47 protein-coding genes, 3 tRNA genes and 1 pseudogene (1 of these 51 only partly in view) are annotated in these 56,847 nt (G+C 64.8%); 20 read left to right on the top strand and 31 right to left on the bottom strand.

All coding sequences use genetic code 11. The features are described 5' to 3' along the window. A protein-coding gene (locus AC1Q7Q_RS02740; RefSeq protein ID WP_492375936.1) for an FAD-binding oxidoreductase crosses the window boundary here: on the top strand, window positions 1-677 show its 3' end. The gene continues 736 nt to the left of window position 1, outside the view; the window shows 677 of its 1,413 coding nt (coding positions 737-1,413); its start codon lies beyond the left edge, outside the window; the stop codon is at window positions 675-677. 93 nt (window positions 678-770) lie between these two features. Here AC1Q7Q_RS02740 and pbpG read toward each other — a convergent pair whose 3' ends face one another. The 5 genes from pbpG to AC1Q7Q_RS02715 form a co-directional block, all read right to left on the bottom strand. Further along, window positions 771-1,916: a D-alanyl-D-alanine endopeptidase gene (gene pbpG, locus AC1Q7Q_RS02735; RefSeq protein ID WP_492375935.1), complete on the bottom strand. Its 1,146-nt coding sequence runs from the start codon at window positions 1,914-1,916 to the stop codon at window positions 771-773. 367 nt (window positions 1,917-2,283) lie between these two features. Next, a complete protein-coding gene (locus AC1Q7Q_RS02730; protein WP_492375934.1) occupies window positions 2,284-2,985 on the bottom strand; it encodes a nitroreductase in 702 nt (233 codons plus the stop codon). Between the two features lie 28 nt (window positions 2,986-3,013). After that, window positions 3,014-3,466: an acyl-CoA thioesterase gene (locus AC1Q7Q_RS02725; protein ID WP_150987792.1), complete on the bottom strand. Its 453-nt coding sequence runs from the start codon at window positions 3,464-3,466 to the stop codon at window positions 3,014-3,016. 22 nt (window positions 3,467-3,488) lie between these two features. Further along, window positions 3,489-4,394 (bottom strand): DMT family transporter, encoded by a 906-nt coding sequence (locus tag AC1Q7Q_RS02720; RefSeq protein ID WP_492375933.1) that lies wholly within the window; start codon window positions 4,392-4,394, stop codon window positions 3,489-3,491. Next, the gene (locus AC1Q7Q_RS02715; protein WP_492375932.1) at window positions 4,391-5,377 is read right to left on the bottom strand and encodes a histone deacetylase family protein; all 987 of its coding nucleotides are present in this window, start codon (window positions 5,375-5,377) and stop codon (window positions 4,391-4,393) included. The genes AC1Q7Q_RS02720 and AC1Q7Q_RS02715 overlap by 4 nt, the downstream gene beginning before the upstream one ends. A gap of 454 nt (window positions 5,378-5,831) precedes the next feature. On the opposite strand from AC1Q7Q_RS02715, the gene phaP1 reads away from it, so the two are divergent. Continuing rightward, window positions 5,832-6,410 (top strand): TIGR01841 family phasin PhaP1, encoded by a 579-nt coding sequence (phaP1, locus tag AC1Q7Q_RS02710; protein ID WP_150987801.1) that lies wholly within the window; start codon window positions 5,832-5,834, stop codon window positions 6,408-6,410. 369 nt (window positions 6,411-6,779) lie between these two features. Here phaP1 and lpdA read toward each other — a convergent pair whose 3' ends face one another. From lpdA to aceE, 4 genes are all read right to left on the bottom strand, one after another. Continuing rightward, window positions 6,780-8,570 carry a dihydrolipoyl dehydrogenase gene (gene lpdA, locus AC1Q7Q_RS02705; RefSeq protein ID WP_492375931.1) on the bottom strand — a complete coding sequence of 597 codons (1,791 nt, stop codon included), beginning with the start codon at window positions 8,568-8,570 and terminating at the stop codon, window positions 6,780-6,782. 28 nt (window positions 8,571-8,598) lie between these two features. Beyond that, on the bottom strand, window positions 8,599-9,216 hold the full coding sequence (locus AC1Q7Q_RS02700; RefSeq protein ID WP_150987807.1) for an Ntn hydrolase family protein: 618 nt from the start codon (window positions 9,214-9,216) through the stop codon (window positions 8,599-8,601). A gap of 81 nt (window positions 9,217-9,297) precedes the next feature. Continuing rightward, complete coding sequence (gene aceF, locus AC1Q7Q_RS02695) at window positions 9,298-10,974, bottom strand: dihydrolipoyllysine-residue acetyltransferase (RefSeq protein WP_492375930.1); 1,677 nt, start codon at window positions 10,972-10,974, stop codon at window positions 9,298-9,300. A 165-nt stretch (window positions 10,975-11,139) separates the two neighbouring features. Continuing rightward, window positions 11,140-13,827, bottom strand: a complete 2,688-nt coding sequence (gene aceE, locus AC1Q7Q_RS02690) for a pyruvate dehydrogenase (acetyl-transferring), homodimeric type (protein WP_492375929.1) — start codon at window positions 13,825-13,827, stop codon at window positions 11,140-11,142. Between the two features lie 430 nt (window positions 13,828-14,257). On the opposite strand from aceE, the gene AC1Q7Q_RS02685 reads away from it, so the two are divergent. Both AC1Q7Q_RS02685 and AC1Q7Q_RS02680 read left to right on the top strand, forming a co-directional pair. Next, a complete protein-coding gene (locus AC1Q7Q_RS02685) occupies window positions 14,258-16,846 on the top strand; it encodes a PAS domain S-box protein (RefSeq protein ID WP_492387126.1) in 2,589 nt (862 codons plus the stop codon). A 134-nt stretch (window positions 16,847-16,980) separates the two neighbouring features. Next, on the top strand, window positions 16,981-17,613 hold the full coding sequence (locus AC1Q7Q_RS02680; RefSeq protein WP_006155997.1) for a response regulator transcription factor: 633 nt from the start codon (window positions 16,981-16,983) through the stop codon (window positions 17,611-17,613). A 65-nt stretch (window positions 17,614-17,678) separates the two neighbouring features. Here the strand turns inward: AC1Q7Q_RS02680 and AC1Q7Q_RS02675 are convergent, their stop codons facing one another. Then, on the bottom strand, window positions 17,679-18,371 hold the full coding sequence (locus tag AC1Q7Q_RS02675; RefSeq protein ID WP_492376229.1) for a hypothetical protein: 693 nt from the start codon (window positions 18,369-18,371) through the stop codon (window positions 17,679-17,681). A gap of 98 nt (window positions 18,372-18,469) precedes the next feature. Here AC1Q7Q_RS02675 and folD point away from each other — a divergent pair, with 98 nt between their 5' ends. After that, on the top strand, window positions 18,470-19,321 hold the full coding sequence (folD, locus tag AC1Q7Q_RS02670) for a bifunctional methylenetetrahydrofolate dehydrogenase/methenyltetrahydrofolate cyclohydrolase FolD (protein WP_043345220.1): 852 nt from the start codon (window positions 18,470-18,472) through the stop codon (window positions 19,319-19,321). A 129-nt stretch (window positions 19,322-19,450) separates the two neighbouring features. Continuing rightward, window positions 19,451-21,565: a M3 family metallopeptidase gene (locus AC1Q7Q_RS02665; RefSeq protein WP_492376228.1), complete on the top strand. Its 2,115-nt coding sequence runs from the start codon at window positions 19,451-19,453 to the stop codon at window positions 21,563-21,565. Between the two features lie 33 nt (window positions 21,566-21,598). Here the strand turns inward: AC1Q7Q_RS02665 and AC1Q7Q_RS02660 are convergent, their stop codons facing one another. Beyond that, window positions 21,599-22,828, bottom strand: coding sequence for an MFS transporter (locus AC1Q7Q_RS02660; RefSeq protein WP_492376227.1), 1,230 nt, complete (start codon window positions 22,826-22,828; stop codon window positions 21,599-21,601). A 277-nt stretch (window positions 22,829-23,105) separates the two neighbouring features. On the opposite strand from AC1Q7Q_RS02660, the gene hutC reads away from it, so the two are divergent. After that, the gene (hutC, locus tag AC1Q7Q_RS02655; RefSeq protein ID WP_174422728.1) at window positions 23,106-23,819 is read left to right on the top strand and encodes a histidine utilization transcriptional repressor HutC; all 714 of its coding nucleotides are present in this window, start codon (window positions 23,106-23,108) and stop codon (window positions 23,817-23,819) included. Here the strand turns inward: hutC and AC1Q7Q_RS02650 are convergent. Then, entirely contained in the window at window positions 23,816-24,706 is an 891-nt protein-coding gene (locus AC1Q7Q_RS02650) for a LysR family transcriptional regulator (protein ID WP_492376226.1), read from the bottom strand. The two genes, hutC and AC1Q7Q_RS02650, sit on opposite strands and share 4 nt — an antisense overlap. Before the next feature lie 137 nt (window positions 24,707-24,843). On the opposite strand from AC1Q7Q_RS02650, the gene AC1Q7Q_RS02645 reads away from it, so the two are divergent. The 5 genes from AC1Q7Q_RS02645 (at window position 24,844) to AC1Q7Q_RS02625 (ending at window position 29,978) form a co-directional block, all read left to right on the top strand. Then, window positions 24,844-26,256, top strand: coding sequence for an MFS transporter (locus AC1Q7Q_RS02645; RefSeq protein WP_492376225.1), 1,413 nt, complete (start codon window positions 24,844-24,846; stop codon window positions 26,254-26,256). A 45-nt stretch (window positions 26,257-26,301) separates the two neighbouring features. Next, on the top strand, window positions 26,302-26,697 hold the full coding sequence (locus AC1Q7Q_RS02640) for a hypothetical protein (RefSeq protein WP_492376224.1): 396 nt from the start codon (window positions 26,302-26,304) through the stop codon (window positions 26,695-26,697). 125 nt (window positions 26,698-26,822) lie between these two features. Further along, a complete protein-coding gene (gene xth / locus AC1Q7Q_RS02635) occupies window positions 26,823-27,620 on the top strand; it encodes an exodeoxyribonuclease III (RefSeq protein WP_492376223.1) in 798 nt (265 codons plus the stop codon). 97 nt (window positions 27,621-27,717) lie between these two features. Continuing rightward, window positions 27,718-28,167: a homoprotocatechuate degradation operon regulator HpaR gene (gene hpaR / locus AC1Q7Q_RS02630; protein ID WP_492376222.1), complete on the top strand. Its 450-nt coding sequence runs from the start codon at window positions 27,718-27,720 to the stop codon at window positions 28,165-28,167. After that, a complete protein-coding gene (locus tag AC1Q7Q_RS02625) occupies window positions 28,164-29,978 on the top strand; it encodes a SulP family inorganic anion transporter (RefSeq protein WP_492376221.1) in 1,815 nt (604 codons plus the stop codon). The genes hpaR and AC1Q7Q_RS02625 overlap by 4 nt, the downstream gene beginning before the upstream one ends. Window positions 29,979-30,150: 172 nt before the next feature. On the opposite strand, the gene AC1Q7Q_RS02620 is transcribed toward AC1Q7Q_RS02625, so the two are convergent. After that, window positions 30,151-30,414 (bottom strand): DUF1488 family protein, encoded by a 264-nt coding sequence (locus AC1Q7Q_RS02620; protein ID WP_006159541.1) that lies wholly within the window; start codon window positions 30,412-30,414, stop codon window positions 30,151-30,153. A 287-nt stretch (window positions 30,415-30,701) separates the two neighbouring features. Here AC1Q7Q_RS02620 and AC1Q7Q_RS02615 point away from each other — a divergent pair. Next, window positions 30,702-30,777 (top strand) — tRNA-Lys (locus AC1Q7Q_RS02615). A gap of 255 nt (window positions 30,778-31,032) precedes the next feature. On the opposite strand, the gene AC1Q7Q_RS02610 is transcribed toward AC1Q7Q_RS02615, so the two are convergent. Beyond that, the gene (locus AC1Q7Q_RS02610) at window positions 31,033-32,418 is read right to left on the bottom strand and encodes an 8-oxoguanine deaminase (RefSeq protein ID WP_492376220.1); all 1,386 of its coding nucleotides are present in this window, start codon (window positions 32,416-32,418) and stop codon (window positions 31,033-31,035) included. Window positions 32,419-32,561: 143 nt separating this feature from the next. After that, window positions 32,562-33,470: a LysR substrate-binding domain-containing protein gene (locus AC1Q7Q_RS02605; protein ID WP_492376219.1), complete on the bottom strand. Its 909-nt coding sequence runs from the start codon at window positions 33,468-33,470 to the stop codon at window positions 32,562-32,564. A gap of 313 nt (window positions 33,471-33,783) precedes the next feature. On the opposite strand from AC1Q7Q_RS02605, the pseudogene AC1Q7Q_RS02600 reads away from it, so the two are divergent. The 4 genes and pseudogenes from AC1Q7Q_RS02600 to AC1Q7Q_RS02585 all read left to right on the top strand — a co-directional run bounded on the left by AC1Q7Q_RS02600 (window position 33,784) and on the right by AC1Q7Q_RS02585 (window position 37,066). Next, window positions 33,784-34,955 (top strand): annotated as a pseudogene (locus AC1Q7Q_RS02600) (DUF2252 family protein). A gap of 63 nt (window positions 34,956-35,018) precedes the next feature. Continuing rightward, window positions 35,019-35,094: transfer RNA gene (locus tag AC1Q7Q_RS02595), tRNA-Lys, on the top strand. A gap of 335 nt (window positions 35,095-35,429) precedes the next feature. Then, entirely contained in the window at window positions 35,430-36,404 is a 975-nt protein-coding gene (locus AC1Q7Q_RS02590) for a Bug family tripartite tricarboxylate transporter substrate binding protein (protein ID WP_174422736.1), read from the top strand. Between the two features lie 314 nt (window positions 36,405-36,718). Further along, window positions 36,719-37,066 carry a hypothetical protein gene (locus AC1Q7Q_RS02585; protein ID WP_492374717.1) on the top strand — a complete coding sequence of 116 codons (348 nt, stop codon included), beginning with the start codon at window positions 36,719-36,721 and terminating at the stop codon, window positions 37,064-37,066. A 391-nt stretch (window positions 37,067-37,457) separates the two neighbouring features. Here the strand turns inward: AC1Q7Q_RS02585 and scpC are convergent, their stop codons facing one another. After that, window positions 37,458-38,972: a succinyl-CoA:acetate CoA-transferase ScpC gene (gene scpC, locus AC1Q7Q_RS02580; RefSeq protein WP_492374718.1), complete on the bottom strand. Its 1,515-nt coding sequence runs from the start codon at window positions 38,970-38,972 to the stop codon at window positions 37,458-37,460. Between the two features lie 369 nt (window positions 38,973-39,341). On the opposite strand from scpC, the gene AC1Q7Q_RS02575 reads away from it, so the two are divergent. Both AC1Q7Q_RS02575 and AC1Q7Q_RS02570 read left to right on the top strand, forming a co-directional pair. Next, window positions 39,342-44,222 (top strand): NAD-glutamate dehydrogenase, encoded by a 4,881-nt coding sequence (locus AC1Q7Q_RS02575; RefSeq protein ID WP_492374719.1) that lies wholly within the window; start codon window positions 39,342-39,344, stop codon window positions 44,220-44,222. Between the two features lie 63 nt (window positions 44,223-44,285). Beyond that, a complete protein-coding gene (locus AC1Q7Q_RS02570; protein WP_492374720.1) occupies window positions 44,286-44,876 on the top strand; it encodes a DUF2939 domain-containing protein in 591 nt (196 codons plus the stop codon). 51 nt (window positions 44,877-44,927) lie between these two features. Here the strand turns inward: AC1Q7Q_RS02570 and AC1Q7Q_RS02565 are convergent, their stop codons facing one another. From AC1Q7Q_RS02565 to AC1Q7Q_RS02540, 6 genes are all read right to left on the bottom strand, one after another. Then, a complete protein-coding gene (locus AC1Q7Q_RS02565; RefSeq protein ID WP_441630569.1) occupies window positions 44,928-45,182 on the bottom strand; it encodes a hypothetical protein in 255 nt (84 codons plus the stop codon). 207 nt (window positions 45,183-45,389) lie between these two features. Continuing rightward, window positions 45,390-45,758: a hypothetical protein gene (locus tag AC1Q7Q_RS02560; RefSeq protein ID WP_492374721.1), complete on the bottom strand. Its 369-nt coding sequence runs from the start codon at window positions 45,756-45,758 to the stop codon at window positions 45,390-45,392. A 107-nt stretch (window positions 45,759-45,865) separates the two neighbouring features. Next, window positions 45,866-46,117 carry a hypothetical protein gene (locus AC1Q7Q_RS02555; protein WP_150983934.1) on the bottom strand — a complete coding sequence of 84 codons (252 nt, stop codon included), beginning with the start codon at window positions 46,115-46,117 and terminating at the stop codon, window positions 45,866-45,868. A 75-nt stretch (window positions 46,118-46,192) separates the two neighbouring features. Further along, window positions 46,193-46,435 (bottom strand): hypothetical protein, encoded by a 243-nt coding sequence (locus AC1Q7Q_RS02550; protein ID WP_492374722.1) that lies wholly within the window; start codon window positions 46,433-46,435, stop codon window positions 46,193-46,195. Window positions 46,436-46,455: 20 nt separating this feature from the next. Next, window positions 46,456-46,746: a hypothetical protein gene (locus AC1Q7Q_RS02545; protein WP_492374723.1), complete on the bottom strand. Its 291-nt coding sequence runs from the start codon at window positions 46,744-46,746 to the stop codon at window positions 46,456-46,458. A gap of 189 nt (window positions 46,747-46,935) precedes the next feature. Continuing rightward, window positions 46,936-47,190, bottom strand: a complete 255-nt coding sequence (locus AC1Q7Q_RS02540; protein WP_492374724.1) for a hypothetical protein — start codon at window positions 47,188-47,190, stop codon at window positions 46,936-46,938. A gap of 411 nt (window positions 47,191-47,601) precedes the next feature. On the opposite strand from AC1Q7Q_RS02540, the gene AC1Q7Q_RS02535 reads away from it, so the two are divergent. Continuing rightward, window positions 47,602-48,021, top strand: a complete 420-nt coding sequence (locus AC1Q7Q_RS02535; protein WP_492374725.1) for a hypothetical protein — start codon at window positions 47,602-47,604, stop codon at window positions 48,019-48,021. 163 nt (window positions 48,022-48,184) lie between these two features. Here AC1Q7Q_RS02535 and AC1Q7Q_RS02530 read toward each other — a convergent pair. From AC1Q7Q_RS02530 to thrS, 9 genes are all read right to left on the bottom strand, one after another. After that, window positions 48,185-48,261 (bottom strand) — tRNA-Pro (locus AC1Q7Q_RS02530). Between the two features lie 56 nt (window positions 48,262-48,317). Further along, complete coding sequence (locus AC1Q7Q_RS02525) at window positions 48,318-48,749, bottom strand: MerR family transcriptional regulator (RefSeq protein ID WP_492374726.1); 432 nt, start codon at window positions 48,747-48,749, stop codon at window positions 48,318-48,320. Window positions 48,750-48,873: 124 nt separating this feature from the next. Beyond that, window positions 48,874-49,254 (bottom strand): integration host factor subunit alpha, encoded by a 381-nt coding sequence (locus tag AC1Q7Q_RS02520; RefSeq protein WP_492374749.1) that lies wholly within the window; start codon window positions 49,252-49,254, stop codon window positions 48,874-48,876. Window positions 49,255-49,359: 105 nt separating this feature from the next. After that, window positions 49,360-51,807, bottom strand: a complete 2,448-nt coding sequence (pheT, locus tag AC1Q7Q_RS02515; protein WP_492374727.1) for a phenylalanine--tRNA ligase subunit beta — start codon at window positions 51,805-51,807, stop codon at window positions 49,360-49,362. Window positions 51,808-51,878: 71 nt separating this feature from the next. Then, window positions 51,879-52,910: a phenylalanine--tRNA ligase subunit alpha gene (pheS, locus tag AC1Q7Q_RS02510; protein WP_492374728.1), complete on the bottom strand. Its 1,032-nt coding sequence runs from the start codon at window positions 52,908-52,910 to the stop codon at window positions 51,879-51,881. Window positions 52,911-53,247: 337 nt separating this feature from the next. Further along, the gene (gene rplT, locus AC1Q7Q_RS02505; protein ID WP_006163216.1) at window positions 53,248-53,604 is read right to left on the bottom strand and encodes a 50S ribosomal protein L20; all 357 of its coding nucleotides are present in this window, start codon (window positions 53,602-53,604) and stop codon (window positions 53,248-53,250) included. A 27-nt stretch (window positions 53,605-53,631) separates the two neighbouring features. Then, complete coding sequence (gene rpmI, locus AC1Q7Q_RS02500; protein ID WP_006163215.1) at window positions 53,632-53,829, bottom strand: 50S ribosomal protein L35; 198 nt, start codon at window positions 53,827-53,829, stop codon at window positions 53,632-53,634. Window positions 53,830-53,999: 170 nt separating this feature from the next. Continuing rightward, window positions 54,000-54,521, bottom strand: a complete 522-nt coding sequence (gene infC / locus AC1Q7Q_RS02495) for a translation initiation factor IF-3 (RefSeq protein ID WP_081488948.1) — start codon at window positions 54,519-54,521, stop codon at window positions 54,000-54,002. A gap of 45 nt (window positions 54,522-54,566) precedes the next feature. Beyond that, window positions 54,567-56,474: a threonine--tRNA ligase gene (thrS, locus tag AC1Q7Q_RS02490; RefSeq protein WP_043345032.1), complete on the bottom strand. Its 1,908-nt coding sequence runs from the start codon at window positions 56,472-56,474 to the stop codon at window positions 54,567-54,569. Window positions 56,475-56,847: the final 373 nt, after the last annotated feature.

Raw genomic sequence — 56,847 nt, 5'->3', positions numbered from 1 at the left:
GCGGCGCTCGCCTGCAAGCCTTCGAATTCTTCACCGGCGATTGTGTCGACCTCGTGCTCAAGCATGCGGAAGGCGTGCAGGAACCCTTCAGCCAACGCTATCCCGCCTATGTGCTGGTGGAGCTGGCCGACACCACCGACGAAGCCGCCCTCAACGTGCTGCTGGAGCGCGTGATTGGCGAGGCACTGGAGCGCGAGCTGTGCCTGGACGCCGCCGTCTCTGCGTCGCTGTCGCAACTGCAGAGTCTGTGGAAGCTGCGCGAGGAAATCTCCGAGGCCCAGCGCGCCGACGGGCCGCACCTGAAGCACGATGTGTCGCTGCCGATCGAGCAGATCCCGGCCTTCATGGTGTCGATGGAGGCGCGCCTCAAGGCCATCAGCCCCAGCATCCGCCCGTTTATCTTCGGGCATTTCGGCGACGGCAACCTGCACTACAACCTGTCGCGCCCCGCGGGCACGGAGCGCGACTGGACCGCGCAGCATGGCAAGGCGCTGACCGCCGAAGTGCTGGATGAAGTGGCGCGCTACGGCGGCAGCATCAGCGCCGAGCATGGCATCGGCCAGCTCAAGCGCGATGATTTCCTACGCCTCAAGGACCCACTCGAGCTGCGCATGATGCAGGGCATCAAGCAGTTGCTGGATCCGGCCGGCATCATGAATCCGGGCAAGCTGCTCTAAGCGCGCCGCCCACGCCCCAAAGAAAAACGCGCCGGTGACGGCGCGTTTTTTTGATTTCAAGCAGCAGGCGGCCAGATCACTCCGGCGCCGCCATCAGATGCCGCGAGGCTGCTGGGCGGTCAGGATTGCCTGGGGGCTGGTTGGGCTGCCAGGCCCCTGCGTCAGGTTTGGGGACGTCGGAAAAGGGCGGCCAGGCCCGGTCTGCACGTGTTCCAGCCAGTCCTTGACGCGGTTGGCATCGGCGAAGCGGGACAGCTTGCCAACGGAATCCAGGAACACCATCACCACATTGCGGCCATTTACGCGTGCCTGCATCACCAGGCACTGGCCAGCCTCGGAGATAAAGCCTGTTTTCTGCAGGCCGATCTCCCAGTTGCCGCCGCGAACCAAACGGTTGGTGCTGACGTAGTGCTGGGTGCGGCCCAGTACATTGACCTCATGCTCGGTCTGCGTCGAAAACTCGCGGATGGTGGGGTTGCGGTACGCCGCGTTGACCATGCGCACGAGGTCCATCGCGCTCGACACATTGCTGCTCGACAAGCCGTTCGAATCGACGAAGTGGCTGTCGTTCATGCCGAGCTCGCGTGCCTTGCGGTTCATGGCTTGCACAAAGGCCGGCAGGCCGCCCGGGTAGCTGCGGCCCAGCACCGATGCCGCGCGATTCTCCGAGGACATCAGCGCCAGCAGGAGCGCCTCCTGACGGGAGAGCTGCGCGCCAAAGCGCAGGCGCGAACTGCTGTGCTTTTCGTTGTCGCGGTCTTCCTCGTTGATCGTGAGCACCTCGTCCATCGGCTGGCGCGCATCCATCACAACCAGGGCGGTCATCAGCTTGGTGATCGAGGCGATCGGCAGAACCGCGGCGGCGTTCTTCTGGAACAGCACTTCGTTGGAGTTCTGATCCATCACCAGCGCCACGCTGGAGCGCAGCGCGAGCGCGTCTTCGGTGTCACGCAGGCCGAGCGCCTCGCCCAGCGAGGGTTTCGCGGGGATGAACGCCGCACGAACCGGTACCGCCTGGCGCTGCGCCACCACGGTGCGCTTACCGTTTTTCAGTACCACGACCTTGCGCGTAGTGGCGCGCTCGGCCTTGCCGCTGGTCGCGACCTGCTTGGATTTCGCGGATTTAGAGGGGGAATTTGCCGATTTTTTTTCGGACTTGGCGACTTTTGCCGACTTTTTGCTGGTTTTAGCGGTGTCCGACGTTTTCGTCGCGGCATCGGCCACAGGGGCGGCCAGCATGGAAACGGTCAACAGCACAGAGGCTGCAACCGAAGTAAGAGGGGTAGAGCCGAAGAATCGCAAAAATAGGGGGGAATCAGACCGGAACATGATTCATTCAGCGCGCAACTAGGATTGCGCCAGTTTAGGAAAAAAAGAAATTGTTAGCAAGATTAAAGACTTACGAAGCCTCTTTAAAGTTCGATTTGCAAACAATTCCACATTACGGCAAATGCGGGGCACGCATCACATGACACGTGCATTAAGACCGACGTCGACTGTGGTAATTCCACACTGTTTCATCTTTCTCACCCGCCCGTGGGGTTGCCCCGAGCCAACATGCAGCGGCAGCGACGGCACAAAGCGGGCCTTCGCCGCCGACAGCTTCTTAAGATAAGAAACGCGCGAACCCGCTTACCGGTTCACGCTCGGTACTAAGGGTATTCTCTATGGCGGCGGGGTCAGCATGGCCCAGGGCCATGCCGCACACCACCATTTCATCCGCCGGCAGGCGCAAGTGATTGCCGATGACCGCGTGGAACTGGGTGAACGCCGCCTGCGGACAGGTATCCAGCCCGCGCGCCCGCGCCGCCACCATGATGCTTTGCAGGAACATGCCGTAGTCCAGCCAGCTGCCCAGCTCCAGGATGCGGTCGATCGTGAAGATCATGCCCACCGGGGCACCGAAGAACGTGAAGTTGCGCGAGTGCTGCGCATGCATGCGCGCCTTGTCCTCGCGGCTGATCTGCAGCAGGCTGTACAGGTCCCAACCTACCTTGCGGCGGCGGTCAATGTACGGCGCCACCCACTCGCGTGGATAGTAGGGATACTCCTCGCGATACTTGCTGTCGCGCTGCGGATCGTCGTAAGCGGCCAGCACGTCCGCCGACAGCTTCACCTTGGCATCGCCAGTCAGCACATAGACCCGCCATGGCTGTGCGTTGGTGCCCGACGGCGCCCGGCTGGCCACGGCCAGGATCTCGTTGACCACGTCGCGCGGCACCGGCGTATCGAGAAACGCGCGCACCGAGCGGCGCGTGATGATGGCCTGATCGATCAGGGCGGCGCTCCGTTTCTGCAGCGAATCCATGGTTGTTAACTCCTCTGCGCGGGCCGGATCATGCACCGGCATCCGCGGGTTCGCACACCAGGGCCTGCAGGGCATCGCGCAACGCGGGCGGCAGCGGCACCGGGCGGCGCGTGGCGCGATCCACATAGACATGAACAAAATGGCCCTGCGCCGCAGCGACGTCTTCATCGTTACGGAACAGGCCCACTTCGTAGCGCACGCTCGAATTGCCCAGCCGCGCCACGCGCAGCCCCGCCACCACCGTGTCGGGAAAACTCAGCGCGGCAAAATAATTGCATTGCGTCTCGATCACCAGCCCGATGGTGTCGCCGGACTCGATATCCAGCACGCCCTCCCGGATCAGGTAGGTGTTCACCACGGTATCGAAATAACTGTAGTAGATGACGTTGTTGACGTGGCCATAGACGTCGTTATCCATCCAGCGCGTGGTGATGGGCTGGAAATGGCGATAGGCGCTGCGGGTATCTGCGGTCGGTTTCATCGAAAAGCGCGAAATGGGGAAATTAGCGGCGGATCACCAGCGCAACGCCACCGGCGGCCAGGGCCATGCCAAGCGCGGCCAGCAGCGGGAAGCTCTCGCCGAACAGCAGCCACGCCATGGCGGCGGTGGTCGGCGGGGTGAGATACATCAGGCTGGATACCTTGGTGGCCGCGCCTTGGCGGATCAACAGGAACAGCAGCGAGATGGCCCCGATGGACAACGCGACCACCGACCAGGCGAGCGCGCCAACCATCTCGGCATTCCACTCAACGTGACGGGTTTCGGTCAGGAACATGAACGGCAGGCAGGCCAGCGCCGCCGCCGCGAACTGGATCACCGAGCCCATGCGCAGGTCGAACATCGGGCAATGGCGTTTCTGGTATAGCGTGCCGAAGGTGATCGAGAACAAGGCGCCCAGCGCCAGCAGCAGGCTTGGCGCGGACAGCCCGCTGGCCGACAGTTTGTTTGCCACCACCAGGCCCACGCCAAGGATGCCTAGCAGCAACCCCAGCCACTGGCGCCGCCCGATGGCCTCACCCATGCGCGAGGCCGCCAGCGCGGTCAGGATCGGCTGCATGCCGACGATCAGCGCGGAGACGCCCGCCGGCATGCCGAGCTTGACCGCTGCCCACACGCCACCCAGGTAGCCCGCCTGCAGGAACAGCCCTGCCAGCGCGATGTGCCCGACCATGCGCCAGTCGGTCGCCCCGGCGCGCTGCGGCAGCGGGACGCGCGCCATCAACACGAAGGGCACCATCAGCACCAGCACACCGACAAAGCGCAGAAACAGGAAGGTCATCGGCTCCGCGTGCGGCATGCCGTACTTGGCTACGATGAATCCCGTGCTCCAGATCACGACGAACAGCCACGGCATGGCGGCCATCCACAAGGTGCCGCGTGCCGCGTGGGCCTGGCTGGTTGCACTCATCGTTGCGCCTTCTCCGTATCGCCAGTGGGCAGGATCGCACCTGCACCCGCACCTGCACCAGCGGCGTCCGGCTTGTCGCGCCGGGCATAGCGTTCGTGATATTGCGCGGCGAGTGCGATGGTCTGCGCATGCACCGCGACGGTATTCTCGATCTGGTTGCCGTAGCCGCCGGCCATGGCCACGGCAATGGGCAGGCCGCGTTCCAGGGCCGCATCAAACACCAGGCAGTCGCGCCGGGCCAGCCCGGCCAGCGTCAGTTTCAGGCGTCCAAGCCGGTCGCCCTCATGCGGATCGGCCCCGGCTAGATAAATGAGCAGGTCGGGAGCGAAACGCGCGAACAGCGTATCGAGTGCGCCCTGAAGCGCTTGGGCGTAAGCCTCGTCGTCGCAGCCATCGGGCAGGCCCACGTCGAGATCGCTGGCCTCCTTGCGGAAGGGATAGTTTTTCTCGCCATGCAAGGACAGCGTGAAGACGAAGGGATCGTCACGCAGGATGGAGGCGGTGCCGTTGCCCTGGTGCACGTCGAGGTCGACCACGGCCACGCGCGCCACCCGGCCGTCGCCACGCAATTGGCGCGCGGCGATGGCCGCGTCGTTGAAGACACAGAAGCCACCGCCCTTATCGGCATAGGCGTGGTGCGTGCCGCCCGCCAGGTTGACCGAGATACCCTCACGCAGCGCTACGCGGCAGGCCTCGATGGTGGCACCAGCGGAGCGCCGCGAGCGCTCGACCATGGCGTCCGACCACGGAAAGCCAATCTCGCGCTGGCGCGCCGGGTCCAGTTCGCCCAGGGAGACGCTCGCGACATATTCAGGCGTGTGCGCCAGCAGCAAGGCATCGTCCCCGGCCCGCGGCGCCTCGACCAGCACCAGCCCTGGCACGTCGCGCTCGACCGTCTCCCTCAACATGCTGTACTTGCGCATCGGGAAGCGGTGGCCCTCAGGTAGGGGCAGGACAAAATGATCGGCGTAAAAAGCGAGCATGAGGGCAAACATAGGCGGGCGGCCGGTCGCGGCAACTTGGCCGTGGTGCATCGGCCGGCGGGTTGCGCCCTTGGGAGACGGCGATTCCGGCAGACCGCGATGGTAGCACTGTGCTGGCTCCAGGGTGCGCGGCCCCTCCCGTCCCTCCTCCCTGCAAGGTGCCGGGCGTGGCACGCCTGCCGATGCTACGCAGCCAAAATGTGACAGCGCACCGACTTCAACAACAGTTATTTGTGCAATGCACAAGAAGCCCTTGACACCGTTTTTCTTTTCCCTACAATTGGAATTGTTGCGGCGCACCATCGATTTTGCAGAGCAAGCGGAGCGCGCCGATAACCCCCTTACGCCTGGGGCTGGCTGACGAGAAAACAGGTTTAACCTTGATTTCGTCATGGCTTTGACATCTGGGCGGCCTAATTTTGCATGACCTTGAACTTCATTATTGGAGACCAGCATGAGCTTCACCCCGGAACAAGTCGCCGCAGCGCAAAAAGCCAACCTCGAAACCCTGTTTGGCCTGACCACCAAAGCTTTTGAAGGCATCGAAAAGCTGGTCGAGCTGAACCTGCAAGTCGTCAAGGCCACGTTCGCTGAAAACGTGGACAACGCCAAGAAGGCCCTCTCGGCCAAGGACGCCCAGGAATTCCTGGCCCTCCAGACCTCGCTGGTCCAGCCGGTTGCCGAAAAGGCCCTGGCCTACAGCCGCCACGTGTACGAAATCGCCTCGGAAACCCAGGCTGAATTCACCAAGGTCGCCGAAGCCCAGCTGGCCGAGAACTCGAAGAAGGTGCAAACCCTGGTCGAGAACCTCGCCAAGAACGCCCCGGCCGGCTCCGAGTCGACCGTTGCCATCGTGAAGTCCGCGATCAGCGCCGCCAACAACGCTTACGAGTCGGTCCAGAAGGCCACCAAGCAAGCTGTTGAAATCGCTGAGACCAACTTCCAGGCAGCCGCCAGCGCCGCCACCAAGGCCGCACAGCAAGCCAGCGCCACGGCTCGCACCGCGACCAAGAAGGCCACCACCGCCGCCTAATCCGCGACGGCAGGAAACGGACCGGCTTCGGCCGGTTCGTTGGCAAAGCGCGCCTGGCATGGCCAGCGCATTTTGCCAACGAAGGCAGCACGGAAGGCTACCCAAGCCGCCCTGCCTCCTACGGTGTCTCCTCGGTATCTGGTTTCCATGTATTCCAATATCGATTCATTCCCGGCCATGCGCCGGGATTTTTTTGCCCGCGACACATGGGCAAGCGGACACACTGACACACGCCCTCCCCTGTGCAAGCAAGCTTTGACCGGCGTAGCCGCAAGCGTATGCGGCAAAAAATCTGGCGGTTAATTGCGGATCGAGACGTAAAAAGGCCCGCCATACGGCGGGCCTCACTCGTGTCGCTAACGTCCGAGCTTAGCGCTTGCGCGGCGGCGGGACGTCGGTGCAGACACCTTCGTAGATCTCGGCTGCCATGCCGATGGATTCGCCCAGCGTCGGGTGCGGGTGGATGGTCTTGCCGATATCCACTGCATCGGCACCCATCTCGACTGCCAGGCAGACTTCGCTGATCAGGTCGCCGGCATGCATGCCAACGATGCCCCCGCCGATGATCCGGTGGGTTTCCTCGTCGAAGATCAGCTTGGTAAAGCCTTCGTCGCGGCCATTGGCGATAGCACGGCCGGAAGCTGCCCACGGGAACACGCTCTTGCTGTACTTGATCCCCTGCGCCTTGCACTGGTCTTCGGTCACGCCGGCCCAGGCCACTTCCGGATCGGTGTAGGCCACCGACGGAATCTGCTTGACATCAAAGTAGGCCTTCTCGCCGTGCGCGGCTTCCGCTGCCACGTGCGCTTCGTGCACCGCCTTGTGGGCCAGCATGGGCTGGCCGACGATGTCGCCAATAGCGAAGATGTGCGGCACATTGGTGCGCATCTGCTTGTCGACGTCGATAAAGCCGCGATCCGTGACCGCCACCCCCGCCTTCTCCGCGCCGATGCGCTTGCCGTTGGGCACGCGGCCCACCGACACCAGCACCAGGTCGTAGCGTTGCGGCTCGGCCGGCGCCTGTTCGCCTTCGAACTTGACGTAGATGCCGTCCGGCTTCGCTTCCACGCCGACCGTCTTGGTCTTGAGCATGACCTTGTCGAAGCGCTTCTTGTTCATCTTGTCCCAGACCTTGACCAGGTCGCGGTCGGCGCCCTGCATCAGGCCATCGAGCATTTCCACCACGTCGATGTTGGCGCCCAGCGTGCTGTACACCGTGGCCATTTCCAGCCCGATGATGCCACCGCCGATGACCAGCATCTTGTTGGGCACTTCCGGCAGTTCCAGCGCGCCGGTGGAGTCGACGATACGTGGGTCCTCGGGGATGAAAGGCAACTTGACCGCCTGGCTGCCGGCGGCGATGACGGCTTTTTCGAAGCGGATCACCGTCTTCTTGCCCGTCGTCTCCTTGGCGTCGCCTTCGGTTTCCTGCACCTCGAGGTGATGCGGGTCGAGGAAGGTGCCGATACCGCGCACGACTTGTACCTTGCGTGCCTTGGCCATGCCGGCCAGGCCGCCGGTCAGCTTGCCGACCACGGTTTCCTTGTAGTGGCGCAGCCCGTCGAGGTCGATCTTGGCCTCGCCGAACAGGATGCCGTGGGCCGCCAGGGCCTTGGCTTCGTCGATCACGGCGGCGTTGTGCAACAGCGCCTTCGAGGGGATGCAGCCCACGTTCAGGCAGACGCCGCCGAGCGTGCTGTAGCGTTCGACCAGCACGGTGTTCATGCCGAGATCGGCGCTGCGGAAGGCGGCCGAGTAGCCACCAGGGCCGGCGCCGAGCACCAGCATGTCGCAGGTAATATCCGCGCTGCCCGCATGCGCGGCGGCCACGGGAGCCGCAGCCGGAGCTGGAGCCGCGGCAGGCGCGGATGCCTGCGCAGGCGCGGGCGCAGGGACCGGCGCGGCCGCCGGCTTGGCCGCGGCTTCGCTCTCCAGCGTGCAGATGACGGCGCCCTTGGCGACCTTGTCGCCCACCTTGACGCGCACCTCCACCACCTTGCCGGCGGCGGATGACGGCACATCCATGCTGGCCTTGTCGGACTCGAGCACGATCAGCGACTGCTCCTGCTCGACCGTATCGCCAGCCTTGACCAGCACCTCGATGACTTCCACCGCGTCGAAATCGCCGATATCCGGCACCTGGACTTCGATCACACTCATGTTTTGCTCCTCAAGAACGCACTCCGCTTCAGATGCGGGGCGCGCCATCGTTATTGGTTGCTCCGTCGCCAGCCATGTCAGCCAGTTGCACCACCTGCACCTCGACCGGGCCTGCCGAACTCTTGTCGAACTCCACCCCTGCATCCACCCCGATCCGCGCGATCTCGCGGGCAGCCAGGCCCGGCTGGTCGTAGACCGCGTGCATGGCGCCCAACGCGTAGTTGCGCCCCGAGCCAATGCCCCAGAAGCGATCGAACGAGAAGACTTCGCGGTATGAATACACGCCGAAGATGCCGGCCGGATTGGCAATCAGGCAGACGATCTGCGAGGACTCGTAAGGATCGTCCTCGTCCTCCTTGGTGTTGATGAAATACTCGTTCTTGAGTTTTTCATGCACCTTGAGGAAGGTCCGGAAGACGTCATCGCGCGAACCCAGCCGGCAATCCTCGCCCAGCCCGGCCAACAGGCTGCGCATGACCGGGAAGTGCGCGGTGGTGCCGGCGAGCGCCACGAAGCTGTCACCCACCGGGAACACCTTCTGGTTGCGCTCGTAGGCGCGCGTGAGCCGGGTGTCGCCAAACGTCACCAGCGCGTCGGCGGCAATCGCCACTTCGCCGGCCTTCTTGACGACAACGCAGGTAGTCATGGGCTCGCTTCCTGTTTGCAGGTTGCAGACGTTGCAGGTAAGGGCGCGCATGGCCGCGAGGCCGGGCGCGCCCTGCCCGCCTTACAGCAGGATGCGGCGGAAATCGGCCAGCAACTGACCGAAATAGGTGTTGAAGCGAGCCGCTTCCGCACCGTCGATGACGCGGTGATCCCACGACAGCGACAGCGGCAGCGTCAGGCGTGGCACGAACTGCTTACCATCCCACACCGGCTTCTGGTACGACTTGCACACGCCCATGATGGCCACTTCCGGCGCGTTGATGATCGGCGTGAAATACGTGCCGCCGATGCCGCCCAGCGAGGAGATCGAGAAGCAGCCGCCTTGCATCTGGTCCGGCTTGAGCTTGCCGTCGCGCGCCAGCTTGGCCAGTTCGTTCATTTCCTGGCCGATCTCGATCACGCCCTTCTTGTCGGCGTTCTTGATCACCGGCACAACCAGGCCGTTCGGCGTGTCAGCGGCGAAACCGATGTTGAAATACTGCTTCAGCACCAGGTTCTCGCCATCGAGCGAGGCGTTGAAATTCGGGAATTTCTTCAGCGCGGCGACGGTGGCCTTGATCATGAAGGCCAGCATGGTGACTTTGACGCCTTGCTTCTCGTATTCCTTGTTGAGCTGCACGCGGAAGGCTTCCAGCTCGGTGATGTCGGCCTCGTCGTGATTGGTGACGTGGGGAATCATCACCCAGTTGCGATGCAGGTTCGCGCCCGAGAGCTTCTTGATGCGCGACAGTGGCTTGCTTTCGACCTCGCCGAAACGGGTGAAATCCACCTTCGGCCACGGCAGCAGGTTCAGCTCGCCACCACCAGCCGGGGCAGCGGCTGCCTTTGCCGGGGCTGCGGCCTGACCGCTCATCACGCCCTTGACGTAGGCCTGCACGTCGTCCTGGGTGATCCGCCCCTTGGGGCCGGTGCCCGGCACGCGCGACACATCCACACCCAGCTCACGCGCGAACTTGCGCACGGAGGGGCTGGCATGGGCAGCGGTGCCGGTCACGCCGGCTACCGGAGCAGCCGCGGCGGGCGCGGCCGCAGGGACCGGGGCCGGAGCGCTGGCTGCGGGAGCGGGAGCGGCAGCCGGAGCAGCAGCCGGGGCAGCCGGGGCAGCAGCGGCAGGCGCGCTGGCCGGAGCACCGGCGGCGCCTTCGAGAATCAGGATCAGCGTGCCTTCGGCGACGTTGTCACCGACCTTGATCCGGACTTCCTTGACCACCCCGGCGGCCGGCGACGGCACGTCCATGGTGGCCTTGTCGGACTCCAGCGTCACCAGCGCGTCTTCGGCGTTGATGGTGTCGCCCGGCTTGACGTGGACTTCGATCACCGGGACCGAGTCGTAGTCGCCGATGTCCGGCACCTTGACCTCGACCGGGCCTGCGGCAGCGGCCGGCGCGGGAGCGCTGGCTGCCGCCGGGGCCGGCGTCGGGGCGGGAGCCGGCGCGGCGGCGGCGGCTGCGGGAGCCGGTGCGGCTGCGGCCGGTGCGGGCGCGGCGGCAGCCGCACCGGCAGGCTCCAGCATCACCAGCACGGTGCCTTCGGCGACGTTGTCGCCAATCTTGATCCTGACTTCCTTGACTGTGCCGCCCTGGGGCGAAGGCACGTCCATCGTGGCCTTGTCCGATTCCAGGGTCACCAGCGCGTCTTCCGCGTTGATGGTGTCGCCCGGTTTCACGTGCACTTCGATGACGGGAACGGCGTCGTAATCGCCGATATCCGGCACCTTGATTTCAATCGCTTGACTCATTCAGTGTCTCCTGGGCAGGCCAGCGCGCACGACAAACACGAGCGTGTGAGGTTACCCTCACCGCCGTGATCTGTCACGCCGCCGCGCCGCAAGGCGCCGGGAATCAGCCCGGCGCCCGCGCACGCGGCATTGCCGCTCCTGCGGGGGTTCGTGCAGTCGGCCTGCTTAGACCGACATCGGGTTCGGCTTGTTGGGGTCGAGGTTGTACTTCTTGATGGCTTCGGCCACCTTGTCGCGACCGATGGCACCTTCGTCAGCCAGCGCCTTCAGTGCAGCCAGCGTCACCCAGTGACGGTCCACCTCGAAGAAGTGGCGCAGCTTCTCGCGGGTGTCCGAGCGGCCGAAACCGTCGGTGCCCAGCACCACGAAACGACGCGGCACGAAGGGACGGATCTGGTCGACAAAGGCGCGCACGTAATCGGTCGAGGCGATCACCGGGCCGCGCACCGACTTGAGGCTCTTGGTCACGTGCGACTCGCGTTGCGGCTCGCTCGGGTGCAGCAAGTTCCAACGCTCCACGTCGTGGCCTTCGCGGGCCAGTTCGGTAAAGCTCGGGCAACCCCACAGGTCCGATTCCACGCCCCAGTCCTTCTTGAGCAGGTCGGCAGCGGCAATCACCTCGCGGAAGATCGTGCCCGAACCCAGCAGCTGCACGCGCGGTGCATTGCTGTTTTCCACGCCCTTCTTGAACTGGTACATGCCCTTGACGATGTCGCCCTCTACGCCAGCCGGCATTTCCGGATGCTCGTAGTTCTCGTTCATCACCGTCAGGTAGTAGTAGACGTCTTCCTGCTCGGCGTACATGCGGCGCAGGCCGTCCTGCATGATCACCGCCAGCTCGTACTGGAAGGTCGGGTCATACGAGATGCAGTTCGGGATCACGGCATGGAACACATGCGAGTGGCCGTCTTCGTGCTGCAGGCCTTCGCCGTTGAGCGTGGTGCGGCCCGAGGTGCCGCCCAGCAGGAAGCCGCGCGACCGCATGTCGGCGGCCGCCCAGCACAGGTCGCCGATACGCTGGATGCCGAACATCGAGTAATAGATGTAGAACGGGATCATCTGGATGCCGTGCGTCGAGTACGACGTGGCGGCGGCGATCCAGTCGCACATGGCGCCGGCTTCGTTGATGCCTTCCTGCAGCACCTGGCCAGTCTGCGATTCCTTGTAGAACATCAGCTGGTCGTGGTCTTCCGGCACGTACTTCTGGCCTTGCTGGTTCCAGATGCCGATCTGGCGGAACAGGCCTTCCATGCCGAAGGTACGCGACTCGTCGGGCACGATGGGCACCACGTGCTTGCCGATCTGCTTGTCCTTGAGCAGCGTGTTCAGGATCCGTACGAAGGCCATGGTGGTGGACACTTCACGGCCTTCACTGGTGGCCTTGAGCAGCGCGTCGAAGGCGGACAGCTCAGGCACCTTCAGGGCCTCTGCCTTCTGGCGGCGGGCCGGCAGGTAGCCGCCCAGGTCCATGCGGCGGGCGCGCATGTATTCCAGTTCCTTCGAGCCTTCCTCGAAGGTGATGTACGGCACTTCCTCGATCTTGTCGTCGGAGACCGGGATGTTGAACTGGTCGCGGAAGCGGCGGATCGCGTCCACCGGCATCTTCTTTTGCTGGTGGCTGATGTTCATGGCCTGGCCGGCATCGCCCATGCCATAGCCCTTGATGGTCTTGGCCAGGATCAGCGTGGGCTGGCCCTTGTGTTCGTTGGCGGCGCTATAGGCGGCGTAGATCTTGTGCGGATCGTGGCCACCACGGTTCAGGCGCCAGATGTCCTCGTCGGACCAGTCGGCCACCATCGCCTTGAGCTCAGGGGTATTGAAGAAATGCTCGCGCACGTAGGCGCCGTCCTTGGCCTTGAAGGTCTGGTACTCGCCGTCCACGCAATCCATCATGCGCTTCATCAGCAGGCCCTTCTTGTCGCGTGCCAGCAGCTGGTCCCAGCGGCTGCCCCACACCACCTTGATCACGTTCCAGCCGGCGCCGCGGAACTCGGATTCGAGTTCCTGGATGATCTTGCCGTTGCCGCGCACCGGGCCATCCAGGCGCTGCAGGTTGCAGTTGATCACGAACACCAGGTTGTCCAGCTTCTCGCGCCCGGCCATGCCGATGGCGCCCAGCGATTCCGGCTCGTCGGTCTCGCCGTCGCCCAGGAAGGCCCAGACCTTGCGGCCTTCGGTCTGCACCAGGCCGCGGCTGTGCAGGTACTTCATGAAGCGGGCCTGGTAGATGGCCATGATCGGGCCCAGGCCCATCGACACCGTCGGGAATTGCCAGAAGTCCGGCATCAGCCACGGGTGCGGGTAGGACGAGATGCCCTTGCCGTCGACTTCCTGGCGGAAGCTGTCGAGTTGTTCCGTGCTCAGGCGGCCGAGCAGGAAGGCGCGCGAATACACGCCCGGGGCCGAGTGGCCCTGCACGAACACCAGGTCGCCGCCGTGTTTCTCGGACGGAGCGTGCCAGAAGTGGTTGTAGCCGACGTCATACAGCGTGGCCGCCGAGGCAAACGAGGAAATATGGCCGCCAACGTTGGTGTGCTTGTTGGCGCGCAGCACCATCGCCATGGCGTTCCAGCGGGTGTACGAGCGGATGCGGTGCTCGATGTCCTGGTCGCCGGGAATGCGGGCCTGCTGCTCCACCGGGATGGTGTTGATGTACTGCGTTTCAGCGTGGAACGGCTGGGTGACGCCGTTCACGCGTGCGTATTCGATCTGCTTGTCGATCAGGAAGGCGGCCCTGTCGGTGCCTTCGGCGGCGATCACGCCCTGCAGGGCATCAAGCCACTCGTGGGTTTCCTGGGGATCGGCGTCGTTGGCGCTGCTTGCGCCGAGGATCTGCTCTGGTACAGCTGACATGACTGTCTCCTGGTGAATTCCTGCCTCGGTGCCCCCTGATTCTTGTGGTGGGAGCCCCGGCCTGACGGTGTGACTACGGTACGGCGCGCGGGCCGCGAGTGTCTTCGCACGGTCCTTCGCTAGCGCTTCGCCCGGGCTTGCCAGCGAGGCTGGCAGGACCGGACGCAGCACTGCCGTCCGCACTTTTCGGTCGGACCGATTCTATGGAAGCACATTGGGCAAGACAAGCCTAATTTTCAAATTGCGATATGGTTTCTTACAATGCGAAATATTGCGGCAGCGCACCACAAAACTGCGCCAGCCCTTGCCACCAAACGCCGCCGACCCGCCGCGCCTTCGGCAGGAATGCCGCAGTGCCGCATTGGCGCTTACCCCAAGCGACGGGGCGCCGCAATCCCGCTACACTGGTCGGTCAGTCGTCAATCCCACCATGCCGTCCCTCAAAGATTTCTTTTCCCACCTCCGCGCCGCAGTCGTCCCTCCCTCCGCTTCCGGCTCCGCCAAGGCGAGCGGCAGCGACCCTACGCTGGTCGCCCCGCCCAACCCGCTGACGCCCCTCGATACGCTTGGCCACGTGGACGAGCCCGCCGCCGTCAACGGGCCGCCGCGCGGATTGTGGTGGCTGCGCTGGCGCAACCTGGTGGCGACCAGCTGGTTCATGTTCATCCCGCTGATAGCGATCGTGCTGTTCACGGTGGCGATGGGCGTGATCCTGTGGTCGCTCCATGAAACCGAGCGCCAGCAGCAACGCGACGCGCTTTATCGCGACGCTGCCTGGGCCCAGCAGCGCGTGCGCCTGTCCCTGCTGAGCAACCAGGATCAGCTAGCCTCGCTGGCGCGCGACATCGCCGCCGCCCAGCTGGACCAGGGCGCCTACCGCACCGCCGCGCAGGAAATCCTGCGCGAGAACCCGGAAATCGTCTTCGTCAACTGGCTGGATGCGACCCGGCGCGGGCGCTGGTCGCTGCCGTCCACCTCCGAATTCGCCGGCCGGCTGCGCGAAACCCAGGACCAGCCGCTGGAGCCCGAGGTGCTCGATACCTTCGACGCAGCGCGCGAAACCCAGCGCGTGGTGTACTCGCGCCCGCTGGTCAACGACCGCGGCGACAGCTTCATGCTGATGGAGGTGCCGATCGTACGGGACAACGAGTTCCTCGGCACCCTCGGCGCGCTTTACTCCATCAACGGCATCCTGACCCACCTGCTGCCGCCGGAGCTGACCGAGCGCTACCGCTTCTCGCTGATCGACAAGAACAACCAGATCCGCGCCAGCACTTCGTTGCGGCCGGTGCCGGGCAACGCGCTGTCCTACGAGGTGCTGCTGGACCCGCCGGGGCACTCGTTGTCGCTGCGCGCCGACGCCTACCCGCCCGCCTCCAACCTGCCCAACAACATGCTGCTGTGGCTGGTGGTGGGGCTGTCGTGCTTCCTGCTGTGGAGCCTGTGGAGCATGTGGCGCCACACCAGCCGGCGCTCCGAGGCGCAGCGCGCCTTGCTGGCTGAGACGTCGTTTCGCCGCGCGATGGAAAACTCGATGCTGATCGGGTTGCGCGCACTCGACCTGAATGGCCGCATCACTTACGTCAATCCCGCCTTCTGCCGCATGACCGGCTGGCAGGACAGCGACCTGGTCGGCCGCGTGCCGCCCTTCCCCTATTGGCCGCCCAATGACCATCAGGAGATGCAAAAGCAGATCGACCTGACGTTGCAGGGCAAATCCCCGGCCAGCGGCTATGAGATGCGCGCCATGCGGCGCGACGGCAGCAGCTTCTACGCCCGCATGTATGTCTCGCCGCTGGTGGACAGCCGCGGCAGGCACACCGGCTGGATGGCCTCGATGACGGATATCACCGAGCCCAAGCGCGCCCGCGAGGAGCTCGCCGCCGCCCACGACCGTTTCACCACGGTGCTGGAAAGCCTGGACGCCGCGGTGTCCGTGCTGGCCACCGACAAGCCCGAGCTGCTGTTCGCCAACCGCTATTACCGCCAGCTGTTCGGCTGGGAAGCCGAGGGCCACCTGAAGCTGGCCGGCGGCGAGGTCGACAAGGAGCAGGTCTCCAGCGACGCCACCGACTTCGTCGACGCCTACGCCGGCCTGCCAGCCTCGGAGCTGATGCCCTACTCCTCGGACGCGCGGGAAGTCTTCGTGCCCGACATGCAGAAATGGTTCGAAGTGCGCCGCCGCTACATTCAGTGGGTCGACGGCCATCTGGCGCAGATGCAGATCGCCACCGATATCACGGTGCGCAAGGCCGCCGAGGAAATGGCGCGCCAGCATGAGGAACGGCTGCAGTTCACCAGCCGCCTGACCACCATGGGCGAGATGGCGTCGTCGCTCGCGCACGAGCTGAACCAGCCGCTGGCGGCCATCAACAACTACTGCATGGGCGCGGTGGCCCGGCTGCGCTCCGGGCGCAGCACCGCCGAGGACCTGATCCCGATCCTGGAGAAGACCTCGGCGCAGGCCGTGCGCGCCGGCACCATCATCAGCCGCATCCGGGGCTTCGTGAAGCGCAGCCAGCCCCAGCGCCGCGAAGCCGCCCTGCACGACATCGTGGCCGACGCGGTCGGGCTGGCCGACCTGGAGGCCACCCGCCGCCGCGTCACCATCCTGACCCGGCTGCCGGCGCCGCCGGTGGTGCTGTTCGTCGATCCGGTGCTGATCGAGCAGGTGCTGGTCAACCTGCTTAAGAACGCCGTCGAGGCCATGGCCGGGCTGCCGGCGCTGCGCGCCACCGGCGTGGTGCGCCTGCACGCGCGCATCGAGCCGGGCGAGATCGGCCCGAACATGCGCATCGACGTGATCGACCAGGGCCCTGGCGTTGACGAAGCCACGAAAGAACGCCTGTTTGAACCGTTCTTCAGCACCAAGTCCGACGGCATGGGCATGGGCCTGAATATCTGCCGCTCCATCATCGAGTCCCACCAGGGGCGCCTGTGGGTAGAGAACAATGCCGACGGCATCGGCTGCACGTTCAAGATCATGCTGCCGCTGCAGCCGGCGCTGATCGACCAATAACCGACCAATAAGGCGCCGGGCGGGCCGCCCGGCATTGCCAAGACAGGATCAGGCGCGCCAGGGCCGCCCCTGTCGCTTGCCGCCCGGCCCGGTTACACTTGGCGGCAAATGACTTTGATGTCCCAGGAGACTTCATGACCGTAACGCCAAACCCCACCTCCCACCGCGGCGAGACCGTCTTCATCGTCGACGACGATGAAGCCATGCGCGACTCGCTGACCTGGCTGCTGGAGGGCAATGGCTACCAGGTTCGCAGCTTTACCAGCGCCGAACAGTTCCTTTCCGCCTACGACTCGGGCCAGGTCTCCTGCCTGATCCTGGACGTGCGGATGCCGGGCATGAGCGGGCCCGAGCTGCAGGAACGCATGATCGCGGAGAACATCAATATCCCGATCGTCTTCATCACCGGCCACGGCGACGTGCCGATGGCAGTCTCCACCATGAAGAAGGGCGCAATCGACTTCATCGAAAAGCCGTTCGATGAGTCCGAACTGCGATCGCTGGTGGAGCGCATGCTGCAAAAGGCCCGCACCGACCATTCCGCCGCCCGCGAGCAGCGCGCCGCCAAGGACCTGCTGGGCAAGCTCACCACGCGCGAGCAGCAGGTGCTGGAGCGCATCGTGGCCGGCCGGCTGAACAAGCAGATTGCCGACGACCTGGGCATTTCCATCAAGACCGTGGAGGCGCACCGCGCCAACATCATGGAAAAGCTCAACGTCAACACCGTGGCCGACCTGCTGCGCCTGGCCCTGTCCAAAAACAGCTGAAGCAACAGCCGAAACAGCCGAGCCGGCGCCGAAGCCCCCCGCCGAGCTTGCGGGGGGGTGCCAGCTCAACGCCCGAGGTACTCCTCGTCGCGAAAGGTCACAACCCATTGCGGCTTGTAGACCACGAACACCGCCACCAGCATGCCCGTGAGAAAGGCCTCGCCAAACGCCAGGATCAGCACGGCGGTCAGCGTATCGGGCAGCGACAGCACCCCGTCGCCCACGCTGTAGCTACGCCAGACCGCGCGCGCCGCCCCCGCGCCCAGGGCGGCCAGCCCAGCGGCAAAGTAGCCATGGCCGAGGATGAACACAAAGGGATGGCGCGGCAGCAGCCGGCGCATGGCCCCCTGCAGCGCGGCCGACAACAAGGCGGGCAACAACCCCATCCAGACATAGCGCGGCCATAGCGCCGCCCAGTCCAGCCGGGCCCAGGTGTCGCCAGCCAGGTAGCCCAGCCCCAGGAACGACACCAGATCCACCACGAACAGCGACAGCAGGGCCAGCGGCAGCCCGAACAGGGTCACCATCAGGGTGGCGCCGAACAGCTGGATCGCCAGCCCGCCCGACAGCGTCGCACGGGCCGTCCATAGCAGCGCCAGCAGCACCAGCGCGCCCAGCCAGCCGTGCTGCAAATCGTCGCGCTGCAGCAGTTGCCAAGGCCGGCGGCTCAGCGCCCAGGCCATGGCGGCCAGGCTGAGCACGATGAGGACAGCTGGTTCGGCCGCGGCGGCCATGGCGAAAGGGTTCGGGGCATCCATGCGGCCATGCTACCAGCGCCCTACTCTCCTGCGCCCCGGGTTGCGTCAACCTTTATAATTCCGCTTTGACCACCTCCAGCTCTCCAGCGCCCATCCCCATGCCAGCCCAACTCATCGACGGCAACGCCCTTGCCAAGCAACTCCGCACCGAAGCCGCCCAGCGCGCCGCCCGCCTGACCGAACGCGGCCACCGGCCCGGCCTGGCCGTGGTCCTGGTGGGCGAAGACCAGGCTAGCCAGGTTTATGTGCGCAACAAGGTCAAGGCCTGCGACGACAATGGCTTCCATTCCTCGCTCGACCGCTACCCCGCCGACCTGTCCGAGGCCGACCTGCTGGCCCGCATCGACGCCCTGAACCGCGACCCGCACATCCACGGCATCCTGGTGCAGTTGCCGCTGCCCAAGCATATCGACAGCCACAAAGTGCTCGAAGCGATCGCCCCGGAAAAAGACGTGGACGGCTTCCACGTGGCCAATGCCGGCGCCCTGATGACCGGCGCCCCGCTGTTCCGCCCGTGCACGCCCTATGGCTGCATGAAGATGCTGGAATCGGTCGATTTCCCGCTGCGCGGCGCCCGCGCGGTGGTGGTCGGCGCCTCCAATATCGTCGGCAAGCCGATGGCGATGCTGCTGCTGCAGGCCGGCGCCACCGTCACCATCTGCAACAGCAAGACGCGTGACCTGGGCGCCCATACGCGCGACGCGGACGTGATCGTGGCCGCCGTGGGCCGGCGCAACATCATCACCGCTGACATGGTCAAGCCCGGCGCGGCCGTGATCGACGTGGGCATGAACCGCGACGACAATGGCAAGCTGTGCGGCGATGTCGACTTCAACGGCGTCAAGGAAGTGGCCGGCTACATCACCCCTGTGCCGGGCGGCGTTGGCCCGATGACCATTACGATGCTGCTGATCAATACGCTGGAAGCCGCCGAGCGCGCGGCCGGCTGAACGTCGTATCGGCCTGCCGCGGACAGCGCCGGCGCCTTGCGCGCCGGGTGCTGCCTGGCACTGGAAATCCCGCTGCCCCGCCCCAATGTGCGGGGCATTGCCCTTACTGGCCCTGCCAAGAGAGACGTCATGGACCAAGCCGCCAACCAAGCCAACGCTGCAAATCACGCAAACGGCGACAATCCGCTGCTGGATTTCACCGACCTGCCGCGTTTCTCCGAGATCCGCCCCGAGCACATCGGCCCGGCGCTGGACGTGCTGCTGGCGACCGCGCAAGCCGCCGTCGACCGTGCCGAAGACCCGGCCACCGAAGCCACGTGGGCCAATGCCGTGGAAGCGCTGGAAGCCGCCACCGAGCCGCTGGGACGCGCCTGGGGCGTGGTGGGTCACCTGAGCGCGGTGGCGGATACGCCACCCTTGCGCCAGGCGCATAGCGACAACCTGCCGCGCATGACCGAGTTCTGGTCGTCGCTGGGCCAGAGCCTGGCGCTCTATGACAAGTACAAGGCAATCGCCGCGAGCCCCGAATTCGCCACCATGAGCGCGGCTCGGCGCCAACTGATGGAAAACGAGTTGCGCGGTTTCCGCCTGGGCGGCGCGGAACTGCCCGAAGACAAGAAGCCCCGCTTTGCCGCGATCCAGGAGCAGCAGGCCCAGTTGTCCAAGGCCTTCTCCGACCACGTGCTCGATGCCACCAATGCCTACGCGCTGCTGATCGAGGACGAAAGCCGTCTGAGCGGCATCCCGGAAGACGCGCTGGAAGCCGCGCGCCATGCCGCTGAAAAGGACGGCAAGCCGGGCTGGAAATTCACCCTGCACTTCCCCTCCTACTTCCCGGTGCTGCAATACGCGGACGACCGCGCGCTGCGCCAGACCATGTACGAGGCCAGCGTCACCCGCGCCTCGGAACTGGCTGAGCAGTACGGCCAGGGCAAGGCCGAGTGGGACAACACGGCCAATATGCGCGAGCAGCTCGCGCTGCGCCGCGAAGAAGCGCAGTTGCTCGGCTACGCCTCCTTCGGCGAGGTCTCGCTGGTGCCCAAGATGGCAGAATCCCCGGCCGAAGTGCTGCGCTTCCTGGACGAACTGGCCGCCAAAGCGCGTCCGTATGCCGAGAAGGACTGGGACGAGCTCAAGGCATTCGCCGCAAGCGAGCTGGGCCTGAGCGACCTTTCGCCCTGGGACGTGGCCTACGCGTCGGAAAAGCTGCGCGAGCAGCGCTACGCCTTCTCCGAGCAGGAGGTAAAGCAATACTTCCCCGAGCCGCAGGTGCTCAAGGGCTTGTTCAGCGTGGTGGAGAAGCTGTTCTCGGTGCGCATCGAAGCCGACCAGGCCCAGACGTGGCACGAAGACGCGCGCTTCTTTCGCGTGGTATCGCCCGAGGGCGAGCTGCTGGCGCAGTTCTACATCGACCTTTACGCCCGCGAAGGCAAGCGCGGCGGCGCGTGGATGGATGATGCCCGAGGCCGCAAGCTGCTGGACGACGGGCGCGTGCAAACCCCGGTGGCCTACCTGACCTGCAACTTCACGGCGCCGGTGGGCGGCAAGCCCGCGGTCTTCACCCACGACGAAGTGATCACGCTGTTCCACGAGTTCGGCCATGGCCTGCACCATATGCTCACCCAGGTGGGCGAGCTGGGCGTGTCCGGCATCAATGGCGTGGAATGGGATGCCGTTGAGCTGCCCTCGCAGTTCATGGAGAACTTCTGCTGGGAGTACGAGGTGCTGGCCGACATGACCGCGCACGTCGACACCGGCGAGCCGCTGCCGCGCGAGCTGTTCGAGCGCATGCTGGCCGCGAAGAACTTCCAGAACGGCATGATGACGCTGCGCCAGATCGTGTTCTCGTCGTTCGACATGCACCTGCACACCAGCTTCGACCCCGCGGGCGAGAAGTCCGTGCTGGCGCTGTCCAGGGAGATCAACGATCGCGCCCATGTGGTGCCGCAGCACCCGCTGTCGCGCTGGCCGAACACCTTCAGCCATATCTTTGCCGGCGGCTATGCTGCGGGCTACTACAGCTACAAGTGGGCCGAAGTGCTGTCCGCCGACGTCTATGCGGCCTTCGAGGAAGCCGCGAAGCTCTCCGGCACCGTGCTCGACGCCGAGACCGGCGCACGCTACCGCAGGGAAATCCTGTCGGTGGGCGGCAGCCGCCCGGCCATGGAATCGTTTACCGCGTTCCGCGGCCGCGCGCCGCAGATTGACGCACTGCTGCGGCACGGCGGCATGGCGGTGGCTTAACGCAGCACGTCGTTAATAGAAGAATAGAAGAGGTTAAGCGGCTCGGTCTGAGCCGCTTTTTTCATGGCGGCTCGCGCGTGCAATGCAGGTGGTCGACAGCAACGCGCAGCCCCCGCTCACCGCAATCGCCACCGAGTAACTGCCGTAGGCATCGAAGAGCCAGCCGGCGAGGCTGCCGCCCGCCATCGCGGCAATGCCCACCGCGATGTACAACCCCCCAAGGATCGCCCCGAGGTTTGCCGTGCCGAACCAGGTCGCAGCGAGCGCCGGGTACAAGGAGATGCAACCGCCGTTGGCCGCACCGAACAGGACAGCAAACAGCGCCAGCGCCGGGAAGCTTGTGGCCCCAAGCCACACGCCGTTGAGCAGCGCGAGCATCAGCGTCAGGCACATGAGCAGCCGCCCGGGACCCAGCCTGTCGCCGAGCCCGCCCAGCAACAGGCGCCCCAGGATATTGCCGGCGCCCACCAGCCCGATCAGCAGATTCCCGGCCGTGGAAGACAAGCCATGCTGCCGCGCGTACGGATGGATATGGACCAGCGCGGCGAACAGGCCAACCGAGCCCAGCAGGATGGCGCCGAAGTACCACCAGAATCGCCCGCCGCGCACGGCCTGCGCCAAGCTGAGCCCGGATGGCGGGGGAGAATGGGCAACGCCAGGCGCCGCAGGCGCGCCATCGGGATACAGGCCGGCCTCTTCCGGGCGCCCCTTTAGCAGCATTGCCATTGCCAACCCGACCACGGCGATGGCCAGCGCGAAGCAACGCATTGTCGCCTGCCAGCTCATATGCTCCATCAGCAGGCCCGCCACCACCGGTCCGATGAACGTGCCAAGCCCGGTGCCCGCCAGCGCAAGGCCCGACGCCCGGCTGCGATGCCTGACGAACCAGCGCTGCACCGCCGTCACCGCCGGCACGTAGACCAGGCCTACACCCAGGCCCACCAGCGAGCAGAAGGCCACCAGGAACCCCGCCAGCGAATCCGTGACGACGCTGGCGATGGCAAATCCCAGCGCCAGCGAGACAATGCCCATCGCAATGACCCGGCGGGTGGAGATCCGGTCGGCCAGGGACCCGGAGAATACGCCCACCACGTAGTAAATCAGCGCGGTGAATGAGAACACGGAAGCCGCCGACGAACTGCCCACCCCGAAGCCTTCCTGGATGCTCGCGAAAAATGCGCCAAACGAGTACGCGGCGCCAAATATCAGCGCCAGCAGCACGTGCGTCGCGCCAACCACATACCAGCCCGGGAATATGTTCATCCCCGCATTCCCCCTTGCGCTCACCTTTGCCATGTTGTCTCCGGTCGCCCTCTCGCCTGCCCGCCCGCGATACCAGCATCCTGGAATCATCGATTGCGGCACATATTCTTGTATATACAAGATAAGACAACAAATCAGCGAGCCGGGATTACCCTGATCGGAGCCACACCCGAAGCCAAAACCCGCCCCCTTTTTTCTGGCGGATGCCGACCTTGAAACGAAAAATCGCTGCCAATGGAAATTGGCTAGACAAGCGCGGTCAAGTAAACTGCGTGCCATGACCTACCTGCCACCCGCCGCCGCCTACGCACACATCAAGAACTACCTGAAGGACGGACTCAGCGCCGGACGCTGGCCGCCTGGCACGCTGATGCCGTCGGAATCCGAGCTGGTCACCCAGTTCCGCGTCAGCCGCATGACCGCCAACCGGGCGGTGCGGGAACTGCAGGCCGAAGGCCTGGTGGAGCGTGTGCAGGGCGTCGGCACGTTCGCCACCCAGCCCTATCGTGCGTCGTCCACGCTGACCATCCGCGACCTGCACGATGAGATCACGGAGCGGGGCCACCGCCACCGCTCCGACGTGCACATGGCGCGCGCCGAAGTCGTCACCGAGGCATTGGCGCCGCGCATCGGCTTGCCCGTCGGCAGCGAGGTCTTCCACACCTTGATCGTGCATAGCGAGAACGGCGTGCCGCTGCTGTGCGAGGACCGCTACGTCAACCCCGCCCGCGCGCCTGACTATCTCGACGTGGACTTCACCAAGACCACGCCTACCAATTACCTGCTGACTGTGGCACCGCTATGGGAAGCGCAATACTCCATCGAGGCGCAGTTGCCCACCGAGCAGGAGGCCGAGCTGCTGGGCGTCAAGCCGAGCGAGCCCTGCCTGATCGTGATCCGCCGCACCGAAAGCCAGGGCTCGCCGATCACGCTGGCACGGCTGGTGCATCCGGGGTCGCGCTATACCATCGAAGGATCGTTCAAGCCCTAGGCACGGCCGGGCCGCAATGCGCGCAGATGGTCGACAAACCCGCGGACCTTGGCGCTGACGTGCCGCGTATCCGGATAGACCGCAAAGACCTCGGCCCTTGGCAAGACATGGTCCGGCATCAGGACCTGAAGCCGTCCGCCCTTGAGATGGTCGTCAAGCAGCCACTCGGGCAGCGCTGCGACGCCACAGCCGGCCAGCACAAACGCTAGCAAGGCCGAGGCCGTATCCGCGTGGGCCACGTTGCGGACCCGGATCGTGTGCGGCTTGCCGTGTGGGTCAGCCAGGGTCCATTGCCCGCCCTGCCCCGCGCGATTGGCAAGCCACGGCAGCGCCGCCATCGCCTGCAGCGAATCGGGCGCGCCGGTTGCACTCAGCAGCGCCGGGCTTGCCACGATCACCAGGTTGAAATGCCCGATCGGCTTAGCGCGGTGCCGCGAGTCCTCCAGCGGCCCCACCCGGATGGCTACGTCCAGCCGCTCTGCGATCAGGTCAGCGTGGGTCGAGCGGGCCTGGTAGCTCACCCGCAGATCGGGATGCAGGCGGGCAAACCCGGCCAGCGCGGGAGCGACGACGAGGTTGCCGTAATCCACCGATGCCGTGACGCGCAAGCTGCCCGAGAAGGACGCATGACCAGACCGGACCTGCTCCACGGCCGATTCAGCCTGCCGCAGCAAGACCGAGCAGTCGCGATAGAACCGCTCGCCCGCCTCCGTCAGTGCCAGGCGCCGCGTGCTGCGCGTGAGCAATGCCACCGATAGATCTTGCTCCAGCTGCTTCACGTTGAAGCTGACCACGGCCTTGGTGGTGCCCAGGGTGCCGGCTGCCGCCGTGAACGAGCCACACTCCACCACGGCCACGAACATGGCCAGACGGTTCAGATTGATCACGTTCTCAGCGCTCCATTGTCAAAAATCAGAGAACAGTATATCGGCCACTAGGCTGTTTTCTTATTCCTCCATGGTTTCTAGAATGCCGTCTTCCAGCCTGCACCTGCATGGCGCTTGCCGCCATTGCTCGACTTTCCATGCCCTACAAATCACGCGTTGCGTCGGTCTACCTCCTCGGCTTATTTATCGACCTGGTCAATATGTTCATGGCATCGGTCGCGTTCCCCGATATCGGCCAGTCACTGCAGGCGTCCGTGGGGACCGTTGCATGGGTGGCCAATGCCTACACGCTGGGGCTGACGCTGGTCATTCCGGCAAGCACCTGGCTGGCCGGCCGCTACGGAGACAAAGCGATCTTCGTGGCATCGCTGGGGATTTTTTCCGCAGCCGCTGCCGGCGCCGGATTCGCCGGCAGCATTGAGGCGCTGATCGCCTGGCGCCTGCTGCAAGGCCTGGGGGGTGGGCTTTTGATTCCCGTCGGGCAAGCCATGACCTATCGCCTCTACTCGCAGGACGAGCGCGCGCAACTGTCAGTGATCGTGATGGCCTGCGCGCTGCTCGCGCCGGCGCTGTCGCCACTGATGGGCGGCTACGTCGTGGACAGCCTGGGATGGCGCTGGGTATTCTGGCTCAACATCCCGCTGGCCTTGGTTGCGCTCGTGCTTGCCGTGCTTTGGCTGCGCTCCGGCGAAACCACCCAGGGACACAGGCCGGACGTTGCCGGCATCGGGCTGGTCAGCCTGGCGCTTGCGCTGCTGCTGATCGGCTTGTCCCGGTTCGAGCACACCGGGCAGACCCGCGTGGGCACCGCCCTTGTCACAGGCGGCGTCGCCGCGGGCTTGCTGCTTTTGCGGCATGTACGCCGGCGGGAGCATCCAGTCCTGGATTTCCGTGTTCTGCGGGATCCGCTGCTCCGGGCAGCCATGGTCGTCTACCTGTTCGTGCCCGGCGTGTTTACCGGCGTCAGCCTGCTCAATATGTTCTTCCTGCGCAGCGTGCTAGGCCTGAAGGCCGTCAGCGCGGGGGCGCTGATGATTCCCTACGCCCTGGCCGCCGCTGCGGGCATGACGCTGGCCGGGCGCCTCTTCAACCGGCTAGGGCCCCGCGCCCTGCTGCTGCCGGCCATGACGGTACACGCGACCGGCATCGCCATGCTGGCGACCGTGAGCGAACCTGGCGAATGGCCGGGCATGGTGGCCGCCTTCTTGCTGATGGGAGCCGGCGGCGGCATCTGCTCGAGCGTTGCGCAAACCCTGGCGCTGCTGAATGTGTCCCCAGCGGGAATGGGCCCCGTCAGCGCAATATGGAATCTGAATCGTCAGTTGTCGTTTTGCGCTGGCGTCGCCATGGCCAGTCTTTTACTGGGCCAGTGGCTGGCCCGGCAAGGCATGGCCGACCTTGCCCTGGCGAGCGACTCCACGGTCCTGACGCAGGTGTTCCATGGGTGTTTTCTCGTCGCCGGCTTATGCTCCCTCGTGCCGCTGCTTGTCGTCTGGCGTCTGGACGACCGGCATCATTGCCAGCCGGCAGCATCGACAACGCTTCCCTAACCCCGGGGCAACCCGCCCTGCCTACTCCTGAAGGAAACACCATCCATGCCTGACATCGCCGCGCTTTGCCTGCGCGAAATCGCCGACACCCATGTGCTGATCGAGCAATGGCTGTCGAACCCCGCTTGCCCCGAAGCCGTACTGGAAACGCTGCTGCAACGGTTTGGTCCGGACTTCAGCATGATCTCGCCGACCGGTGCGCGCATGGAGGCAGGCGGCTTTCCCGCGCTGTTCGCACGACTGCGCGGCGCCCGGCCCGGGCTGCAAATCAGGATCGATGAGTTGACGCTCGTGCATGAGGACGCGCGCTCGGCCACGGTTAGCTACCGGGAGACGCAGGCCTGGAACGCGGGCGCTTCCGAGCGGCGTGCCTCGGCGCTGTTCGTGACTGGGAACGATGCGCTTGTCACTTGGCGACACTTGCATGAGACCTGGGCCTGAGGACACCTGCCTCCCGACGTGCCTGTGGCCGCAGCGGTCGTTCATAATGTGCAGGCAAACCAGGGTGACACCGGGACGAATTCCAATGTCGCCCAGGCAACCGTCAATCAACAAGCCATTTGAACATGAGAATCGCAACCTGGAACGTCAACTCGCTGAAGGTCCGGCTACCGCAGGTACTGGACTGGTTGAGCGAGCAGGAAAAGGCCGATACGCCGATCGATGCCCTGTGCCTGCAGGAGCTGAAGATGCCGGACGACAAGTACCCGCTGGCCGAACTGGAAAGCGCGGGCTTCCACAGCGTGTTCACCGGCCAGAAGACATACAACGGCGTGGCGATCCTGGCGCGCAATGCCACCATGGCGACGCCCACCGACGTGGTGCGAAATATCCCTGGCTTCGACGACCCCCAGCAGCGCGTGGTGGCGGCGACCTATGGCGACGTGCGCCTGGTATGCGCGTACTTCCCCAACGGGCAGGCGCCGGACTCCGACAAGTTCACCTACAAGCTGGGCTGGCTGCAGGCGATCACCGCGTGGCTGCAGGAGGAAATGGTGAAGTACCCGAAGCTCGCGCTGCTGGGCGACTTCAATATCGCACCCGAAGACCGGGATGTGCACGATCCCAAGAAGTGGGAGGGGCAGAACCTGGTGTCGCCGCCGGAGCGCGATGCGTTCCGGGCGCTGGAGGCACTTGGGCTGACCGACGCATTCCGCATGTTCGAGCAGCCGGAGAAGAGCTTCTCCTGGTGGGACTACCGCATGTTTGCGTTTCGCCGCAACGCCGGCCTGCGCATCGACCACATCCTGCTGTCGCCGGCCCTGCGCGAGGCGTGCGGCGCCTGCGTGATCGATCGCGTGCCGCGCACCTGGGAGCAGCCCTCGGACCACACGCCGGTGGTGGCCACGCTCGACCTGGGCTGAGGCGTTGCGCCAGGGCGCCGGCCACCAAGCCGGCGGTCGGCATATCCGGGTAGCCACCGGCTCGCGTCCGGGCGTCTGCACGGCTACACTTGCGGGCATGAAACCGGCTACCTTCCGCCACCGCAACCTCCCCCACCTGCTGCTGCAAGCCCGCGAAACGCTGATGGCGGGCTTCCGGCCCATCCTGCGCCAGCACGGCATGACCGAGCAGCAATGGCGCGTGGTGCGCACCCTCAACGAGCAAGGCGAGATGGAGCCTAACCAGCTCGCCGATGCCTGCCTGATCCTGAGCCCGAGCCTTACCCGCATGCTGTCGAGCATGGAGGAAGCGGGCCTGATCCTGCGCTCGCGCTCCACCACGGACCAGCGCCGCCAGCTGATCTCGCTGACCGACAAATGCCGTGCCCTGATCGCCGAGATGGAGCCGCTGATCGACCGCCGCTATGAGGAGCTCGAGCAGATGATCGGCGCGGAGCGGCTGGGCAAGGTCTATGGCGCGATCGACGAATTGCTGGTGAGCCTCAGCGAACGAGACCCGCAAGCATGACCGCTCCGGTTGCGCAGGGCACAACCGGCCGGATGCTCGGGCGCCTGTTGCCGGCATGGCGTCACCGCGTGAGCCGCGCCTCCTTGCGTGCGGACCTGGTCGCGGGCCTGCTTGGCGCGGTGCTGGTGCTGCCGCAGGGCGTGGCCTTTGCCACGCTAGCCGGCCTGCCGCCGCAATACGGCATCTACGCGGCCGTGATTCCCTGCATCGTGGCGGCCTTGTTCGGCTCCAGCTGGCATGTGATGTCCGGCCCGACCAACGCCAATTCGCTGGCGCTGTTCGCCATGCTGAGCCCGGTGGCATTTGCCGGCAGTCCCGAGTACATCAATCTGGCGCTCGCCGTCACCATCATGGTTGGCTTGCTGCAGCTTGCCGTGGGCACCTTGCGCCTTGGCACGCTGGCCAACTTCATCTCGCCCTCGGTGCTGCTTGGCTTCACCTGCGGCGCGGCAATGCTGATCGGCCTCTATGCGCTCAAGGACTTGTTCGGGCTGGCCGTGCCGACGGGTACGAGCGCCTTCGGTGTGGTGCGCTTTTTGCTGGACAATGCCGACGGCATCAACTGGAGCGCGTTCACGGTAGCGGCCATCACGCTGGCGGTGACCATCGCGGTGAAGCGCGTCTCGCGCCGCCTGCCCTTCATGCTGATCGGCCTGCTGGCGGGCTACGGCGTCGCCCTGCTGCTCAACGCGCCGGGCTGGAGCGCAGGCGCGCACCACGTCAATGTGGTCGGGCCGATCCCGTCGGCCATCCCGCCCTTCCACCTGCCGAATATTTCCTGGCAGGCGATCCCCGACCTGCTTGGCATCGCCGCCGCGCTGACCATCGTGGCACTCGGCCAGTCGATCTCGATCGCCAAGGCGGTGGCGCTGCGCTCGGGCCAGCATATCGATGCCAACCGCGAGTTCATTGGGCAGGGCCTGTCGAACATCGCAGGTGGCTTGTTCTCCGCCTATATCTCCTGCGGCTCGCTGAACCGCTCCATGCCTAACTACGAGGCCGGCGCGCAGACGCCGCTGGCCAGCATTTTCTCGGCCTTGCTGCTGGTGGTGCTGGTCACGGCCAGCGCCTCGCTGCTGGCGCAGATCCCGCTGGCCTCCATCGCCGCGATGTTGCTGCTGGTGGCCTGGGGCCTGTTCGATTTCGGCCGGCTGCGCCGCATCGCCAGCCTGAGCCGCACGGAATTCGCCATCGCCATCAGCACCTTTGTCGCCACGCTGGCCATCCGCCTGGAGATGGCGGTCTTGCTCGGCACCATCCTGTCACTGGTGGCCTATCTCTATCGCACCTCGCGGCCGGCGGTGCGCAGCCTGGTGCCAGACGCCGACGACCCCGACCGGCGCTTTACGCCGCTCGACGAACTGCATCGCCCGCAACCGGAATGCCCCCAGCTCAAGCTGCTGCGCATGGAAGGCGCGATCTACTTCGGCGCGGTCCAGTACGTGACGGACCGCCTGCACGAAGCACGCAACGCCCATCCCGGCCAGATCCATCTGCTGGCCATGACCAAGAGCATGAACTTCATCGACCTGGCCGGCGCCGAGATGTGGGAAAGCGAGCTGAGCGAGCGGCGCGCCACCGGCGGCGACCTGTATTTCCATCGTCCGCGCACGCAGGTGCTGCAGACGTGGGACCAGACCGGCTTCGCGCTGAAGCTGGGCGAAGGGCACATCTTTTCCACCAAGCGGCAGGCGCTGCACACCATCATTGCGCGCCTCGATCCCGCAGGCTGTGCGCAATGCCAGGCACGCATCTTCGAAGAATGCGCTAGCCGCCCTGGCGGGCGAGGCTACCCGGCAAAACCGGCTTGAGCGCGATCAACGTGATCGGCACGATCGGCGCGATCGGGAAGATCAGTGATGAGCAAGGGGAATGAAAAAGAGAAACGCCGGCGGGAAACCGGCGTCAGGCGGCGAGAAGCCGCAACGACTTGAAGCGGTAGCCCGGGATCGGACCGATGACCGGCCCGGACTGGGATCCGCTTCAGAGCGGCGCCACATGGGCGCGCTTGACTACCACTGGCTGGGCGGCGCCCTGCTCGATCAGCACCACCGCAGCACGCTCGATGGTTTCACGTCCGGCGCGGAATGCCTCTTCCAGCGATAGCACCTGGTCGGCACTGAAGCCTTCCCACAGCGCTTCACGGGTCACCACGCAAGTGACTGGTTGGCCGTCGACAACGGCGTGAAATAGCAAGCCTTCATTGTTGATATCGTAACGCTCTTGCTCTTGGAACTTGATATCCATCGGTACAGCCCTCCATTGCAAGTGAAGAATCATCCTAACATGGGTCGGCCCGACTCGTCCGCAAAGGCCTACGCCCCGCTCACCCCAAGCAAGACTGCCGAAACCCCGGGCGAGTTCCCACGGCGTGAGTGCCTGAGTTCGGTGCAAGGAGAAGGAATAAGGCTGCCCGGGAATTGCACGTACGACGGCGAAATCGCACACGGCATTTCCAGAGCACCCTCATGCGGGAAAAATTACGCAGGGTGTTTGACAAACTCAAAAACCATGATACAATCTTTTTCTTCGTTGGGGCGTTAGCTCAGTTGGTAGAGCAGCGGACTCTTAATCCGTAGGTCGAGTGTTCGAGTCACTCACGCCCCACCAGCGAATTCTAAAAGCCGGAAGCAGCAATGCTTCCGGCTTTTTCCATTGGCTCTCCAGGTCTGTCGTCGCCCGCCCTACGTCTGCGGCGATCCATCAGTCGAAAAACACGCACAAAAAAAAGCCCGCTATCGATGGCGGGCTGGGGAAGGGTCAGGGGCGTTCAGGGAACGACCCGAGGCCTAGTGTGAATACATTACAGACATGCCGCGACCCCTCTCCAGAGGGGTCGCACGCGCGGCACATTCCATTGTTGCCTCACCCTTGCCTGGCGCGCTCGAACAGTTCACGCGCGAGCCCGCGATGCTGCGCAAGGACGCGCGGCAACTCCACCGTCTGCAACTCGCCATCGCGCACCACCACCTTGCCGTTGATCACGCTGGTGGCGACATTGCCCGGCGTGCAGAACACCAGCGCCGCCACCGGATCGTGGCCTGCACCGGCGTAGCCCACCTGCGCCATGTCGAACGACACGAAATCGGCCGACATGCCAGGCTCAAGCGCACCGATATCGTCGCGCCCCAGCACGCGCGCCCCGCCCAGCGTAGCGATCTCCAGCGCCTCGCGCGCGCTCATGGCGGCGGGCCCGTAGCCCACGCGCTGCAGCAGCATGGCCTGGCGCACCTCCCCCAGCATATGCGCGCCATCGTTCGACGCGCTGCCATCCACACCCAGCCCGACCGGCACGCCGGCATCGCGCATTGTGCGCACCGGCGCAATGCCTGACGCCAGGCGCATGTTCGAGCAAGGGCAATGGGCAACGCCCGTGCCCGTGCGGGCAAACAGCGCAATACCTTCATCATCCAGCTTGACGCAGTGGGCGTGCCACACATCGGGGCCGACCCAGCCGAGTTCTTCGGCGTACTGGGCCGGCGTGAGGCCGAACTTCTCGCGCGAGTAGGCGATGTCGTTGTCGTTCTCGGCCAGGTGGGTGTGCATCGACACGCCATAGTTGCGTGCCAGCAGTGCCGACTCGCGCATCAGGTCGCGCGAGACGGAGAACGGCGAACACGGCGCCACCACCACCCGCAGCATCGCGTGGCGCGAAGCGTCGTGGTACCGCTCGATCAGCCGCTGGCTGTCCTTCAGGATGGCGTGCTCCTCCTCCACCACCGAATCGGGCGGCAGGCCACCCTTGCTGCGGCCCACGCTCATCGATCCGCGCGCGGCATGGAACCGCATGCCCATTGCCGCCGCGGCTTCAATGGAATCGTCCAGGCGCGAGCCATTGGGATACAGGTACAGGTGATCGCTGGTGGTAGTGCAGCCGGACAGCATCAACTCAGCCATCGCGGTACGGGTCGACACGTCGATCATTTCCGGCGTCAGGTGCGACCACAACATATAGAGGTTGGTGAGCCAGGTGAACAGCTCGGCGTCCTGCGCCGCCGGCACGGCGCGGGTCAGGCTCTGGTACATGTGGTGGTGCGTGTTGACCAGCCCGGGGATCACCACCTTGCCACGCATATCGATCACCTCGGCGCCGCCCTCGTCGATCAGCCGGCGGTATGGCGGCGGCAGCTCGGTGGTGGCGCCCACCCATTCGATCGTCGGGCCTTGCGCCACCAGCGCGCCATCCGGGATCTCGCGGCGTTGCGCATCCATGGTCACCAGGATGTCGGCATTGATAAGGATGAGGGGCATGGCAGGATCTTCAGGTTGGTGGCGAAAATACCCGGCACGTCATGCGGCCAGGCCCACACAGTCTAAGACGCCGGCAGGCCTTGGCAAAGCATCGATTTCCACCGACGGTGTACGCAAAAACAGCACAACCAAGCACTGCGCCGCTAACGCACGCCAGCAAACAACACCACCAGGCCCTCGCCAATCCGTTCGGCCATCAGTTCCGCCGCAGCGCTCAGCGGATTGCGCGCGCGCGCGACCAGCCGCAGCGTCTGACACGGCAGCTGGCCGTCGCGCAGCGGCACCCAGGCCAGCGCCCCGCGCTCCCGCTCCTCCAGCACGTCGAGCGGATTCAGGAAGGCGATGCCGGCCCCAAGCATGACCAGGCGGCGCATCAGCGCGGTCGAAGTGGTCTCGGTGACCGGCGACACCGCGACCGCGGCTCGCGCGAAGGCCTCATCGAGGATGGCGCGGATCGACATCGACGGCGCGGGCAGGATCACCGGGCAGGCCAGGCACTCGCTGAGCAGCGTCGACGGCTGCGCGGCCAGCGCATGCCCGGGCGGCACCACCGCGCCGATATGCCAGTCGTTGCTGGCCAGGATGCGGAAGGCAGCGATATCGGGCAGGTCGTAGGCAAGGCCGAGATCGACATCGCCGCGCTCGACAGCGCTGACGATGTCGGCCACGGGCAGATCCAGCAGGCGCACCAGGATGCCCGGGTACTGCTGGCGAAAGGCATGCACCAGCGACGGCATCAGCGAGCCGGCGAGGCCGGCCGTGGTCGCCACGGTGACTTCGCCCTGGCGCACACCCTTCACGGCTTCGATACGGCTGCGCAGCAGTTCGTGCTCGCGCAGCGTCTGGCGCACGTGCGCCAGCACCATTTCGCCCAGCGGGGTCAGGCGCAGGCGTTTGTTGATGCGCTCGAACAAGGGCGCGCCCAGTTCCGTCTCCAGGTCCAGGATCTGCCGGTTGATTGCGCTCGGCGCCACGTGCAGATGCAGCGCGGCCTGGCGGATCGATCCGCGGCTCACCACCTCATCGAGGTAGCGCAGGACTCTGGCGTGCATGACGGGCTCCGGATTCGGGCGTTGGATTCAGCGCGGAAGCGACATTCCGCGCCTGGGAAGACGAGCGCATTGTAGCCGCTGGCAAGGCGCACGAAATCCGTGTCGCGCTGACAGTCTCTTCAGGCGACATGGAGTACGCTGGCATCAGTTGCCGGCCGATGGCGACCCGGCCCACCTCGATATCCTGCCAGCGCCCGGCGCTCCGACTTCCATGGCCACGAAGACAAGCAGCAAGAAGCCCGTCACGAAGCGCGGTGCAAAGCATGGCGGCGAACCCCGCCCGCCCGGCCCGGCAAAACGCCAGGATGCACTGATGCGGTGCCGGAACCTGAAGATGGCGCGCTCCGCCCACGCATACGTGCGCGGCAACACGCGCAAGTTCTACGAATGGCTGGAGGCCAAGCAACCGCACGCCCTGCCCGAGGGCCCGGCGATCTGGATCTGCGGCGACTGTCATGTGGGCAACCTTGGTCCGATCGCCGATATCCAGGGCCACGTCGACATCCAGATCCGCGACCTTGACCAGACCGTGATCGGCAACCCGGCGCACGACCTGATCCGCCTGGCGCTGTCGCTGGCCACCGCAGCGCGCGGCTCGGACCTGCCCGGCGTGATTACCGCGCGCATGCTGGAAAGCCTGATGGTGGGCTATGAAAGTGCTTTCGATAATCCCGAGGCCGCGGCCGGCCTGACTTCGCGCCGGCCTGCCGCGGTACGTACCGTGATGCGCCAGGCCCTGGGGCGCCAATGGAAGCATCTCGCCCACGAACGCCTGCGGGACACCGCCCCCTCCATTCCACTCGGCAAACGGTTCTGGCGGCTCGCCGCGGACGAGCGGCGCGCAATCGGCGCCCTCTTCGAGCGGCGCGAGATCGCCCACCTCGCCACGCTGCTGACCTCCCGTGACGAAGGCGCGCGCGTGGAGGTGATGGACGCCGCCTACTGGGTCAAGGGCTGCAGCTCGCTGGGACGATTACGTTTCGCCGTATTGCTGTCCGTTGGCAGCAATGACAGCCCCAATCCCGAAATCTGCCTGATCGATATCAAAGAAGCGGTAAACGCTGCGGCGCCGGGCTACCCCAAGGTGAACATGCCACGCGGCAATGGCGAGCGGGTAGTGGAAGGCGCCCGCCATCTCTCGCCGGCACTGGGCGATCGCATTCTTTCTGCGCACTGCTCGACAAGGCGGTCTTCATCCGCGAGCTGCTGCCGCAGGACCTGAAACTGGAGATCGATACGCTGCCACAGGAAGAAGCCAGCCGCGTCGCGAGGTACCTGGGTGAGGTGGTCGGCAACGCCCATGCGCGCCAGATGGACCTGGCCACCCAGCGCAGCTGGCTTGGCGAGCTGGCGCGCAATCGCTCCAGGCAACTGGATGCGCCGTCCTGGCTATGGACCAGCGTGCTGGACCTGATCGCCAGCCATGAGGTGGGCTACCTCGAACACTGCCGCAAATTCGCGCTCGGACCGGAGGCACATATCTAAAATCCAAAAGCAAAACAGCTATTGCAAAGTCAAAAATCGTCCTCTATAATCTTGGACTTCGTTGGGGCGTTAGCTCAGTTGGTAGAGCAGCGGACTCTTAATCCGTAGGTCGAGTGTTCGAGTCACTCACGCCCCACCAGCGAATTCTAAAAGCCGGAAGCAGCAATGCTTCCGGCTTTTTCCATTGGCGCGCCAACCCTGCTGGGTCTCTCCGTGGGCGTGGCAACCCTGGGCCAACCTCCTCCCACACAACGGCGCATACGCGGGTTGATACCAATTCCGCCGGCTACGCTTTCACGGTTGAATTGCGCCTGGAGCATAATGCGGAACATGGTTCCGCATCACGGAACCCATCCGACATCTCCAGCGTCCCGCGGCAAGCAGGAACAAGGGCAGCAGCGCGACGCAGATCGCCGTGCCCCAACCCGCGCCCGCCCGGGCCGTCATTAGACCTAGAACCCTCGGGAGCCTCTCTTGAAAGCAGTATTGAATGTCGGCAGCGCAGCTTGCCTGGCCCTTCTTGGCCTGTGCCACAGCGCCTTTGCACAAACCTACCCGACCAAGCCGATCCGCCTGATCGTGCCGTTCGCCGCGGGCGGCACCACGGACATCGTGGGCCGCGCGGTGGCCGACGGCATCGGCCGTGAGCTTGGCCAGGTCGTGGTGGTGGAGAACCGCGGCGGCGGCGGCGGCGCGATCGGCGCCGATGCGCTGGCCAAATCCGCGCCCGATGGCTACACGCTGGGCATTGCGACGGTCAGCACCATGGCGACCAACCCCGCCACCAACGCCCGCAACCCCTACGATCCGATCAAGGACTTCGCGCCCATTACCAACCTGGTCAATGTGCCGAACGTGCTGACGATCAACCCCAAGGTGCCGGCCAAGAACCTGCAGGAGTTCATCGCGCTGGTCAAGGCCAACCCCGGCAAGTACAGCTATGCGTCGGCAGGCAAAGGCAGCATCTCCCACCTCGACGGCGAACTGTTCAAGTTCCTGACCAAGACCGACATGGTCCACATCCCCTACCGTGGATCGGGCCCCGCCCTGAACGACACGCTGGCGGGCCAGGTGAGCGGCCAATTCGACAACCTGCCCTCATCCATGCCGCACATCCAGGCCGGCAAGCTGCGCGCCCTCGCGGTAGCGGCGCCCAAGCGCGTGGATGGCTTGCCCGACGTACCGACCTTTGCCGAAGCCGGCATGAAGGACATGAACAACATGGCCTGGTACGGCCTGGTGGCACCCGCCGGCACGCCTGCCGCGATCATCGCCAAGGTGCATGACGCTGCCGTGAAGACCTTGCAGGACCCGAACGTGAAACGCCGCCTGGCGGAAAGCGGCGCCTACCCTGACGGCAACACGCCGCAGCAATACGCCGCGCAGATCAAGCGCGAGCTGGAAATGCGCAAGAAGATCGCGCGCGACCAGAACATTACGCTCGAGTAACCGGCGACCAGTAACAAGTAACGTCGCAACGGCCCGGCTGCCTGCAGCCGGGCCTTGCCAGGGCTCGCGCCTTCGGCAAACCCGCCCCACCCCCTCCCTTCCATAAGCCCCTCCCCAAAAACAACGCTTGCCTTGATCTGGCGCATAGCCGGCCAGGCCAATAAGCGGTTCAATACAGTGGGAAGAAAGATTAACTTCGCAGGGTCATCCCAAGTCGGTAGAGTCACCCTGGTCTGACGACCATTTTTGCGGCCATGCCCCCTGCCCGTGGCCATTGCTCTCGAACTACCCAAGCTTTACTCACGAGGATGAAAATGCGCAACAAGACCGTACCCGCCCTGATCATCGCCGCCCTCACCGCCTTTGGCGGCGTGCAGCTGGCGCACGCCCAGAAGAACTACACCGATGGCGGCGACCTTTATGGCGGCGCCCATACCAACAAGACGGACCCGAACAAGAGCGCCGCCAAGTCCGGCAAGTTCGATCCGTACACGGATGGCGCGAAGAAATCGACCAAGTCGAACCTGAACGCTTCCGGCGCCAAGAAGAAGGCCGATCCCTATACGGACGGGGCCAAGGCTGGCAAGCCCGATCCGTACACGGACGGCGCCAAGGCCGGCAAGTTCGATCCCTATACCGACGGCGCCAAGGCCAAACAATAAGCGGAAGCGGCAGGCAGCAAGCAGCCTGTCCCGCCGGATGGTGCGCCAGCGCACCATCCGGGCCGCAGGGAACAGGCAAGATCAGCCAGCGGGATCGAACACGGCAATGCCCAACGCCCGCTTGAAACGCCATCTGAGCCAGATGGCGCCGCATGTGGAAATGTGAGAAATGTCCGAGAATGGATTCGGAAGGCCGCCTACAGCGTGAACCGTAGCGCAGGCTTACCCTTTCGCGATCCCGGACCTCTCCCTTTCGGAGACCATCATGCTAGACCTGCTGATCCTAATGGCTTCCTCCCTGGTGCTGGCCGTGCTCATCTTCAAGGGATAAGGGATACCGAAAAGGGATGAAGGCCGGAAGACAACAAGGAAGGTCCAAGCGCAAGCCGCTTCAGGCTGCGGCCAGGGCCGCCTTCGTGCCGCCCATCGTGCCTTCCTCGCGCAAGCGCACGTGCCAGGCCAGCGCCTCCTCGATGAGGTGCGGGGTATGCCCGCCGCGGCGCGTGGCGCGCGTCACGTAATCACGCAGCAACTCCCGATACAACGGATCCGCGCAGTTGGCGATGATCTGCTGCGCGCGCTCGCGCGGCGCCAGGCCGCGCAGATCGGCCAGGCCATGCTCGGTCACAATGATGTCGACATCATGCTCGGTGTGATCCACGTGAGACACCATCGGCACGATGCTGGAGATGGCGCCGGCCTTTGCCATCGACTTGGTGACGAACACCGACAAATGCGCATGGCGCGCGAAGTCTCCCGACCCGCCGATGCCGTTCATCATGTGCGTGCCGCCCACATGCGTGGAGTTCACGTTGCCGTAGATATCGCACTCCAGCGCCGTGTTGATGGTGATCAGCCCGAGCCTGCGCAGCAGCTCCGGATGGTTGCTGATCTCCTGCGGGCGCAGGATCACACGCTCCTTGTACCGATCCAGGTCTGCCAGGAAGCGCGCGTAGACGGCGCTGGTCAGCGTCACCGATGATGCAGAGGCAAAGCGCAGCCGCCCGGCGTCCAGCAACTCGATCGTGCTGTCCTGCAGCACCTCCGAATACATCGTGAGATCGCGGAACGGGGAATCGATCAGGCCATGCAGCACGGCGTTGGCGATCGTGCCGATGCCGGCCTGCAGCGGCTGCAGCGAAGGTGCCAGCCGGCCTGAGCGTACTTCATGCGACAGGAAATCGTTCAGGTGCCCGGCGATCTGGCGCGTTTCCTGGTCGGGCGGCAGCGCATTGGACGGGCTATCGTCCTTTTGCGTGATCACGATGGCGGCGATCTTCGCGGGGTCCACCGGAATAAAGGGCAAGCCGATGCGCTGGTCCACCGAGACCAGCGGAATGGGCTGGCGATGTGGCCGCGCCGTCGGCAGGTAGATGTCGTGCAGGCCTTCCAGGCCGGCCGGCATACTGAGATTGATCTCGACGATCACCTTCTGCGCCAGCATCGCGAAGCTCGCGGAGTTGCCGACCGAAGTCGACGGCACGATGCCGCCGGATTCGGTGATCGCGACCGCTTCCACCACTGCCACGTCTACCGGCGCGATCTGGCGCCCGCGCAGTTGTTCCACGGTTTCGGACAGATGCTGGTCGATGAACATCACCTCGCCCGCGTTGATCTTGCGCCGCAAGGTGGCATCCACCTGGAACGGCAGGCGCCGCGCCAGCACATTGGCCTCGGCCAGCATCTTGTCGGTATCGTTGCCCAGCGAGGCGCCGGTCATCAGCGTGATGCGCAGCGGCTCGTGCGCCGCGCGCCTTGCCAGCGCCTGCGGCACCGCCTTGCAGTCGCCGGCGCGGGTGAAGCCGCTCATGCCTACGGTCATGCCGTCCCGGATCATCGCCGCCGCGGCCTCGGCCGGCATGACCTTGTCGAGCAGGCTGGCCAGCCGGATACGTTCCTTGTACATCTTATGTCTCCATGATGCCCGTCCCGGCCCGTGAGGCCGCGCCGCGCGCCGCGACAAGGCCAGGCGCCCAGTTCGGCTCGCGCTTCCTACCGGCGGGTAAGGCGCAGATAGGCAGTGTAGCCACGGCAGGCACATTCCTGCGGCGATATAAAATCATGAAAACCAGTCGTAAATCTCATACATCCCAACGCCCGCGCCAGCCCGGAGCGGGCAAAGCCAGCCCGCGCACATTGTGCGCGGTGCCGCCCTTTATGCTCTACAGTAGTTAGCACGGTCATGCTGCCAGGACGCAGGCAACACACGACGCGCGTCGCGCGGTGCCTGTGGCGGCAACGGACTGCCAAAACAGCCGTCTGGGGGAGAGACACCATGCTGGCGGAAAGCGAAGCGCGACAGGGCCAGTTGCTGGCCGACCTGATGCAGTTCGCCCAGGGCCGCCTGCCCGGCGACGTGTTCGTCCAGGCCGAGCCATTCCTGCGGCACTACTACGACCTGGCCGACGCCGAAGACCTGCTCAAGCGCAACGTGGCCGATCTCTATGGCGCGGTCATGGCGCACTGGCAGACCGCCCAGCGCTTTGTCCCGGGCAATGCGCGGCTGCGCGTCTACAACCCCAACCTCGAGCAGCACGGCTGGCACTCCGACCACTCGGTGGTGGAGATCGTCAACGACGACATGCCGTTCCTGGTGGACTCCGTCACCATGGAGATCAACCGGCTGGGGCTGGCCCTGCATTCCGCGATCCACCCGGTCTTCCGGGTCTGGCGCAACGCGGATGGCACCATCGCCAAGGTGGGCCTGGGTGGCGAGGGCGACACCACGGCGAGCGAGCCCGCCGGCGGTCCCCGGCTCGAATCCTTCATCCATTTCGAAGTGGACCGCTGCGGCGACACCGCCACGCAGGAGGCCTTGCGCAACGGCATCGCCCGCGTGCTGGGCGACGTGCGCGCCGCGGTGCAGGACTGGCCGGCGATGACCGCCATCACCCGCGCCACCATCGACACGCTGGCGCAGGGCCCGGATGGCAACCGGCCCGATACACAGGAAGCCTGCGCCTTCCTGCAGTGGATGCTGGACGAGCATTTCACCTTCCTCGGCCAGCGCGACTATGAACTGGTCACCCAGGACGACCGCTTCTTCCTGCGCGGCGTGCCCGGCTCCGGCACCGGCATCCTGAGCGAAAGCCTGCACCCGCCCGAGGAGGACACACTGACCGAGCTGCCCGCGGCGGCCACCTCGGTCATCGAAGACAGGTCGCCGATCTTCGTGACCAAAGCCAATTCGCGCTCCACCGTGCACCGGCCCGGCTACCTGGACTACGTCGGCATCAAGCTGACGGACGCCAACGGCAAGCTCTTTGGCGAGCGGCGCTTCGTGGGCCTCTACACCTCCACCACCTACATGATGTCGTGCGAGGACATCCCGCTGGTGCGGCGCAAGTTCGGCAACATCCTGGCGCGCGCGGGCTTCCTGACCAAGGGTCATCTCTACAAGTCGCTGGTGACCATCATTGAGCAATACCCGCGCGACGAACTGTTCCAGGCCGAGGAAGACGAACTGTTCCACATCACGCTGGGCATCCTGCGCCTGCAGGAACATCAGCGCATCCGCCTGTTCGTGCGACGCGACCGCTTCGACCGCTTCGTCTCCTGCCTGGTGTTCGTACCGCGCGACAAGTACAACACGGATCTGCGCCAGCGCATCCAGAAGCTGCTGATGACCGCCTTTTGCGGCAACAGCTGCGAGTTCACGCCGCAACTCTCCGAGTCACCGCTCGCGCGCATCCAGCTGATCGTGCGCGGCGAGCCTGGCACCATGCCCGAGGTCAACCCGGACGAGCTGGAAGAGCGCATCGTGCAAGCCGCCCGCCGCTGGCAGGACGACCTTGCCGCCGCCCTGCTCGACAGCACCGGCGAGGAGCAAGGCAACCGCCTGCTGCGCCGCTACGGCGACTCCTTCCCGGCCGGCTACCGCGAGGACTACCCGGCCCGCATCGCCGTGCGCGACATCGAGCTGATGGAGGCGGCACAGGCCACCGGCGGCATCGCCATGAACCTGTACCGGCCCATCGAAGCCGCACCCGGCGCATTCCGCTTCAAGGTCTACCGCGCCCGCGAGCCGATCGCGTTGTCGCTCAGCCTGCCGATGCTGGAGCACCTTGGCGTGCGCGTGGACGAAGAGCGTCCCTACCTGATCGAGCCCAACGGCGCGGCACCGGTGTGGGTCCATGATTTCGGACTGGAAATGGCCGATGGGGTCGCGGCCGGCATCGACCTTGGCGCCGATATTGCGCGCATCAAGGCGCTGTTCGAGGACGCCTTCGCGCGCGCCTGGAACGGTGAGATCGAGAACGACGACTTCAACCGCCTGGTGCTGCGCGCCGAGCTCGCCGCGCGCGACGTGACCATCCTGCGCGCCTATGCCCGCTACCTTCGCCAGGTCGGGTCGACCTTCAGCGATGCCTATATCGAGCGGGCGCTGACCGGCAACCCGGCTATCGCCTCGCGCTTCGTGGAACTGTTCGTCGCGCGCTTCGACCCCGCCACGGAAAGCGCCCGCGCCGCGCGCTGCGCGCGCCTGCAGCAAGCCATCGGCACGGAGCTGGACCAGGTGCCCAACCTCGACGAAGACCGCATCCTGCGCCTGTTCCTGGGCGTGATCAACGCCACGGTGCGCACCAACTATTTTCGCCACGGCCCCGACGGCGGGCCGCGCCCTTACCTGTCGTTCAAGTTCAACCCCGCGCTGGTGCCCGGCCTGCCCGAGCCGCGCCCGATGTTCGAGATCTGGGTCTACTCCCCGCGCGTGGAAGGCGTGCACCTGCGCGGCGGCCCGGTGGCGCGTGGCGGCCTGCGCTGGTCCGACCGGCGCGAGGATTTCCGCACCGAGGTGCTGGGGCTGATGAAGGCCCAGATGGTGAAGAACACGGTGATCGTGCCGGTGGGCAGCAAGGGCGGGTTCGTGGTCAAGCGCCCGCCGCCAGCGAACGACCGCGACGCCTTCCTGCAGGAAGGCATTGCCTGCTACCAGACCTTCCTGCGCGGCCTGCTCGACGTCACCGACAACCGCGTCGCCGGCACCTTGGTGCCGCCGCCGGAAGTGGTGCGTGAAGATGGCGACGACCCCTATCTGGTGGTCGCCGCCGACAAGGGCACGGCCAGCTTCTCCGACTACGCAAACGCGATCTCCGCGGAGTACGGCTTCTGGCTCAGCGACGCGTTTGCCTCGGGCGGCTCGGTCGGCTATGACCACAAGAAGATGGCCATCACGGCGCGCGGCGCCTGGGAATCGGTCAAGCGCCATTTCCGCGAGATGGGCGTCGACATCCAATCCGCGGACTTCACCGTCGCCGGCATCGGCGACATGTCGGGCGACGTGTTCGGCAACGGCATGCTGCTGTCGCCCCATATCAAGCTGGTGGCCGCGTTCGACCATCGCCATATCTTCCTCGACCCCAACCCCGACCCCGCCGCCAGCTTGCGCGAGCGCCAGCGCATGTTCGAGTTGCCGCGCTCGAGCTGGGCGGACTACGACATGAGCCTGGTCTCCGCCGGCGGCGGGCTGTTTCCGCGCTCCGCCAAGACCATCGCGATCACGCCGGAGGTGCAGGCGAGCCTTGGCATCAGCGCGAGCGTGCTCTCGCCCGCCGAACTGGTCCACGCGATCCTGTTGGCGCCGGTCGACCTGCTCTATAACGGCGGCATCGGCACCTATGTCAAATCCAGCCGCGAGAGCCATCTGCAAGTGGGCGATCGCGCCAACGACGCGGTGCGCGTCAACGGCGCCGAGCTGCGCTGCAAGGTGGTGGGCGAAGGCGGCAACCTTGGCTTCACGCAGCTTGGCCGCATCGAGTTCGCACTCAATGGCGGGCGCATCAACACCGATGCGATCGACAACTCTGCCGGCGTCGATTGCTCCGACCATGAGGTCAATATCAAGATCCTCCTGGGGCTGGTGGTGGCGGACGGCGAGATGACCGAGAAGCAACGCAACAAGCTGCTCGCGGAAATGACTGACGAAGTCGGCTTGCTGGTGCTCGAGGACAACTACTACCAAAGCCAGGCGCTGTCGGTTGCCGGGCGCAACGCCGCCGCGCTGCTTGATGCGGAGGGCCGGCTGATCCGGTGGCTGGAGCGCGCCGGCCGCCTCAAGCGCGCGCTGGAATTCCTCCCGAGCGAGGATGAACTGGGTGAGCGCAAGGCCGCCGGGCTGGGCCTCACCTCGCCCGAACGGGCGGTGCTGCTGGCCTACAGCAAGATGTGGCTGTACGACGAGTTGCTCACGTCGGCGCTGCCAGAGGACCCACTGGTGGCCGGCCTCCTGCCCGCCTATTTCCCGCAGCCGCTGCGTGAGCGGCACGCCGACACCATGCTGCGCCATCCGCTGCGCCGGGAGATCCTGGCCACACACCTCACCAACACGCTGGTCAACCGCATCGGCGCCACCTTTGTCCACCGCATGCAGGAAGAAACCGATGCGCGGCCCGCGGACATCGTACGCGCCTGCCTGATTGCGCGCGACGTATTCGGCCTGGACCCGCTCTGGCTGCGCATCGACGCGCTGGACAACCAGGTCGACGATGACGTGCAGGCGCGCATGTTCGTCGCCGTGGGACGCCTGCTGGACCACGCCAGCCTGTGGTTCCTGCGGCATCCGCACGCGGGCGGCCCCACCGATGGCGACAGTGCGCGCTACGCCGAAGCCGCGGCCTGGCTCACACCGCAGCTACCCGCACTGCTGGCCGGGCCAGAGGCCACCGCGCTGGCGCAATGGCGGCAAGACCTGACCCAGTCCGGCGTGGACGATGAACTGGCCCTGCGCGTGGCTGCGGGAGAAATCTCCGCGGCGGCACTGGATATCGCCGAGGTGGCGGCGGCCACGCAGCGCAGCCTGGCGCTGGTGGCGGGCGTCTATTTCGCGCTCGATACGGAGTTCAGTTTTGGCTGGCTGCGCGAACGCGCCCTGGCTTTGCCAGCCGACAGCCATTGGGACCTGCTGGCGCGCACCACGACACTCGAAGACCTCGGCCGCCTCAAGCGCGCGCTCACGGTCAGCGTGCTGGCGCAGCCACAGGCACTGGATACGCCGGCACAACTGATCGAGGCATGGCGCGGCGGGCGCCAGGCGCAGATCGAGCGTTTCTCGCGCATGCTGGCGGATCAGCGTGCATCTGGTGCGGCCGGCTTGTCGATGCTGTCGGTGGCGGTGCGGGAAATCGGCTTGCTGGAACGCAGCCAGCAAGCCGGGTAGACGCAGGCACGGCCGATTGGCGACAATGGGGGCCTTAGCCAGCGCGCTTGCACCGGACCCCCGATGAACAAACCCGTCAAAGCCGCGATTGCTGCGGCGATCGTCGTCGCTGCCACCAGCTACGCCAGCCCCTACTGGACGCTCTACCAGATGCGCGCTGCCATCGAAATGCGCGATGCCGACAAGTTCTCCCGCTATGTCGACTATCCGGCCCTGCGGGAAAGCCTGAAGGCGCAGCTGACGTTGTCCCTGCAGCAAAAGCTCGGCACGCCCGCCTTGCAGAACATGCCCTTTGCCGGCATCGGGCAGGCAATCGGCCTGGCGGTCATCAACACCATGATCGACACCATGGTGTCGCCCACCGGCGTCATGGCGCTCATGGCCGGCGAGAAGCCCGCCACGGCGCCGCAGCCAGCACCCCGCGTGCGCCCTGCCCCCGCACCTGCGGAAAACAAGGGCGAACCGGCCGGGCCCGCCAAGGAGGAAGCCGCCAAGGACGCGCTCAAGTACAGTTTGTCCTATCGCGCGCTGAACACCGTGGAAGCCTCGGCCACCAAGGACAATGGCGACCGCATTCTCATTGGCCTGACGCGCCAAGGCATATGGACGTGGAAATGGAGCAGCGTCGTGCTGCCGGAGCTTTCCAAGCCTTAGGCCATATTTGGCCTAAGGCCCCTTTTGGACCTTAGGCTTTGATGCCAGGATTCACCGGCCCCATTTCGCCTCGAGCAGCACCGCCGCCTTGATGGCGTCGATGGTCTCCTCTTCGGTCTTGAAATCGCCCAGCAGCCGCTTGGACTTGCCGCTGAGCACTGCCGCCTGGAGCGCCTTGCCGGATGCCTCCGACGTGCCCGGACTCCAGCAATAGCGCGCCGTCCATGAGCCATCCTGCAAACGCTCGGCCACCCAGATGACGCGAAAATCCTCGAACACTACCCCGAAAGGCTCGTCTTCGTTCATTGCAACCTCCACAACACGCGATCGCTCCCCTCGAACACCACGGCAGTGCGCGCGCGTGCCGTGTCAGCATCATCGCCCGGTCGGGATCGGCGTCGGGCCGGGTGATACGTCGCCGTCGGTGCGGCGATCTGGTTGATCGCGAGATGCTAGCACGCAGCCTCGCCGCCGTGTCCGCCATGGCGCACTACTGCTCCGATCGTGGGGTATCTAGTCGACAGGGATCTCGTGGCTGCCGTGCGCCAGCAGGCTCCCCGGGCTGTCGCCGAGCATGCGCGGCCTGCGCGGCTGCAACTCCAGGCCCAGGCGGATGAGCAGCTCGAACGCATCCGCCAGCAGATGCTGCTGGCGCGGCAACAAGCTGGCATAGGGCATGTCGTAGATGGACTGGTGCGAGCCACGCGCACCTTTGAGGCCGCGATCGCGGGCCATGTCGGACAGCAGCGCGGCAAAGCCGCTCAGGTCCTCGGCGGCCAGGGCGGTGTTTAGCACCGCGGCCAGCACATGGGGCGATGACGAACCCCACCCCATGGCATCGGCATTTGCGGCGCATTCTTCGGAAGCATCGAATGAGTTCATACCCGGATTAACGACAGCGATCCCGCGCCATGTAGGCTGGCCGGAGAAACTTCTGCCCGAGCCAATGCATGGCCAGGACGGCCTGCCAGGCCACCAGGATCAATCAGTCAGCCCGCGGCATAGGCAACATGGTCGACCGTCGCATCGATCAGCCGGCAAGCGCGCGCCTGCGCCCGGTCAGCGACTTCCATGAGTTCGCCCTGCTCATGCCCCACCCACGACTGCAGCGGCGACGGATTGCGCACCGCGCCTTTGGCCTCCTGGACGATCGAGGCACTCACCAGGCATCCGCGCTCATGCTGCTGTACCGAGATCAAAATCACGTAGCCTCGGTAATGCTGTGTTCTGGATTCATTCATTGCGTCTCCCTTTGCCGGCCATCGTAGCATGCCGCAGCGCAGCGTCCGGCCAGCCGGGGCAAGGGGCTGCCGGGCCTAGGTCCGGTCCTGCGGGCGATCCTGTGGGCGGCGCCCCATGCGCCAGACATTGGGCGGCTCGCCGTGGGCGGCATTCTGGAACATCCAGGCGCCGCAGACCGTGCAGCGCCAGGGCCGGTCCACCCAGCGCGAGTTGATGTCCATGCCAAGTGCGGCCGCACCCGATGCGGCCAGGTTCTCATGCGGCCCCACCGTGGTCGGCGCACCAACGAGAAGATGGCAGAGATCGCAAGCGTGCATGCCTTACTCCAACAAAACGCTCACTCCAGCGAGGGCGGAGTGCCAAAGGGATCAGCGCTCTGCTGGCCCGGCACCTCGGTCAGGTCGAACTCGTCACGCGCCTTGTCCACCACGGCCCGGATACTCCTTTCATAACCCGCGGCATTGCCGAAGGCCTTCATATCCCAGTTGCGCCCGCGCGCATCGCGCGCATGCGCTTGCGGTGCCGGCACCCGGATCTTCGCGCCGTCCTCCACAATGTCATCAATACGCTGGATGCGCCGGCTCACCTCGTCTTGCAAGGCCCTGGCAGCACGTTCGCGCTTGGCCATCCCCTACTCCTATCCTATGCGTTCCACGCGGTAAACGGCATCCGGCCAAACCAGTGCCCCCGGGACCCTGCGCATCGCAAACGTCTGTCTGAAAAGACATGCACACCGCACGGTCGATGGTTTGATTGTAGAGTCCGCCGCCCCTTCGCGACAAACCAGATTGACCTGATTGATCGGAAAAAGGCTTCGCTAACCCACCACGTCATTGGTCACCGCGACCGCAACGGGCGGGTGCACCTCACCGAACACGGACAAGCGAATGGGCATGCCTGCCAGTATGTTGGCAATGTCCTGCTCCGTGGGCTGCCAGAAAGAGTGCATCACGCCATGCGCCGCATCGAGGTGCACCGGCAGCCCCGAGAATTCCCCGTCCCTGGCGGCATCCCAGTCAAGGGGCTCGCCGACCACGAGGTTGGTGTGCTTGGTTTTCACGGGTGGCATCATGGCGCTCTCCACTGTGGAGCGAGCTCCGTGATGTAAGGAGCTGCTCAGTCCCCGCTGGGATCGCCAGCGGCAGCCATCATCCAATGGTGAAACATCTTGCCGGCAAGAGCATCGGACAGATGCATTAGTCCGTTTAGCGCTACCCGCGTGCCACCACTAGCGCGGCAAGGCAGGCGAGGATGATCAGTCCAGATATCCAGAAGTAGAGATGCTTCGCCCAGCTCCGCGTGTAGCCAATGTAATTGACTACGGCGTCAGCAACCTGTGCTCCGAGAAAAGCTAGAAACCCACCCATTCTGACTCGCCGGATAGTCTGGACGCCGCTACGTTAGCACGGGCCACGGACGGCCTAGCCGGACGCCAACAGCCCAGCTATACTGTATATCCATACAGTGTTTTCTGAGTGAAGCTATGTTCACCTGCGATCCTGGCGTCATCTATCTCTACACCCGCAACACCGGCCACACCCACGGCGCGGCCATCGCGTGCCAGACCCTGACCGTGGACGACCCACTGCTCACGGCGGATACCTGGAACCCGGAAGCCGAGGCCGCCGCGCAGGCCGCCGGCGCAACGCTCTATCTGATGGGCATCGACACCGCCGCACTCAAGGCCCTGCCCCGTCCTATCGACAGCCTGGTGATCGAGCACGATGGGGCACGGCTGCGCTTCGCACTAGCGGAAGGCATCGACTTTCTCGATGCGAGATCGCTACGCGTGCGCACACGGGGCGAGCGCCACTATGCCACTCGCGAAGAGCCGGCCGATCCGTATTGGGCCACGTGGGGCAAGGCAGCTTCATCGGCCTGGCGTGACTCGCCGGCGATTTAGGGAAGGGGTGACTGCGCGACAGCGGAGGCTGCGTCGATTCGAAGAGATTAAGGCGAATTCGATGATGCTTGTTGCCGCGTGTTTTTGTCGGGCTAAATGTTGGCGTTTTGAACAGGCAACAAAAAACCCGCACAACAAATGCTGTGCGGGTTTTTCTTAATACTGGTCGGGGCGAGAGGATTTGAACCTCCGACCACCTGCACCCCATGCAGGTACGCTACCAGGCTGCGCTACGCCCCGAAAGAAAAAGATTATATCAGAAGCTTTTTAAAAATGGCTAGTCATTAGTGCACTTTTTATTCGTGCTTCGCGATCTGTTGAAGCTGCGCGAGCAGGTGCTGCACTTCTACCAGTTCGTTGCGCAGGTTGTTGAGGTCGAGCGAGAAAACCGGCGCTTCACCGGCGGCTTCTGCTGCCAGCGCTTGTTCGTCCTCGGTGGCGGCATGGCTGTGCTGCCGCCCTTCGTCGAGGCGATTGCGAGCACCGTTGATCGTGAAGCCCTGCTCGTACAGCAGGTCGCGGATGCGCCGGATCAGCAGGACTTCATGATGCTGGTAGTAGCGCCGGTTGCCGCGTCGCTTGACGGGCTTGAGCTGCGTGAACTCCTGCTCCCAGTAGCGCAGCACATGCGGCTTGACGGCGCAAAGCTCGCTGACTTCCCCAATGGTGAAGTAGCGTTTGGCGGGAATCGGCGGCAACAAGATGCGTTCGCTGGATCTTTCCGACATACGGTGAATGGGCGGGCTTCAGGCCGTGCCGGGAGAGGTTGTGGTGCTCGCGCGGGCTAGCGCGCAAACAAGCGTGATACACGGATTCAGCAGGATAACGAGTCGTCACGCTGCTGGCAAACCATCAGCCGGGCACCGCTACCAGGCCGGCACGCTCTTCCACCAGGCCCTTGAGCTTCTGGCTGGCATGGAACGTCACCACGCGTCGTGCCGTGATAGGAATGATTTCGCCCGTCTTGGGATTACGGCCGGGACGTTGCGGCTTGTCGCGCAGCTGGAAATTGCCGAAGCCGGAGAGCTTGACGCTGTCGCCCTGTTCCAGCGCTTCGCGAATCACGTCGAAGAAAGCTTCGACCATGTCCTTGGACTCGCGCTTGTTGAGGCCGACCTGGTCGAACAGCATTTCAGCGAGCTCGGCCTTGGTAAGGGTCGGCACTTCGGCAACGCGAGCGTCGGAAGTATCTTCGTCGAGCGAGGCTGCCTGGCGGTCGCCTGCTTCACCCATTGCAGAGGCCATGAGATACGCGTGTCGATCGTTCATTGTCATTCAGTGTGGCGATCCGCCCGGATGCGGAAGTCCGGGCGCTCCATTGTCATGTCAGCTGGTAGATCAGCCGCGCATCCGCGCCTGGAATGCAGCGCCGGCGGCTTCGACCATGCAACGCACCGCACTGTCGACGGTTTCGTCCTGGAGGGTCGCCCCAGTATCTTGCAAGGTCAAGCGGAACGCAAGGCTTTTCTCGTCCGCGCCAATGGCCGCCGAAGCCGCCTTCGGACGGAACTCGTCGAACAGCACCAGGCTCTGGCAATAGCGGGCGGAACCCTGTTTTTCCAGGGCTTCGCGCATGGCGTCGAGCAGGTCCTGCACGCGCACCGACTGCTTTACCACCAGCGCCAGGTCGCGCACGGCGGCCGGGAACTTGGAGATTTCGGTGTAGCCGGGCAGGCCCACTTCACGCAATGCCAGCAAGTCCAGTTCGAACACGACCGGCGCTTGTGTCAGTTCGTACTCCTGCAGCCAGCGCGGATGCAGTTCGCCGATCACGCCGGCGACCTTGCCGTCGATTACCACTTGCGCGGCGCGACCTGGATGCAGCGCGGGATGCGATACCGGCTCGAAGCGCGCAACGCGCGGGAACAGCAACGCCTCGACATCGCCCTTGACGTCGAAGAAGTCCACCGGGCGGGTGGCGATGCCCCACTGCTCCTCGAAGGCCGGGCCGTAGGCAATGCCGCCCGCAACCATCGGCTGGCGATAGCCGGCCACCGTCAGGCCGCCATCGGCAACCGAGGCGTCGCGATGGAACACGCGGCCCACTTCAAACATCCGCACACGCGATGCCTTGCGGTTGAGGTTGTAGCGCACCTTGTCGAGCAGGCCACCGATCAGCGTGGAACGCATTACCGCCAGCTGGCTGGCGATCGGGTTCAGCAGGCGGATCGGGTTGTCGTTGCTGGCGAAGTCGCGCTCCCACTTCTCTTCGACGAAGGCGAAGTTGATCACCTCCTGGTAGTCGCGCGCGGCAATCGCGTGGCGCACCGCATGGGTTGAGCGGCGGGCTTCGTCGGTCGGGCGCATCTCGCTTTCGGCGATCGGCGGGCGTGCCGGGATACGCTCGAAGCCGTAGATGCGGGCCACTTCCTCGATCAGGTCTTCCTCGATCTCGATATCGAAGCGATAGCTCGGCGGCGTGACCACGAACACTTCGCCGTCCGCGCCTTGCTCGCGGGTGAACGGCAACTGCAGGCGCTGGAACACATCGGCGATGACCGCAGGCGACAGCTCGATGCCAAGCACGCGCTCGGCACGCGCCACGCGCAGTCGCACCGGCTTGCGTTGCGGCAGGTTGACAATCTGGTCGTCGACCGGGCCGGCCTGGCCACCGCAGATCTCGAGGATCAGCGCGCTGATGCGCTCGATATGCTCAACCGTGGTGGCGTAGTCCACGCCACGTTCGAAGCGATGTCCGGCATCGGTCGAGAAGTTGAAGCGGCGCGAGCGGCCCTGGATGGCTTGCGGCCACCAGAAGGCGGCTTCGAGGTAGATGTTGGTGGTGTCGAGCGTCACAGCGGTGCTGTCGCCGCCCATGATGCCGGCCAGGCTCTCGATCTCCTTGCCGTCGGCGATCACGCCGACCTGCTCGTCGAGCTCCACGGTATTGCCGTTGAGCAGCTTGAGCTGCTCGCCCTTGCGGCCCCAGCGCACATCCAGCCCGCCGTGGATCTTGTCCAGGTCGAAGACGTGCGAGGGGCGGCCGAGCTCGAGCATCACATAGTTGGAGATGTCGACCAGCGCGGAGATGCTGCGCTGCCCTGCTCGTTCCAGGCGTTGCACCATCCATGCCGGCGTGGCCGCGTGCGCGTTCACGCCGCGGATCACACGGCCCGAGAAACGGCCGCACAGGTCAGGGGCGGAAATCTTCACCGGCAGCTTGTCGGCCAGCGTCACGGCAACCGGCTTCATCTCCGGCAGGCGCAGCGCGGCACCGGTCAGCGCGGCGACTTCGCGCGCCACGCCGTGGATCGACAGGCAGTCGGCCTTGTTGGGGGTGAGCTTGATGACGAAGACCTGGTCGTCCAGGTCCAGGTACTCGCGAATGTCCATGCCGATCTTGGCATCTTCGGGCAGGAGCATCAGGCCGCCGTGGTCCTCCGACAGCTTGAGCTCGCGCGCCGAGCAGAGCATGCCGAAGCTGTCCACGCCGCGCAGCTTGCCCACCTTGATCTCGAACGGCTTGCCGCCCGCCTCGGACGGCGGCAGCACCGCGCCGACCAGCGCGCAAGGCACCAGGACGCCGGGCGCCACATTGGGCGCGCCGCAAACGATCTGCAGGGTCTCGCCGGTGCCGGCATCGACCTGGCAAACGTTGAGACGGTCCGCGTTGGGATGGCGCTCGGTGGAAAGCACGCGCGCCACCACCACCTTGTTGAAAGGCGGCGCGACCGGGCCGACCTCTTCCACTTCCAGCCCGGCCATGGTCAGGCTGTGCGAGAGCGCATCGGTGGAAATCTTGTCGGGATTGACGAAACTGCGAAGCCAGGATTCCGAGAATTGCATGGCGCTTCTGATCCGGTAAGTATTCTGTTCTGGGGTGTCGGTGACGATGTGCTCTGGCGCGGATACGCGCCTCAGGCGAACTGGCGCAGGAAACGCGCGTCGCCTTCGAAGAACAGGCGCAGATCGTTGATGCCGTAGCGGAGCATGGTCAGGCGTTCAAGGCCGGAACCGAAGGCAAAGCCGATATAGCGCTCGGGGTCCAGGCCCATATTGCGCAGCACATTGGGGTGCACCTGGCCCGAGCCGGAAATCTCCAGCCACTTGCCGTTGCCGAAGGCCATGTCGATTTCCGCCGACGGTTCGGTGAACGGGAAGTACGAGGGGCGGAAACGCACCTGGATGTCATCGCGCTCGAAGAACTTGCGCAGGAAGTCCGTGTACGCGCCCTTGAGGTCAGCAAAGCTCACGTCATCGCCAATCCACAGGCCTTCGACCTGGTTGAACATCGGCGAGTGCGTGGCGTCGCTGTCGACGCGGTAAGTACGGCCGGGGCAGATCACCTTGATCGGCGGCATCTCGCGGCCCTTGTACTTCTCCACGTGCATGCGCGCGTAGCGCACCTGCATCGGGCTGGTGTGGGTACGCAGCAGCAGCAGCTTGCCGTCGCTATCACGGCCGTCCACATAGAAGGTGTCCTGCATCGAACGGGCCGGATGGTTGTCCGGGTTGTTCAACGCGGTGAAGTTCATCCAGTCCGTTTCGATTTCGGGGCCATCGGCCACATCGAAGCCCACCGAGCCGAAGATCTGCTCGACCCGCTCCCAGGTGCGCATCACCGGGTGCAGGCTGCCACGGGCAACCGCGCGGCCCGGCAGCGTGACGTCGATGGCTTCGGCGGCCAGCCGCGCGTTCATCAGCGCATCGGCCAGCGCCTGGCGGCGTGCCTGCAGCGCGGCCTCGACCTGCTGCTTGGCCTGGTTGATGCGCGCGCCTTCGCTCTTGCGCGTTTCCGGGTCGAGCTTGCCGAGGCTCTTGAGCAGCTCGGTGAGCGCACCGGTCTTGCCGAGAAAGCGGGCTTTTTCGTTTTCCAGCGTGGCGTTGTCGTTGGCTGCAGCGAAGGCGGCCTGGGCGTCGGCGACGATTTGATCCGGATCCAGAGACATGGCGGCGGTCGGCGATAAATTTGGCGTCCGGGTCACGCTGGGCCCGGGCGTGGGTTGGCACTAAGTGCGATGTAGGTGCAGAGCCCGCGCGGCACCGGGGGGCGGGGCGGGCTTCGTTTCGGATGTCGTCTTGCATCGAACCAGGAACGGCGCGCGAAACGGTATCCGAAATGAAAACGGGGCTCGGTGAGGAGCCCCGTTTCTGCAGGTCCGGCCGAATCGCCATCGCGGCGACAAGCGCTGCTCAGGCAAATTTGGCGGAAATGCTGTCGACCTTGCGGTCGGTGCTTGCCCGGGAAACCACACTAGACACTAGCGTGGCACCCCGGAGCCGGCATCAGGCAACGGTGGCTTTCACCTGGTTGACGATGGCGGCAAAGGCAGGCTTGTCATGAATAGCCATGTCCGACAGCACCTTGCGGTCCAGCTCAATCGAAGCCCGCTTCAGGCCGTTCATGAACACGCTGTAGGTCATGCCATGCTCACGCGAAGCAGCATTGATACGCGCAATCCAGAGAGCGCGGAACACGCGCTTCTTGTTGCGGCGATCGCGGTATGCGTACTGGCCAGCACGCATGACCGCCTGCTTGGCGATACGGTAGACGTTATTGCGACGGCCGCGGAAACCCTTGGCGGCGACGATGACTTTCTTATGGCGGGCCCGTGCAGTGACCCCACGTTTTACTCGAGGCATGTAATGCTCCTTTCGTTTTCGTTAGGGTTATGCGTAAGGCATCATTGCGCGAACGGCCTTCAGGTTCGTCTCATGGACGTCCTGGGTGCCGCGCAACTGGCGCTTATTCTTGGTGGTCTTCTTGGTCAAGATGTGACGCTTGAAGGCCTGGCCACGCTTGAACGAACCATTCGGACGCGCAGTAAAGCGCTTGGAGGCGCTTTTCTTGGTCTTCATCTTCGGCATGAAATACTCCAGCTTCTATGACATGCATGCAGGTGGCCAGCTAGCGCCGACACTTGCAAAACCCGCATCCACTTATTGTTGCGCTAAAGCCGCGTGCGGCCTCTGCGCTGCTTTCGCACGACGCCGCGCCCGGAGGGATTCCCCTCCGGGCCGCAGCGGCGCGCAAAATCTTACTTCTTCTTCTTGGGAGACAGCACCATCACCATCTGGCGGCCTTCCATCTTCGGCATCTGCTCGACCTGGCCAACTTCTTCCAGGTCCGCCTTCAGGCGTTCGAGCACACGCGCGCCGATTTCCTGGTGCGCCATCTCACGGCCGCGGAAACGCAGCGTGATCTTGGTCTTGTCGCCGTCTTCGAGGAAGCGCTTCAGGTTGCGCAGCTTGACGTTGTAGTCGCCATCATCCGTACCCGGCCGGAACTTGACTTCCTTGACCTGGATGATCTTCTGCTTCAGCTTGGCGTCGTGCGCGCGCTTGGCTTCCTCGTACTTGAACTTGCCGTAATCCATGATACGGGCAACCGGCGGCACCGCTGTAGGAGCGATTTCCACCAAGTCCAAGTCCTTATCCTCAGCCAGGCGGAGCGCGTCCATGAACTTGACGATGCCGAGCTGCTCGTTATCAACCCCGACCAAGCGCAATTCGGGTGCGCTGATTTCGCGATTGATGCGATGACCTTTGTCTGTAGCGATGTTGCGTTACCTCAAGAAGACAAAAAACAAGCCGTGCTCATCCCATCAGGCTTTGCTGGCAACGTCCTGTTGCAGACGCTCCACAAACGCGGAAACGGACATCACGCCCAGATCCACGTTGCCACGGGCACGCACGGCCACTTGACTGGCATCCCGTTCTTTGTCGCCCACTACCAGGAGGTAGGGAATCTTCTGAAGGGAATGCTCGCGGATTTTATACGTAATTTTCTCGTTACGCAAATCCGCCTTAGCCCTAAATCCTTGTTTTTGCAGCAGTTGCACGACGTTTTCGGCATATTCCGCCTGCGAGTCGGCAATATTCAGCACCAGGACCTGCTCTGGCGCCAGCCAGGCGGGCAGCGCGCCGGCGTGGTTTTCCAGCAAGATGCCCAGGAAGCGCTCGAAAGAGCCCAGGATGGCCCGGTGCAGCATGACCGGGCGCTTGCGCGAGTTGTCTTCGGAGACGTATTCGGCATCCAGGCGCTCCGGCAGCACCAGGTCCAGCTGCAGCGTGCCACATTGCCAAGACCGGCCGATGGCGTCCTTGATATGGTATTCCACCTTGGGGCCGTAGAAGGCGCCCTCGCCCGGCAGCTCCTCCCACTCCACGCCGCAGGCGCGCAGCGCCAGGCGCAGGCCTTCCTCAGCGTGATCCCAGACCTCGTCCGAACCGGCGCGCTGATCCGGGCGCAGCGACAACTTGACCGCGATGTCCTTGAAGCCGAAATCGTCGTACACGGAGAACGCCAGCTCGTTGAAAGCCTTGGCCTCCGCGACGATCTGCTCTTCCGTGCAGAAAATGTGCGCATCATCCTGCACAAAGCCACGTACGCGCATCAGCCCGTGCAGCGCGCCGGAGGGCTCGTTGCGATGGCAGGCGCCGAACTCGGCCAGGCGCAGCGGCAGGTCGCGGTAGGAGCGCAGGCCGTGATTGAAAATCTGCACATGCCCGGGGCAGTTCATCGGCTTGATCGCGTAGTCGCGCTTCTCCGACTCCGTGACGAACATGTTCTCCTTGTAGTTCTGCCAGTGACCTGACTTCTCCCACAGCGAACGATCCATCACTTGCGGCGTGCGCACTTCTTCATAGCCGGCCTGCGTCAGGCGGCCACGCATGTACTGCTCCACCGCTTGCCACACCTGCCAGCCCTTCGGGTGCCAGAACACCATGCCCGGCGCCTCCTCCTGCAGGTGGAACAGGTCAAGCAGCTTGCCCAGCTTGCGGTGGTCGCGCTTCTCGGCCTCTTCCAGCATGTGCAGGTAGGCTTCCTGGTCTTCCTTCTTGGCCCAGGCCGTGCCATAGATGCGCTGAAGCATCTCGTTCTTGGCGTCGCCGCGCCAGTAGGCACCCGCCACCTTCATCAGCTTGAAGACCTTGAGCTTGCCCGTGGACGGCACGTGCGGGCCACGGCAGAGGTCGACGAACTCGCCTTCGCGATACAGGCCGATCTCCTGGTCCTGCGGGATCGAGGCGATGATCTCGGCCTTGTACTTCTCGCCCATCGACTCGAACAGCTTCACGGCTTCGTCGCGGCTCCAGACTTCGCGCGTTACCTTCTCGTCCTTCTTGGCGAGCTCGGCCATCTTCTTCTCGATGGCGACCAGGTCCTCGGGCGTGAACGGGCGCTTGTAGGCGAAGTCGTAGTAGAAGCCGTTCTCGATCACCGGGCCGATCGTCACCTGCGCCTCGGGATACAGTGCCTTGACAGCGTAGGCCAGCAAGTGCGCCGTCGAGTGACGGATCACATCAACGCCATCAGCATCCTTGTCCGTGACGATGGCGAGAGCAGCATCGCGCTCGATGAGGAAGCTGGTGTCGACCATCTGCCCATCCACCTTGCCCGCCAGGGCTGCCTTGGCCAGGCCCGAGCCAATGCTCTGCGCCACTTCGGCCACCGTTACCGGGCCGGGGAATTCGCGTCGGGAACCATCCGGCAGCGTGATTGCGATCATCTTGCACCTCATCAGAAATCCACCCGCCAGCGCCGTGCGGCCGGCAAGCGAATAAAAAGCATCTTGTAGCGCCCGGCTCATGCCTTTCGTGAAACCAGCATGGGCCTGGCAGCGGGGACTTCGCTCGGATCCACCCACGGGCGACCGAGCAGGATAGCAGGGAGCCAACAAGCGACAGACGAAAAAAAACGCAGCCAAGGCTGCGTTGTTTTTCGATTTAACCCCAATCCACCGGGTCCGAAGGCGCACCTCGACTACTGTCGCTAATTAGCGGTAGTAGTTCGCTGTGTCTTGAACATGGCGCCTCTTCCGTTCCAGGTTATCGGGATCAACCGGACTGCTTCGGTACTTCTTACTGCTATGCGTTGGTAGG

The sequence above is a fragment of the Cupriavidus sp. GW823-FHT07A04 genome (assembly GCF_058794615.1).
The sequence above is the reverse complement of the archived record's forward strand: the minus strand, read 5'-3'. Positions and strand labels throughout refer to the sequence as shown.

What these genes read in the sequence shown, in the direction of transcription:
- AC1Q7Q_RS02720 (WP_492375933.1), bottom strand. Translation starts at nt 4,394, where the DNA reads ATGAGTGCAACCAGCCAGGCCCACGCGGCACGCGGCACCTTGTGGATG.
- AC1Q7Q_RS02560 (WP_492374721.1), bottom strand. Translation starts at nt 45,758, where the DNA reads ATGAACTCATTCGATGCTTCCGAAGAATGCGCCGCAAATGCCGATGCC.
- AC1Q7Q_RS02570 (WP_492374720.1), top strand. Translation starts at nt 44,286, where the DNA reads ATGAACAAACCCGTCAAAGCCGCGATTGCTGCGGCGATCGTCGTCGCT.
- rpmI (WP_006163215.1), bottom strand. Translation starts at nt 53,829, where the DNA reads ATGCCGAAGATGAAGACCAAGAAAAGCGCCTCCAAGCGCTTTACTGCG.
- xth (WP_492376223.1), top strand. Translation starts at nt 26,823, where the DNA reads ATGAGAATCGCAACCTGGAACGTCAACTCGCTGAAGGTCCGGCTACCG.
- AC1Q7Q_RS02640 (WP_492376224.1), top strand. Translation starts at nt 26,302, where the DNA reads ATGCCTGACATCGCCGCGCTTTGCCTGCGCGAAATCGCCGACACCCAT.
- AC1Q7Q_RS02730 (WP_492375934.1), bottom strand. Translation starts at nt 2,985, where the DNA reads ATGGATTCGCTGCAGAAACGGAGCGCCGCCCTGATCGATCAGGCCATC.
- scpC (WP_492374718.1), bottom strand. Translation starts at nt 38,972, where the DNA reads ATGTACAAGGAACGTATCCGGCTGGCCAGCCTGCTCGACAAGGTCATG.
- aceE (WP_492375929.1), bottom strand. Translation starts at nt 13,827, where the DNA reads ATGTCAGCTGTACCAGAGCAGATCCTCGGCGCAAGCAGCGCCAACGAC.
- AC1Q7Q_RS02645 (WP_492376225.1), top strand. Translation starts at nt 24,844, where the DNA reads ATGCCCTACAAATCACGCGTTGCGTCGGTCTACCTCCTCGGCTTATTT.
- AC1Q7Q_RS02715 (WP_492375932.1), bottom strand. Translation starts at nt 5,377, where the DNA reads ATGCTCGCTTTTTACGCCGATCATTTTGTCCTGCCCCTACCTGAGGGC.
- hutC (WP_174422728.1), top strand. Translation starts at nt 23,106, where the DNA reads ATGACCTACCTGCCACCCGCCGCCGCCTACGCACACATCAAGAACTAC.
- AC1Q7Q_RS02725 (WP_150987792.1), bottom strand. Translation starts at nt 3,466, where the DNA reads ATGAAACCGACCGCAGATACCCGCAGCGCCTATCGCCATTTCCAGCCC.
- AC1Q7Q_RS02550 (WP_492374722.1), bottom strand. Translation starts at nt 46,435, where the DNA reads ATGCACGCTTGCGATCTCTGCCATCTTCTCGTTGGTGCGCCGACCACG.
- AC1Q7Q_RS02535 (WP_492374725.1), top strand. Translation starts at nt 47,602, where the DNA reads ATGTTCACCTGCGATCCTGGCGTCATCTATCTCTACACCCGCAACACC.
- AC1Q7Q_RS02660 (WP_492376227.1), bottom strand. Translation starts at nt 22,828, where the DNA reads ATGAACATATTCCCGGGCTGGTATGTGGTTGGCGCGACGCACGTGCTG.
- lpdA (WP_492375931.1), bottom strand. Translation starts at nt 8,570, where the DNA reads ATGAGTGTGATCGAAGTCCAGGTGCCGGATATCGGCGATTTCGACGCG.
- pheS (WP_492374728.1), bottom strand. Translation starts at nt 52,910, where the DNA reads ATGTCTCTGGATCCGGATCAAATCGTCGCCGACGCCCAGGCCGCCTTC.
- AC1Q7Q_RS02565 (WP_441630569.1), bottom strand. Translation starts at nt 45,182, where the DNA reads ATGAACGAAGACGAGCCTTTCGGGGTAGTGTTCGAGGATTTTCGCGTC.
- AC1Q7Q_RS02540 (WP_492374724.1), bottom strand. Translation starts at nt 47,190, where the DNA reads ATGATGCCACCCGTGAAAACCAAGCACACCAACCTCGTGGTCGGCGAG.
- rplT (WP_006163216.1), bottom strand. Translation starts at nt 53,604, where the DNA reads ATGCCTCGAGTAAAACGTGGGGTCACTGCACGGGCCCGCCATAAGAAA.
- AC1Q7Q_RS02610 (WP_492376220.1), bottom strand. Translation starts at nt 32,418, where the DNA reads ATGCCCCTCATCCTTATCAATGCCGACATCCTGGTGACCATGGATGCG.
- AC1Q7Q_RS02700 (WP_150987807.1), bottom strand. Translation starts at nt 9,216, where the DNA reads ATGACTACCTGCGTTGTCGTCAAGAAGGCCGGCGAAGTGGCGATTGCC.
- AC1Q7Q_RS02585 (WP_492374717.1), top strand. Translation starts at nt 36,719, where the DNA reads ATGCGCAACAAGACCGTACCCGCCCTGATCATCGCCGCCCTCACCGCC.
- AC1Q7Q_RS02605 (WP_492376219.1), bottom strand. Translation starts at nt 33,470, where the DNA reads ATGCACGCCAGAGTCCTGCGCTACCTCGATGAGGTGGTGAGCCGCGGA.
- phaP1 (WP_150987801.1), top strand. Translation starts at nt 5,832, where the DNA reads ATGAGCTTCACCCCGGAACAAGTCGCCGCAGCGCAAAAAGCCAACCTC.
- aceF (WP_492375930.1), bottom strand. Translation starts at nt 10,974, where the DNA reads ATGAGTCAAGCGATTGAAATCAAGGTGCCGGATATCGGCGATTACGAC.
- AC1Q7Q_RS02525 (WP_492374726.1), bottom strand. Translation starts at nt 48,749, where the DNA reads ATGTCGGAAAGATCCAGCGAACGCATCTTGTTGCCGCCGATTCCCGCC.
- pheT (WP_492374727.1), bottom strand. Translation starts at nt 51,807, where the DNA reads ATGCAATTCTCGGAATCCTGGCTTCGCAGTTTCGTCAATCCCGACAAG.
- AC1Q7Q_RS02520 (WP_492374749.1), bottom strand. Translation starts at nt 49,254, where the DNA reads ATGGGTGAAGCAGGCGACCGCCAGGCAGCCTCGCTCGACGAAGATACT.
- AC1Q7Q_RS02575 (WP_492374719.1), top strand. Translation starts at nt 39,342, where the DNA reads ATGCTGGCGGAAAGCGAAGCGCGACAGGGCCAGTTGCTGGCCGACCTG.
- AC1Q7Q_RS02625 (WP_492376221.1), top strand. Translation starts at nt 28,164, where the DNA reads ATGACCGCTCCGGTTGCGCAGGGCACAACCGGCCGGATGCTCGGGCGC.
- thrS (WP_043345032.1), bottom strand. Translation starts at nt 56,474, where the DNA reads ATGATCGCAATCACGCTGCCGGATGGTTCCCGACGCGAATTCCCCGGC.
- AC1Q7Q_RS02680 (WP_006155997.1), top strand. Translation starts at nt 16,981, where the DNA reads ATGACCGTAACGCCAAACCCCACCTCCCACCGCGGCGAGACCGTCTTC.
- AC1Q7Q_RS02555 (WP_150983934.1), bottom strand. Translation starts at nt 46,117, where the DNA reads ATGAATGAATCCAGAACACAGCATTACCGAGGCTACGTGATTTTGATC.
- AC1Q7Q_RS02545 (WP_492374723.1), bottom strand. Translation starts at nt 46,746, where the DNA reads ATGGCCAAGCGCGAACGTGCTGCCAGGGCCTTGCAAGACGAGGTGAGC.
- AC1Q7Q_RS02620 (WP_006159541.1), bottom strand. Translation starts at nt 30,414, where the DNA reads ATGGATATCAAGTTCCAAGAGCAAGAGCGTTACGATATCAACAATGAA.
- AC1Q7Q_RS02675 (WP_492376229.1), bottom strand. Translation starts at nt 18,371, where the DNA reads ATGGATGCCCCGAACCCTTTCGCCATGGCCGCCGCGGCCGAACCAGCT.
- AC1Q7Q_RS02665 (WP_492376228.1), top strand. Translation starts at nt 19,451, where the DNA reads ATGGACCAAGCCGCCAACCAAGCCAACGCTGCAAATCACGCAAACGGC.
- AC1Q7Q_RS02685 (WP_492387126.1), top strand. Translation starts at nt 14,258, where the DNA reads ATGCCGTCCCTCAAAGATTTCTTTTCCCACCTCCGCGCCGCAGTCGTC.
- folD (WP_043345220.1), top strand. Translation starts at nt 18,470, where the DNA reads ATGCCAGCCCAACTCATCGACGGCAACGCCCTTGCCAAGCAACTCCGC.
- hpaR (WP_492376222.1), top strand. Translation starts at nt 27,718, where the DNA reads ATGAAACCGGCTACCTTCCGCCACCGCAACCTCCCCCACCTGCTGCTG.
- pbpG (WP_492375935.1), bottom strand. Translation starts at nt 1,916, where the DNA reads ATGCTGGCCGCCCCTGTGGCCGATGCCGCGACGAAAACGTCGGACACC.